Origin of the sequence: Bradyrhizobium sp. USDA 4532 (genome assembly GCF_024171315.1) — a bacterium.
In the GTDB taxonomy this organism is placed as follows: Bacteria; Pseudomonadota; Alphaproteobacteria; order Rhizobiales; family Xanthobacteraceae; genus Bradyrhizobium; species Bradyrhizobium australafricanum.
Map to the genome: position 1 here is coordinate 7687375 of NZ_JALJZN010000001.1, position 56795 is coordinate 7744169.

The following is a 56795-nucleotide window of genomic DNA, read 5'->3' on the forward strand; positions in this document are numbered from 1 at the left end:
GGGGCCGCTTGCGGGGCGCTGCATCCGGTCAGATTCGAAGGTCACGCCGAGCCGGCGCTCCAGGCGCCAGGCCACAATGCAGTGCCGCCGGATCGGTTCGCTCTCGATCTCGAGGTCGAACGCGAGCGGGATTGCGACGTCGCTTTCCACGGCGAGCCCCGCGCCGCCGGTCGAGAGGTTGAGCACAAGACATCCGACACTGCTGTTGCGGAAGAAGATCGTCCCGCGCTTCAGCAGGATCGTTCGTTGGCTGTCGGTCTTGTATCTTATCGTTGTGCTCACGGCAGTCTCCTACCCCCGATGTGATGCCCGTCGCGATCGGTCCCCTCAAGCGCGATGGTCGCGCTTTCGCTTCTTGTTCGAGCATGATCTCCGCGCAAACGCTTTGCGTTTGTCGCGAGGGAAAACCGCTTCGTACTCTTCCGGATCATGCTCTAGTTCACCAGCACGGCGCCATCGCAGCGGATGCCCAGCACCCAAACGTCGACCTGGCCGAGCCCGATGCCGAGCGTCGCGAGCAGCGACGCCAGCACCTGATCGACTGAACTCGTCACGCCGTTCAGGATGCTCATGACGAGCGCCCCCAATCCCGGGATCGGCAGCCCGAGCGGGCCGAGATTGATGGTCAGCGAGAGGTCGCCGAGCAGACTTCCTGTCAGCGATGAAAGGAAGTTGGTCGTCGTCACCGTCTTCTTGGTGCCCGACTGGATGTCGCTGTAGCTGAAATTGACATTGGTCGGCGTGGTGTTGCCCATGCCGGCATGGGCGAGGCCGGTGACGGTGGCGAGACCAAGGTTGACCAGTGTCGCCGGCGGCGGATTGGGCTTGGTCGTGAAGTTGGTCATGTCGGCGATCGTGACGTTGCCGATCCATGCATCCACGATCCCAGGCGTCACGCCGATCGTGACCTGCGAGGTGTTGATGTTGGGGTGGCCGCAGGACACCGCGTTGAGTGTCGCGGTACCCGAGGCGACCTCGACATAGACCGGGAGATTGATCGCAGACACGGTGCCGGAGCCGAGCACATTGATCGTCGCCAGGATCCTGGTCTGCGCGGTGTGGACGCTCACACCCTGGGTGCCGATCGCGATCCAGCTCGAGCCGACCGGTCGCTCGCCGATCGTTGCGATCACGGAGACGTTGGCGATGCCGGGCAGGCCGAGATTGATCGAGGTCGCGATCTGATGGTTGCCGTTGGCGATCTGGGCCACCGTGGAAATCAGGTCGAACACCGAAACGCTGGCGCCGACCTTGGGTTTCTGCCCCACCGTGAGATTGGCGAAGGGACCGAGGTCGACCAGCGTGCCCGGCGAAATCTTGGTGGTGGAGCCGGTGACGGCCTGGGAGATCGTCGACAGCGCTGTGGTCGCCGCGTTGGCGCCGTTGGTGATCTGCTGGGTGGTCAGCGCCGACGCGACGATGTCGCCGACCTTGATGTTGCTGCTCAGCAGGTCGCTATAGGTGACGCCGGTCAGGTTGACCCGGGTCGCCAGTGCCGACAGGAAGTCCAGGGCGTCGATCTTGGCGCTGATCAGCGCATTGTAGTCCATCACCGAGAGCGACAGCGTGGTGCCGAGCATCGAGCCGAGCAGCGCATTGAGCGCGCCGCCGTTGACCGAGAGCAGCCTCGACCCGATCGCGAACGAGGCCATTTCGGTCGATGTCGCGGTGGCGGTCGTCTTGATGGTGAAGCTGTTCGCGCCGGTGAGGTACCGCGCGAAGTAGAGCGGGGTCTGGGTGTTCAGCGTGACCCGCGCGGCGTTGGGAGTGCCGACCGCCGGGGTCACGAAACGGGCCTGCGGCGCGATGGCGCTGTTTGCGGTGTAGGTTCCTGTCTCGACCTTGACCAGCGCACTGGCCGGGTACTTGTTCTGCGTCACCGTCGCGGTGGCGGCGTTGACCGGATTGTTCAGGTTGGCGGCGGCGACGATCGCGGCGAGATCGGCGGTGCTCTGCGTCTTGCGCCGGTCGGCGAAGATCGTGCCGAGATCGATGGCGAGCCCGGCGCACCCGATCAGGAGCGTCATCAGGCCGGCGCTGATCATCGCGAAGTTTCCTCGTTCGTCGGCGCCGAAGCGCCGCATCAGCATGAGGACGCCTCTCATCCTAGAATCCCCCGTACTGAATCGCCGCGGAGCGGACGATGGTGCTCGCCGGGGCGGGGACGAAGGGCAGCTTGTAGATGAAGTTGCCGGCCGCGTTGTAGTTGACCGTCACGACGTAGACGTTGGCATTCGATGGAGACGGCGCGGCATTGACCGTGAGATTGCCGGGAACGAGCAATGGATAGGTCGACGCGTTGGCGGTGACATAGCTCGTCGCGAGGCTGTTGCGTTCGGTGTCGGTCATTCCCGCGATGGATGACCGCGCCGCTTCGGCGGCGAGTTGCTGAACGCCATGCACCATGGCGAGATACGAGCCGAAGACGATGATGCCGAAAATGAAGGCAAGAAACAGCGGCAGCATCAGCGCGAATTCGACGGCGGACGCACCGCTTCGGCAGCGAAAAAAACTGGTCATTGCAACACACCTCGAAACGCCAACGACGACGTCACGTTGCGAGGCTTTGATTAAGGAAAACTATGAAAACGCTTTCACGAATCAGCGGCCGCAATTCAGACTTATCGGGTCAGTGAAGCATTATGGGGCGATCAGAATATTTGATGCGATACCCGCAAAAACCCGGGGTGTGGTGCGGTTGAGGTGCTGCAGCGTGTGGAGATGTAGTTGTTGGATACCGTGATATGCGGAGCAATGCACGTAACAATACATATGACCTGCAATATCAGTGCCTTGGCGGGTAATTGTGGCTAAACGAAAGTGCAACCAAATGTTAGTATAGCCTGATGGCATACTGTGGAGATTGGAATTGCGTCCCGTGCTGAGACTGGAGGGCTCGCGATGCATAGACCGCGTCAGCATTTGAATATTCCTACTGAAATCGTTCGTACCGTCGTTGCGATCGCGGAGACAGGCAGCCTGTCGAAAGCCGGGGAGCGTCTCGGCCTCAGCCAGCCGGCGATCAGTTCGCAGGTCAAGCGCCTGCAAAGCCTGATTGGTGGCGCACTCTTCGTCAGAACCGCAAACGGCACCACGACCACCGAGCTCGGCAAGGTCGCCGTGCAGCAGGCGAGGCGCATCCTCGAAGCCAACGATCAACTGCTTCGGCTCGGCGGCAATCATGAAGGACCCCAGCCGTTGCGGCTGGGAATCAGCACGATGCTCGCGGAGGAATTCCTGAAGCTGCATCCCTCCGATGCACTCGCCGACGTTCTGCTGCACGCCGACATGTCACCGGCCGTCATCAGGGGGGTGATCGACGGCTACATCGACATCGCGTTCGTCTACAGCAACCCTTCGCAGGAGAACGAAGACGAGGTGACGATCGCCGCCGAAGCCGAGGAGCGGTCGGTGTGGGTGCGATCGCGCGATTTTGTGCTGCGGCCGGGCGCCCCGATCCCGATCCTGGCCTGGCCAGGTGACGACTGGATGATCCGGACGCTCACCAAGCACAACATCACGTACAAGATCGTGTTCAGGAGCCCGAACCACCAGCTGCGACTGGAAGCCGCCCGGGCCGGGTACGGCCTGACGGCGTGCCCCGAGCGGATGATCCCGTCCTCGCTGATCTCGGCGAAGGACTATTATCTTCCGGAGCTTCCGTTGCAGAAGCGCCTGCTGTGCGTTCGCCCTGGTCTCGAAGGCAGCCGCGCCACGGCGATGGTGCAGCGGTTGTCCAGCCTGTTCTTCAGCGGCGCGAAGCCGATGCGTCAGGTGAGCAACATGTAGCTGGTGCTGCCGCGGTCCGGCGGCACCGATCAATAGTGCGGTGGGCGTTCGTTGGCGGGGCCGGGCGCCTGGCGTTCGGCCTCCTGAAGCCGGTCGCGCAACTCGGCGATCTGGCGCGTCAGCGCGTCGATCTGCTTCCATTGTGCCGTGATGGTCTGGTTCAGCGTCTCGATGGCCTCGTCCTGATAGGTCAGGCGAACCTCCAGCGCATCGATCCGCTCGCTCAGCTTGGCCGTGTCATTCATGGACGGCAGCCTCGCAGGGGGTACTCTCGCGCTCCGCGTCGCTCGAACGCGCACCCGCACGCTCGCGCAGGCCGTGGCCGAGCGCGACACGCTCGTCGAACACAAAACAGTCGCCGCGCCAGCGGCTGTCCAGCTGCGGGGTTTCCTCGAGATATTTCAGAATGCCGCCCTTGAGGTGATAGACCTCGGCAAAACCTTGCGCGAGCAGATAGGCGCTGGCCTTCTCGCAGCGGATGCCGCCGGTGCAGAACATCGCAATCCTGCGGTGCTTGGCCGGATCGAGGTGCCGCGCCGCAAATTCCTTGAATTGTCCAAAGCTCGCGATCCTGGGATCCACCGCGCCTTCGAACGTGCCCATCGCGACCTCGAACGCGTTGCGGGTATCGAGCACCATGATGTCAGGCGCGGCGATCAGCTCGTTCCAGTCGGCGGCATCGACATAGGTGCCGACCTGCCGCGTCGGATCGACCGTGGTGTCGCCGAGCGTGACGATCTCCCTTTTCAGCCGCACCTTGAGCCGCTGGAATGGCATCTGCGCCGCTTCGGAGAACTTCAGCTCGAGATTGTCGAGGCGGCCGCCGAACAGTGCTCCGTGCCTGAGCTCCGCAACGAAGTCATCGATGGCTTGGCCGGTGCCGGCAATGGTGCCGTTGATGCCCTCATGGGCGAGCAGCACGCTGCCCTTGAGATCGAGCGCGGCGCAGAACGCGCGCAGCGGCTCGCGCAGCGCGCGGAAGTCCGGCAGCGCGGCGAACTGGTAGAAGGCGGCGACCTTGAAGGGCATCGCCGGGGTTTATCAGGCCGGCCAGGCCGGCGAAACCCGCAAAGCCATGCATTGTCGGGATAATTCCCCTGGCATGCCAGGCATTGCTCAGCCGGGGATGAGTGTGCCATGTACTTTGTACTCCCTTGGCATCATCCGCCGCAGCCGCATCAGACCATCACGATCAAGCGAGCACTCCGTTATGAGGAATTTCCATTTCGCCGGCCGTTCCACGGTCCACGCCCAGAACGCGATGGTGGCGACGTCGCATCCGGAAGCGGCGCTCGCGGCCATCGAGGTGATGCGCGAGGGCGGCACGGCCGCCGACGCGGCGGTTGCAGCCTGTGCGCTGCTCGGCGTCATCGAGCCGCAATCGACCGGCATCGGCGGCGACTGCTTCGCGCTGATCCAGCCGAGGGGGGAAGGCAAGATCACCGCCTATAACGGCAGCGGCCGGGCGCCGATGGCGGCGACCGCCGACTGGTATCTCGAGCGCAAGATCCATTCGGTGCCGCTGACCTCGGCACATGCGGTCAGCATTCCCGGCGCGGTCGATGCCTGGGACGTGATCCTGAAGGACCACGGCAAGTTCGGCTTCGACCGGCTGCTGCAGCCCGCGATCAAGGCCGCCGAAGAGGGCTACGTGGTCGCGCCGCGCATCGCCTTCGACTGGAAGAACGGCTTCGAGAAGCTGAAGAACGGCACCAACACCGAGCGCTATCTGTTGCCGCACGGCAGGCCCGCGGTTGCCGGCGACGTGATCCGCCAGCCCGAGCTCGGCAAGACGCTGCGCGCGATCGCGCAAAAGGGCCGCGACGCCTTCTATAGCGGCGAGATCGCCGCCGACATGGTCGACACGCTGCGCGGCATCGGCGGCCTGCACACGCTCGAGGACTTCGCCGCGCACTCGACCGAGGCGACCTCGCCGATCGGCACGATGTACAAGGGCTACGACGTCTGGCAGTGCCCGCCGAACGGCCCCGGCATCACCATGCTGGTCATGCTCAACATCCTGTCGCGCTTCGACCTGACCAAGTTCAAGCCGCTCAGCATCGAGCGCTTCCATCTCGAGGCCGAGGCGGCACGCATCGCCTACATGATGCGCGAGCAGCATATCGGCGATCCCCAGCACGTGCATGTCGACGTTGCCGGCATCCTCGCCAGGGAATTCGCCGAAGAGCACATCAAGAACATCCGGATGGACCGGCTGCTCGAACTGCCGAACGTCGCGCCGCCGATGAATCCGTCGACGGTCTACATCACGGTGGTCGACAAGGATCGCAACGTCTGCTCGTTCATCAATTCGATCGCGCATTCGTTCGGCTCGGCGATCGTCTCCAACAAGACCGGCGTCCTGCTGCAGAACCGCGCCGGCGGCTTCCGCATCCAGCCCGGACATCCGAATTGCATCGCACCGGGCAAGCGTCCGCTGCACACCATCATCCCGGCGCTGGTCACCAGGAACGGCCGTGCGCTGATGCCGTACGGCGTGATGGGCGGGCAGTACCAGCCGGTCGGCCAGACCCGTGTGCTGACCAACATGCTCGACTATGGCTGCGACATTCAGGAAGCCATCGATATGCCGCGCGGCCTGCACTACGAAGGGGTCTACCAGCTCGAGGACTCTGTGCCGGCGGAGATCGTCGAAGGCCTGAAGAAGATCGGTCACAAGACCACCAGCGTGGTCGCGCCGCTCGGCGGCGGGCAGGGCATCTGGATCGATTGGGACAAGGGGACGCTGACGGGCGGCTCCGACCCGCGCAAGGACGGCTGCGCGCTCGGCTACTGATTGTCGCGGGCGATCAGGGGCCGGTGCAAACAAGGTTGTTGTCGCGGGGGGTGCTAGTCCTGCCCGACGGAAGCCCGTCACCGGCATCACCTACTCGTATCTGGCGGCGCAACTGATCGGTGATCTCATCGCGAGCGCGTCGTCGCCATTGCTCGGCGATTTTGCGCTGGACCGCGACGCCGGCATGGCCGGTCACTGAAAAATGGCTAGGGATTCGACCCGCACTGGGCTAGAGACGGCCGTCCTTCACGAGAGGTGCAAGATGCGATCTTCCCGACGCACGATCATCAAGACTGCATTTGCCGGCCTTGCGGCGGCAGTCTCCACGTCCGTTGTCAGCGGGACGGCAACGGCCCAAACTGCAGGAAAGCCCATGACCACAGCTTCAGGCCTCCAGATCATCGACAGCAAGGTCGGCACCGGCGCCTCGCCGAAGACCGGCCAGACCTGCGTCATGCACTATACCGGCTGGCTCTACGAGAACGGCCAGAAGGGCAAGAAATTCGATTCCTCCGTCGATCGCAACGAGCCGTTCGAGTTTCCGATCGGCCAGGGTCACGTGATCAAGGGCTGGGACGAGGGCGTCGCCACCATGAAGGTCGGCGGCAAGCGCACCCTGATCATCCCGCCGAACCTCGGCTACGGCGCGCGCGGCGCCGGCGGCGTGATTCCACCAAACGCCACGCTGATGTTCGACGTCGAGCTGCTTGGCGTCAAATAAGCCGATGGGCGTCAAGTAACCGGCCCACAGCAACAGGGGCGCAGCGATGAAGATTTCGATCCTCGACGATTATTTCGACACGCTGCGCACCCTCGATTGCTACCGCAAGCTCGACGGGTATGACGTCAAGATCTGGAACGATCATGTCCAGGACGTCGATGCGCTCGCCGAACGGCTGCGCGATACCGAAGCGCTGGTCCTGATCCGCGAGCGAACCCAGATCCGCACGCCGCTGCTCGAACGTCTGCCGAAGCTGAAGCTGATCAGCCAGCGCAGCGTCTATCCGCATATCGACATCGACACCTGCACGCGGCTCGGCATCATCGTGTCGTCGAGCCAGCATGCCGATACGCCGTCCTACGCCACCGCCGAGTTCACCTGGGGCATGATCCTTGCGGCGATGCGCGCGATCCCGCAACAGATGGCGGCGCTCAAGGCCGGCAAGTGGCAGATCGGCGTTGGCCATACGCTGCGCGGCAAGACGCTCGGCATCTATGGCTATGGTCGCATCGGCGCCGTGGTCGCGGGCTATGGCAAGGCGTTCGGCATGAATGTGCTGGTCTGGGCGCGCGAGCCGGCGATGGCGAAGGCGCGTGCCGACGGCTATGAGACATCAGCCAGCAAGGCGGATTTCTTCGCCCGCTGCGACGTGCTGTCGCTGCATATGCGGCTGGTCGACGCGACGCGCGGCATCGTCAAGGCGGAAGACCTCGCGCGGATGAAGCAGACCGCGCTGATCGTCAACACCAGCCGCGCGCCGCTGATCGAGCCCGGCGCGCTGGTCAACGCGTTGCGTGCCGGCCGGCCAGGCATGGCCGCGATCGACGTCTACGAGAAGGAGCCGCTGCGCGACACGGCGGACCCGCTGCTCAACATGGACAATGTGGTCTGCACGCCGCATCTCGGCTACGTCTCGCGCGACGAGTACGAAATCCAGTTCACCGACATCTTCGACCAGATATTGGCCTACGCGGCCGGCACGCCGACCAATGTCGTGAACCCGGATGTTCTGGCACATCCGGATGTGCTGGCACATCCGCGCCCGCGCGGCTGAGCAGCGTCGTTCATGCTCGATCGGCCGGCTCGATGGGGCGGCCGTGTCATCTCTCGTTCAGCGAGGCCAGTGAGCCGCTGAGGTCACCCTGCCGACAATCCTCTTGATGCCGCCGAGTGCCTTCTGTCCCTTGCCCTTGGCTTCCAGGATCGCGCCTCGGCCCTGCATCGCCGGAGAGCCGGTGACCTTGCCAAGACGCCGCTTGAACCTGCCGATCGCCTCGTTGGCCGTGCCCTTGATCCTATCGGTCGCGCTACCCATGAAATTACTCCTTCGGAATACGCTGAGGTAACGCGCCGGAACATGGCGATGTTCCGATTCGGCGAGGTTCCGATTTTCCGCTCGCCTGCGCGGCTGCTTTTCGCTAGCGTTCCACGCACGAAATTAGGCCAACGAAAGCAAGAATGATGAGCGGTTCCCACGATCACACCCATTCCCACGACCATCACCATCACGACGAGCGCTGGAAGCACGACGGCGTCCGCGTGATTCCCGGCAACCAGCTCGATCCGAACGTGCCGTCGACCGCCGGCATGGACCGCAAGGCCGCGATCAATTTTGCCCGGGTCGGGGCGCAGAAATTGTGGGCAGGCACCGTCAGCATCAAGCCGGATGCCAAGACCGGCGCGCATCATCACGGCCATCTCGAAAGCATCATCTATGTCGTGAAGGGCAAGGCGCGGATGCGCTGGGGCGAGAAGCTGCAGTTCACCGCCGAGGCCGGCCCCGGCGATTTCATCTTCGTGCCGCCCTACGTGCCGCATCAGGAGATCAATGCCAGCCGCGACGAGGTGCTGGAATGCGTGCTGGTGCGCTCCGACGGCGAGGCGGTTGCGATCAACCTCGATATCGAGCCGATCGAGAAGCCGGAGACCGTGCTGTGGGTCGACCCGGTGCACCGCCATCCCGACGAGAAGAAATAGCGCGCGGCGCCGCTATGCTGTCATTCCGGGGCTCGCGAAGCGAGAACCCGGAATCTCGAGGTTCCGGGTTCGCGCTATGCGCGCCCCGGAACGACATCCCAGGAAGGGCTGAGATACCAGGGAGGCCAGCATGACGCTCGTGCGTTACGAGAGCGCCGACCACGTCGCGACCATCACGATGGACCGCGTCTCCTCGCACAACGCGCTCAACAACGCGCTGTGCGACGAGTTGCAGCAAGCCTGGCGGCGCTTTCGCGACAGCGATGACCGCGTCGCGGTGCTGGCTTCGGCCGAGGAGAAGTACTTCTGCGTCGGCGCCGACGTCCGGGATTTCCCCGCCAATATGTGGCAGGCGGTGCCCGGGCTCGGTGTCGAGCTCGACAAGCCGGTGATCGCGGCGACGTCGGGCTGGGTGGTGGGCGGCGGCTTCGTTCTGGTGCAGATGGCCGACATCTGCGTCGCCTCGGAGACGACGCGGTTCGTCTATCCGGAAGCCAAGATCGGCACCACCGGCGGCGGTGTCTCCTCGGTGCTGGCCCGCATGCCGCACAAGATCGCGATGGAGTTCCTGCTCGTCGGCGAGGAGCTGTCGGCCGAGCGGGCCTACCAGATCGGCTTCGTCAACCGCATCACGCCACCGGGGCAGCACCTTGCGGCGGCGCAGGAGCTGGCGGCCAAGATCGCGGGCAACGCGCCGCTGGTGGTGCAGGCGCTCAAGAAGCTCGCCCGTGACGCGATGCCGAAGGGGCCGCTGGAGACGGTCGCCGAGGTGCGCCGGCAACTCGACGCCATCAAGGACAGCGACGACCTCAAGGAAGGCGCCAGGGCGTTCAGCGAGAAGCGCAAGCCGAGATTTACGGGACGATGACCTTCTCCGTCATTGCGAGGAGCTCGCGACAAAATTGCAAGCAATTTTGCGCTGAAGCGACGAAGCAATCATCTGTCCCTGAGCGGAGATATGGATTGCTTCGCTGCGCTCGCAATGACGGGGCCTAACCCCTACGCAAACACCCGGTGATCGATCACACCGTTCGGCACCACATAGCCGTAACGCGTGTTCGACGGCTCTACGCCAGCCTTCTCATACTGCGCCTTCATCATCGCAAATCGATCGCCCTTGAGGTCGAGCATCGCGCGCTTCGGCTGGATGTTGTAGAGCCGGGCGTTGTTGTCGCCGAAGATCGCCGTCTTGACCGGCCCGTCGGCGGGGCCGAGCGGTGCATAGCCGAACTTCTTCTGCATCATCTCGGGGATCTCCAGCCGCCGCAGGCCCTCGATCTGCCATTGCGGCGCGCCGGTCCACAGCGCATCGGTACCCCAGCAGATGTGGTCGACGCCGAGCCCCTTGATCAAGGTACCCATCAGCGCGGCGCAGACATTGGGCTCGGCGACCAGCGTGGTCGCGAACAATTGTCCGACGTCGCCATAGACATTGTCGACGCCGTACTGCGCCGGGATGTCGGCGAGATCCGAGGTCCAGGCGACGCGGCCGGTGCGCTCGAACTCGGCGAGCGCGACCTTCGGATCGCCGCCGACATGGCGATAGGCCGAGTGGTAGATGATGAAGTTGAGCTGCGGCCAGTCCTTGGCGGCCTTTCCGACATCGGCAACGTCGGCGAAGCCGCGCAGATTCGGATACTGCTTCTCGATCCCGGGCGGAAACAGTCCCTTGTGGACGCAGACGTTCTTGATGCCCGCCTTCACCATCTTCTCATAACCCTTGTAGGCGACTTTCTCGTCGTCCAGCCGCCAGGGGTAGCGGCTGATCTCCTTGTGGGTGTTGTCGCCGATCGTGTAGCCCTTGCAGGATTCCGGCTTCAGCGCCAATGCGGCGTCGAGCTTGTCGAGCCAGCCGGGCTGCCCGGGCGTGAAGATGGCGTGGCAGAACACGCGCCGCGAGCCGGCCTCGTCGTTCATTTTCTTGCGCGCGTCGGCCATCTGCTCGTTGGTCAGGAACCAGTCCTGCTCGATATCCGACGGCGCCGAGGAGATCAGCGCGATCTTGGTGTCGGAATCGAGAAACATCTCCTTCTTGTAGTTGTTGAACTTGAGATCCTCGATGGTCTGCTCGTGATCGTTGAGCTCCTTGTTCCAGCCGGCCTTGCCGACCGCCTTGCGCATTTCCACAAAACCCATGATGCGGGTGTCGTCGCGCAGGAAATGCGTGTGCATGTCCATGATGAACTGGTCTTTCAGGGAGTTGGCGCGCTCCTGCGCCATTGCGGGTGTCGCGGCCTCCGCCGGCGTCACGGCGAACAGCTCCCCGTAGACCTGGTTCATCGCGACGAAGCAGGCGGCCATGCCGGCCGCGGTCTGGAAGAATCTGCGGCGGTCGAGGCCCTGCTTGCCGCCGAGATCGTCGGCCATCGCGAGCAGCCGCGCCTCGACCTCGCGCTGCCGTTCATTCTGCGGGTCGGGATAGAATTCGTCGCTGGAGACGATCTGGGTCGGGATCGGCGTCTGGTGCTGGCACAGTTCGGAGGGCATCAAGGCGGCAAGTTCATCGTCGGTGAGATTGCTGCTCATTCTTCGCTCCCACTTCTCGCCGGATTTTTCCGGTCGGATCGCCGCGGAGACTAGGACCAAGTCCGCCCGTCGTCCGCGCCGTTTGCCGGAAAACGCATTCACAAAATCGTGCATCGGATTGGCGGAGGCGAGATGCGCCCGTCGCGCAACCGGACATGCCCGCTGCTATGCTCGATCGCGCCGGATCGGACGAAGAAATCCGGAAGGGAGCGAACCATGATGTCATCTGACCATTCGCGGCGCAGCATGATCAAAGGCATCGGCATTGCAACGGCAGCCGGCGTGCTCGGCGCAGCGTCGGCACAGGCCGCGACCGCGGTTCCTGCCGAAGGAGAAATATGGAGCAACGAATACTGGGCTAAGAAGGGCGACATCCCCCTGTGGATGTTCCGCAAGCGGATCGGGGCGCCGAAGCCGGGCGAGCCGGCGCGGCCCGTGGTGTTCTTCGTCCACGGCTCGTCGGTGACATCGCGGGTGTTCGACCTCACGGTGCCGGGCAAGGGCGAGTATTCGCTGCTGAACACATTTGCCCGCTACGGCTTCGATTGCTGGACCATGGACCACGAGAACTACGGCAAGTCCGGCCGCACGTCGGGCAATGCGGATATTGCAAGCGGCGTCGAGGATCTGAAGGCCGCGGTCGAGGTGATCGCGCGCGAGACCGGGCAGGGGCGATATCACTTCGTCGGCGAATCCTCGGGCGCGCTGCGGGCCGGCGCATTCGCGATGGCCGCGCCCGAGCGCATCGACCGGCTGGTGTTCGCCGCCTTCACCTACAAGGGCGAGGGCTCGCCGACGCTGGCAAAGCGCGCCGAGCAACTCGCCTATTACCGCAGTCACAACATGCGCAAGCGCGACCGCGACATGATCCGCTCGATCGCGACCCGCGACAGGCCCGGCACGTCGGACCCCGCCGTGGTCGAGCTGCTGGCCGATGTCGAGATGCAGTTCGGCGACCAGATCCCGACCGGCACCTATCTCGACATGACCGCCAATTTGCCGGTGGTGCATCCGGAGAAGGTGCTGGCGCCGGTGCTGCTGGTCCGCGGCGAATATGACGGCATCGCCGCGGTTCCGGACCTCGAGGAGTTCTTCAACAAGCTGCCGAACGGCGATCGGCAGTTCATCATCCTGCCCGGCACCGCCCATTCGGTGGCGCTTGCCACCAATCGGGAGCTGTTCTGGCATGTGACGCGGGCATTCCTGACCATGCCGACACCGATTGTGACCTGACGTCACCCTGCGGCAGGACGCCGCAAGAAAAATCGGCGCGGTGATGTCGGGACGCGGCGAGGCGGTTCGTCCTCGGGGCACAACCCGCGAAAAGGAGCGCCTTTCATGGCCAAGCCGACAATGATCTTCGTCAACCTGCCGGTCAGCAATCTCGCCCACGCGACCGCCTTCTATGAGGCGATCGGCGCGACCAAGAACGCGCAATTTTCCGACCACACCGCCTCCTGCATGGTGATCTCAGACACGATTCACGTCATGCTGCTGACGCACGACAAGTTCCGCGAATTCACCCCGAAGAAAATTGCCGACACCAAAACCACGAGCGAAGTGCTGATCTGCCTGTCCGCCGACAGCCGCGACGCGGTCGACGGCTACGTCGCCAAGGCGAAGGGCGCGGGCGGCAGCGCCGATCCGTCGCCGCAGCAGGATTACGGCTTCATGTACGGCCGCAGCTTCGAAGATCCCGATGGTCACATCTGGGAAGTGATGTGGATGGACGTCGAGGCGGCGATGAAGGCGCAGTCCGCCGCGGCGACCGCCTGATCGCATCCCGTCATCACGAGGAGCTCAGCATGTCCAAGGTATCTCCCTGCCTGTGGTTCAACGGCGAGGCCGAGGAGGCCGCGAACTTCTACGTCTCGCTGCTGCCCGGTTCGCGGATCGAGACCGTCCAGAAGAATGTCATCGACAGCCCCGGCGGAAAGGCCGGCACGGTGCTGCTGGTCGAATTCACGCTCGCCGGTCAGCGCTTCATGGCGCTGAACGGCGGGATGAGGATGGAGCATACCCACGCGGTCTCGTTCGCGATCGACTGTGTCGACCAGGCCGAGGTCGATCGCCTGTGGGACGCGTTGCTCGCGGCCGGCGGCACCGCCGAGCAGTGTGGCTGGCTGCGCGATCGCTATGGCGTCGCATGGCAGATCGTGCCGGCGGCGGTCCGCCAATATCTCGGCGGGTCCGACGCCGGCGGCGCTGCGCGCGTGATGCAGGCCGTGCTCGGGATGATCAAGCTCGATATCGAAGGTCTGCGCCAGGCCTATGAGGGCGACGCGGCGGCGTAAGGCAGGGCTTCGCTGGCACCGCCCGGCTCGCCGCCTTCGCTAAAGCTTCGGCGAGCCAGGGATTCGTGGCCTCGTCGAAGCCTTGGCGTAGACGGGACCGGGCGATCCAGCATTCCAGAGATTTCGGTGCTCGGCCGACAGGCCGCGGCGTACTCGATGCCCGCATGAAGCGGGGCATGACAGTATGGGCATCGATGGTTCCGTCACATGACCGTGGCGACGGATCGCGGATGCAGCTGATATCGTATATTTGTCACAAGCTGTGTTCCCCTCGCACCATGCTTGCCCTTTGAACACCGTATCCAAATCTCCTTCTGTTCCGCGACGTCCCGCCGCGCGCACGGCGATCGTCGCAGCAATCGTCTTCATCGTCGCCCATGTCGTGCTGCTGCTCGGGATCACGGCGCCGGACAAGCTCTATTTCGACGAGGTGCATTACGTGCCGGCGGCGCGGCAGATGCTGCTGCCGGTGCGCGAGGGCCCGATCCTCAATCCGGTGCATCCGCCGCTTGCCAAGGAGATCATCGCCCTCTCGATCAAGGCATTCGGCGATGGGCCGCTGGGATGGCGCTATCCCGCGGCGCTGTTCGGTGCGCTGGCGCTGGTCGGCGTCTATCTCGGCGGGCTTGCGCTGTTCGCGTCGCAGCAACGCGCGATCGCTGCCGCGCTGCTCGCCTTCTTCAACCAGATGCTGTTCGTGCAGTCGCGGATCGCGATGCTGGATATTTTCGCGCTCGCTTTCGGCCTGTTCGCGATCGCGGCGTTCGTCCACGGCTTCAGGCAACAGCAGCCGCAATTCGCCCTTGCGCTGGCGGGGCTGTTCGCGGGGCTTGCCAGTGCCTGCAAATGGAGCGGGCTGTTCGTGCTCGCGACCTGCATCGCGATCGTCGCTGCGATCCGCTTGATGCAGGGGTGGCGCACGCGCTTTGCCGACGCCAATGCGGAGGATTGGTACCGGCCGGAGCTGTGGCCGGATTTTCGTGTTCCGCACTTCATGGTCTGCTTCGTGCTGATCCCGGCGGCCGTCTATCTCGCGACCTTCGTGCCGCTCTACGGCCTCTCGTTCACGGATATCATGGAGGCGCAGCGTCGCATCTTTGCCGACAACACCACGGCCGCCATCGCGGGCCACACCTATATGAGCTCATGGCCGTCCTGGCCGTTCCTGGTGCGCCCGGTCTGGTACCTGTTCGAGAAGGTCGACGATGACAGGTTCGCCGCGATCGTGCTCCTCGGCAACCCGTTGGTGCTGTGGCCGGCATTGATCGCGCTGATCATTGCGCTGCGCGACTGGATCGTCGGGCGCGGCCGTGATGCATTTCTCGTGCTGGCGTTCTACCTCGGCCCGTATCTCGCCTGGGCCCTGCTGCCGCGCACGCTCGGTTTCATCTATTACTATCTCCCCGCGGCGACCACCGCGAGTTTCGTGCTGGTCTACGCCTTGACGCGCAAGGGTGCGCCGCGCTGGCTGCTGTGGGCGTTCGTTGCGGTTGGATGCGCAGGGTTTGTTGCGATGCTGCCGGTCACGGCCGCTATCATCGAGACGTCGATGGCGACGTTCAACCGCCTGATGCTGTTTCAGGGCTGGATATGACGGTCTTTAAAGCAAAGTGATCCGCCTGCCGGGCATGGCAGGCGGATCGAGGCTGCGGGAGATTACTGCGAGGCGGTCTTGGTATCCATGTTGACGACCTGCACGCGGCGATTGGTCGGGTCCATCGGCGCGCTCGGGTCCTTCGGCCGGGTCTTTCCGTAGCCGACCGTCACGAGATCCGAGCCGTTCAGGCCGTAATGCTCGACCAGAAATTTCTTGATGGTGTCGGCGCGGCGCTCCGACAGGTCCTGGTTATAGGCCTCGCCGCCGATCGCGTCGGTGTGGCCGGCGACGACGAAGGTCGAGCCCTTCATACTGGCATCGGACAGTGCCTTGCCGAGCTCCTGCACCGCCTGGGTCGAGCCCTTGCTGATGTCGGCCGAGTTGTAGTCGAAGTGGATCTCCAGATCGATCTTCGGCTTGTTCGCCGCGATGTCGGCGATCTCCTGGCGTTCAACGCGCGACAACGAACGGGTCTGCCGGTTGCGGACGGTGTTGAGGAAGCTTGCCTCCTTGGCGGAAGCCGCGAGGTCGACCTGCGTGCCGGCGGAAAGGCCGCGGGTGGCCGACTTCGGCTTCAGCGCATTGAGAATCTGTGCGGCCGGAACGGCCTCGCTGCCGGCCAGTGCGACGCCCGCCGTCATCGACAGCGCGGCGCCGATCGTCAGAAAAGACAAGGAAAAAGAGCGGGTCATGGTTTTCGTCCTCAAATGTCGGGCTAGCCAATCCGGCTTGCTGTCGTTTTGATGCTGGGAGGATAGGACCGGTTCAAAGCTCGGAATGTGATCTGGGTCACGGTTGGGTGTGCCGCCCCGCTTGCGCCAGGCAGGCAGACGGGAAGCGAGGACATCATGGCCAACGTCAATCGTGTCCTCCGCTCGATCAATGACGAAGCTGCCTCGCGCTGCGTCGATATCTTCCTTCGCCCGGACGGCAGCATCGGCTTCGAGGAATATCGGCGGGACGTCGAAGATGGCCGTGGCTGGTTTCCGGTCGGCGGTCATTCGTCCCGCATCTTCCATGGAGAAAGCGCCGCGCTCGCGGCGGCGATCGGGGACGTTCCGTGGTTGCGGCGGGTCGTCGGATCGACGTAGCCGTTCCGAATGATGCGGAGCTGATTTCCGCCGCGCGGCTCTCCACAGCTGCGCGAATCTCACTACATTGCTGGGGCAATGTCCCGCGCCGCCGAACCCCTTTCGTTGAACAATGCTGCCGCCCGCCATATCTGGCTGCGCGCGCAGCGGCTCGATACCCAGGTGCCGTTCGGCGAAGGGGCATCAGCGGTGGCGGCCGCCGTCGATCATCTCGGCTATGTGCAGATCGACACCATCAACGTGATCGAGCGCTGCCATCACCACATCCTGTTCAGCCGCATTCCGGACTACCGCCGCGCCGACCTCAAGCAGGCGCAGAGCCGGGACAAGAGCGTGTTCGAGTACTGGACGCACGCGCTGTCCTACATTCCGTCCAAGGACATCGGCTTCTTCCTGCCGGCGATGAAGGCGCACAAGCGCGAGGGCCACAAATGGTTCTCGTCGGTGACCCCGGCGGATACGCGCAAGGTGCTGCGGCTGCTTCGTGCCGGTCCGCTGACGATCCGCGACATCGATGACGACGTGCTGACCGAGAAGGAGCATCTCTGGCAGAGCCGCAAGCCCTCCAAGCGCGCGCTGCAGCTCGCCTTCTACGGCGGCGTGGTCACGATCAGCGAGCGCGCCGGCATGCTGAAGACCTATGAGTTGATGACCCGGCACTTCGGCTGGGACAAGCCGCCGAAGCCGGCCCCGGCCTCGGCCCGGACGGCCTATCTGCTCGACCGCGCGCTGCGCTCACAGGGCATCGTCAGCCTGGATTCGATCTGCCATCTCGACGCGCCGAGCAAGAAGGCGGTGCGCAGCCTGATCGAGGCGAGGGTGCGCCGCAAGGAGCTGGTGCGGATCGCGCTCGATGGCGCCGGCAAGCAGGAGCATTGGGCGCGGCCCGAGGTGCTGGACGCGACCGGCGAGGGTGATCCCACCCTGGTCCACATCCTCTCGCCGTTCGATCCGCTGATCATCCAGCGCAAGCGCACCGAGCTGTTCTTCGGCTATGGCCACCGTTTCGAGGCCTATGTGCCGAAGGAGAAGCGCCTGTTCGGCTATTTCGCGCTGCCGGTGCTGGTCGGCGACGACATCGTCGCCGCCCTCGACCTCAAGACCGACCGGCAGAACAAGAAGCTCCTGATGCAGAAATGGAGCTGGGTCGGCAACGGCAAGAAGCAGGCGGCACGCAAGGAGCTGAAGCGGCGCATCGAGGAAGAGCTCGACCGCTTCGAGCGCTTCCAGCTGGCTGAATAGGGGTGGCTCCGTCATTGCGACCCGTTGGCTCGCAATGACGCCGTGCACAAAACGCACAGGTTTCCCGTTTGCGCTGTGAGCTATGAGTTTTTGCCATTGCTCAATGTGGGGCCAGCCAATAATCCTCACGGCAAGCAACACCCGGGGAAAGCTCATGAGCCAGACAGCTACTATCGCGCCCGATCGCGGCGCCCGCAGCGAGATCGAGACGTCGACGATCCGCGCGATCTCTTGGCGGCTGATCCCGTTCCTGATCCTGGCCTACTTCTTCTCCTATCTCGACCGCGTCAATCTCGGTTTTGCTGCGCTCACCATGAACAGCGAGTTGAAGTTCTCGCCGGTGGTGTTCTCGTTCGGCGCCGGCATCTTCTTCATCGGCTATTTCATCTTCGAGGTGCCGAGCAATCTGGCGCTGGAGCGGTTCGGCGCCAGCAAGTGGATCGCCCGCATCATGGTGAGCTGGGGCATCCTCTCGGCGTTGATGGCGGCGGTCTATGACGAGCACAGCTTCTATGCGCTGCGCTTCTTCCTCGGCGTCGCCGAGGCCGGCTTCTTCCCCGGCATCATCCTCTATCTGACCTACTGGTATCCGGCCGAGTATCGTGCGCGCTTCGTCGCCGCCTTCGCGCTCGCGGTGCCGATTTCGACCGTGATCGGCGCGCCGATCTCCGGCCTGTTGCTCGGCCTCGACGGCGTGATGGGCTTGAAGGGCTGGCAGTGGCTGTTCGTCATCGAGGGCATTCCCTCGGTGCTGCTCGGCATCGTCACTTGGTTCTATCTGACTGACCGGCCGGAGAAGGCCGAGTGGCTCTCGGCCGAGCAGAAGGCGTGGCTCAAGGCGAAGCTCGACGCCGAGGTCGCGGCCAAGCAGGCGGCGAAGCATTTCACCTTGGGCGAGGCGCTGTCCTCGCCCAAGGTGCTGGCGCTCAGCGCGATCTATTTCGGTTTCGTCGCCTCGCTCTACGGCATGCAGTTCTGGCTGCCGCAGATCGTCAAGGCGTTCGGTCTGACCAACGCGCAGACCGGCTTCGTCACCGCGATCCCGTACGCATTCGGCACCGTCGCGATGATCCTGTGGGCGCGCCGTTCCGATGCCACGCGCGAGCGCGTGTTCCATGTCGGCGCGCCGCTGCTGCTGACCGCGCTGGCGCTCGGCGTCTCCAGCTACATCACCGACCCGGTCATGACGATGGTGGTGCTGACGGTCGCCGCGATCGGCGTGTTCTGCACCTTCGCGGTGTTCTGGACGCTGCCGACCGCCTGGCTCTCCGGTACTGCCGCGGCCGGCGCGATCGCGCTGATCAACTCGATCGGCAACCTCGCCGGTTTCGGCGGGCCCTATCTGATCGGCTGGGTCAAGGAGGCTACCGGCAGCACGTCGACCGGCCTGCTGGTGCTGTCGCTGTTGCCGCTCGCCGCGGGCCTGCTGGTTTTCCTCGGCAGCCATGAGACCAAGACCGAGTTCGCCGGCGCGAAGTAGCTCGCCCTCAAATCACGTGTTCCCGTAGCCCGGATGGAGCGCAGCGCAATCCGGGGAGCCGCCACCGGTGATGTCCCGGATTTCGCTCCGCTTCATCCGGGGCTACGCATTTTCCGATCTCTGCACCCGCCAAATCCGACCCCGCTCACGAATTGGTTATCACTGACGAATATTGACATTTATCAGTGATAAATCGATACTCTTCATCAGTCGTCAGCCCGATGGAGATTTCAGATGTTCGTTCGTTCCGTTTTTTCGAGCTATTACAGGCTCTTGACGGGAGCATCATTGGCTTTTGCGGTGTTCGCGCTGACCGGCTGCAATGAAAAGGCGGCTGAAAACGCCGATCCGGGGCGCCCCGTTCTGGTGGCGACCGTCCATTATGAAGCTGAAACCCCTGAGCGCAGCTTTGTCGGCACCATCAAGCCCCGTATCGAAGCCGATATGGGCTTTCGGGTCGCCGGCAAGGTGGCCAAGCGGCTGGTCGAGGTCGGACAGACAGTCGACGTCGACCAGCCCTTGGCCACCCTCGACGAGGTCGACCTGAAGCTGCAGGCCGAGCAGGCCGAGGCCGAATTCCGCGCCGCCACCGGCGTGCTGGCGCAGGCCGCCGCCGCCGAGCAGCGCGCCAAGGATCTGAAGGCGAAGGGCTGGACCACCGACGCGGCACTCGATTCCGCCAAGGCCGCCGGCGACGAGGCCCGCGCGCGGCTGAACCGTGCCGAGCGCTCGGTCGAGCTGACCAGGAATTCCCTCTCTTATGCAACGCTGGTGGCCGACACCCGGGGTGTCGTCACAGCGACCATGATCGAGCCCGGCCAGGTGGTTGCCGCGGGCCAGGCTTCGATCCGTGTCGCCCGACTTGGCGAGAAGGAAGCTGTCGTCGCGATCCCCGAGACGCTTCTTGCTCGTGCCAGGTCGGGCGTAGCCACGGTGACGCTGTGGTCGGACGCCAAGAAGAGCTATGCCGCCAGGCTGCGCGAGGTCGCGCCGCAGGCCGATCCCGCCACCCGCACCTATCTCGCAAAATTCTCGCTGCCGGACGCGGACGAGGCGGTCTCGCTCGGCATGACCGCGACGCTGACGCTGGCCGACAAGGCGAGTGAGCGCGTCGCCAAGTTGCCGCTGTCGGCGCTGTACAGCCAGGGCGGCGATCCCTCGCTCTACATCGTCGACCACAAGGGCGACATCGCGCTGAAGCCGGTCAAGGTGAAGGCCTATGAGAGCAACAACGTCGTCATCTCCGGCGGCGTCGACGATGGCGCCAAGGTGGTCGCCCTCGGTGTGCAGAAACTCGATCCGAGCCAGAAGGTGCGGGTCGTGTCGTCGCTGTCGTTCTAACCCTCGCATAGCAGCGGAAACGGTTCTGGGACTGGTCTAGAACTTGGAGAGTTCGATGAAGCGCTTCAACCTTTCAGCCTGGGCGGTCAGCCATCCGACGCTGGTGCTGTTCCTGATGATCATCCTCGCCGCCGCCGGCTTCTTCTCCTACGAGAAGCTCGGCCGCGCCGAGGATCCGTTCTTCACCGTCAAGGTGGTGAACGTCTCGGTGATGTGGCCGGGCGCGACCTCGCAGGAAATGCAGATGCAGGTCGCCGATCCGATCGAGAAGAAACTGCAGGAGCTGCCGTTCTTCGACAAGGTGCAGACCTATTCCAAGCCGGGCTTCACGGCGATGCAGGTCTCCTTCAAGGATTCGACTTCGCCGAAGGACGTGCCCTATCTCTTTTATCTGTTGCGCAAGAAGCTGGTCGACGTGCAGGGCGAGCTGCCCTCCGGCATCCTCGGTCCCGTCGTCAACGACGAATTCTCCGACGTCGATTCGATCCTCTATATGATGACCGGCGACGGCGCCAATTATGCGCAGCTCAAGAAGGTCGCGGAGGGTTTTCGCCAGCGCCTGCTGAAGGTGCCGGGCGTCACCAAGATCGATCTCTACGGCACCCAGGACGAGCGTATTTTCGTCGAGTTCTCGCATGCCAAGCTGGCGACGCTCGGCATCACGCCGCAGGCGCTGTTCGACTCGCTCGCCAAGCAGAATAACGTCACCCCGGCCGGTACCGTCGAGAGCTCGTCGCAGCGCGTGCCGCTGCGCGTCACCGGCGCGCTTGACGGCGTCAAGGCGGTTGCCGAGACGCCGGTCGAGAGCAACGGCCGCGTGTTCCGCCTCGGCGATATCGCGACCGTCAGCCACGGCTATGTCGATCCGCCGAGCTTCAAGGTGCGTCAGGAAGGCAAGCCGGCGCTCGGTATCGGCGTCGTCACCGCCAAGGGCGCCAACATCCTCGAGCTCGGCAAGGAGGTCCAGAAGGCGACCGCCGAGTTCCTGAAGGCGGTGCCGCAGGGCGTCGATATCCAGCAGATCGCCGACCAGCCCAGGGTGGTCGAGCACGCCGTCGGCGAGTTCGTGCACTCCTTCGTCGAGGCGCTCGCGATCGTGCTGTTCGTCTCCTTTGTCGCGCTCGGCTGGCGCACCGGCATCGTAGTCGCGCTGTCGGTGCCGCTGGTGCTCGGCATCGTCTTCATCGTGATGAACGCAATGTCGCTCGACCTGCACCGCATCACGCTCGGCGCGCTGATCATTGCGCTCGGCCTTCTGGTCGACGACGCCATTATCGCGGTCGAGATGATGGTGGTGAAGATGGAGCAGGGCTGGGACCGCATGAAGGCGGCGTCCTTTGCCTGGGAATCCACCGCGTTTCCGATGCTCACGGGGACGCTGGTCACGGCCGCTGGCTTCCTCCCCATCGGCTTTGCCAATTCTGCGGTCGGCGAATATGCCGGCGGCATCTTCTGGATCGTGGCGATCTCGCTGGTCGCCTCCTGGTTCGTCGCGGTGATCTTCACGCCCTATATCGGCGTCAAGCTGTTGCCCAACATCAAGGTGCACCAGAACCACGATCCGCACGCGATCTACGAGACGCGGATGTATCGCGGCCTGCGCAGCGTCGTGCAGTGGTGCGTCGATCACCGCATCAAGGTGGTGGCGGCGACCGTCGGCGTGTTCGTTGCCTCCATCGTTGCGTTCGGCCACGTCCAGCAGCAGTTCTTCCCGCTGTCGGAGCGGCCCGAGCTGTTCCTGCAGCTGCGTCTGCCCGAGGGCACCGCCTTCAACGTCACCGAGAAGGCGGTGAAGCAGGCCGAAGGGCTGCTGAAGGGCGATGACGATATCCAGACCTACACCGCCTATGTCGGCCAGGGCTCGCCGCGCTTCTGGCTCGGCCTCAACCCGCAGCTGCCGAACGAGGCCTTTGCCGAGATCGTGATCCTCGCCAAGAACGTCGAGGCGCGCGAGCGCGTCAAGGCCAAGATCGAGCAGGCCGCCGCCGACGGCGCTTTGAACGAGGCACGGGTCCGGGTCGACCGCTTCAATTTCGGTCCGCCGGTCGGCTTCCCGGTCCAGTTCCGCGTGATCGGCCCCGATGCCAACAAGGTGCGCGACATCGCCTACCAGGTGCGCGACGTCATGCGCCAGAACAAGAACGTCAAGGACGTCCAGCTCGACTGGAACGAGCAGTCGCCCTACCTGAAGCTCGCCGTCGACCAGGATCGGGCGCGTGCGCTCGGCCTGACCCCGCAGGACGTCTCGCAGGCGCTGGCGATGCTGATCTCGGGCGCGCCGGTCACCACGATCCGCGACGGCATCGAGAAGGTCGGCGTGGTCGCCCGCGCGGTGCCGTCCGAGCGGCTCGATCTCGGCCGCGTCGGCGATCTCACCATCACCACGCGCAACGGCGTCGCCGTCCCGCTGCAGCAGATTGCCAAGATCGAATATGCGCATGAGGAGCCGATCCTGTGGCGGCGCAACCGCGACATGGCGATCACCGTGCGCTCCGACGTCGTCGACGGCGTGCAGGCGCCCGACGTCACCAACCAGATCTCGCCGAAGCTGAAGGACATCCAGGCCCATCTCGAGCCAGCCTACCGGATCGAGCCGGGCGGGGCGTTCGAGGAATCCGCCAAGGGCAATGCGTCGATCTTCATCCTCTTCCCCGTGATGGTGATGGTGATGCTGACGCTGCTGATGATCCAGCTGCAGAGCTTCTCGCGCCTGTTCCTGGTGTTCCTGACCGCGCCGCTCGGCATCGTCGGCGCCTCGCTGGGGCTCAACGTCGCCAACCAGCCGTTCGGCTTCGTGGCGCTGCTCGGCCTGATCGCGCTCGCCGGCATGATCATGCGCAACGCCGTGATCCTGGTCGACCAGATCGAGAGCGACGTGGCGTCTGGCCTGACCCGGCGCGAGGCGATCGTCGAAGCCACCGTCCGGCGCGCCCGGCCGGTGGTGCTGACGGCCCTGGCCGCCATCCTCGCCATGATCCCGCTGTCGCGCTCGGCGTTCTGGGGCCCGATGGCGATCACCATCATGGGCGGTTTGTTTGTTGCGACTTTCCTGACCTTGCTGTATCTGCCGGGCCTTTACGCCCTCTGGTTCCGCAAGACCCTCGAGGAGAGCGGCTCCGAGCAAACCGATACTGCGCCGCAGCATGCCGGCGATGCGCAACGCGCATTTCCACTTGCTGAGGCGGCCGAATAATTGAAGATTGAGCAGGCCAACATGACACTGATCTCGGAACATAGCGAAACCGACACCCGCGAGCGGATTCTCGTGGTGGCGGAGCGCTTGTTCCGGCAGATCGGGTATCAGAAGACGACGGTCGCCGACATCGCCAAAGAGCTGCGGATGAGCCCCGCCAACGTGTACCGCTTCTTCGATTCGAAGAAGTCGATCCACGAGGGCGTGGCCCGCGGCCTGATGGGCGAGGTCGAGATCGAGGCCCGGCGCATCGCGCGCTCGGAAGGGCCGGCGGCGCCACGCTTGCGCCAGATGATGACGACCATCAATCGCATGAACACCGAGCGCTATGTCGGCGATTCCAAGATGCACGAGATGGTCGAGATCGCGATGCAGGAGGACTGGGACGTCTGCGTCGCGCATATGGAGTGTATCGCCTCCATTATCGGCGAGGTGATCGCGCAAGGAGCCGCGTCGGGGGAGTTCGAGATCACGGACCTGCAGCTCGCCTCGCTCTGCGCCTGCACGGCGATGATGCGGTTCTTCCACCCACAGATGATCGCCCAATGTGCCACCAAGCCGGGCCCGACCATCGACCAGATGATCGATTTCGTGATCGCCGGCCTGTCGCCGCGCGGCCGCGCCAATTGAGCGCCAGCCCTTGAGCGCCAGCACTGACATTTTCGTCAGTTGACTTCCTTGTCATTCCGGGGCGATGCGTAAGCATCGAACCCCAATGCGCAATCGCGCATTGTGGAATCTCGAGATTCCGGGTCTGGTCCTTACGGACCATCCCGGAATGACGAGGACGCAATCGTGACCGCCAAAGACCTGCATTTCTACGAGCCGAAGAACGGCCACGGCCTGAAGCACGATCCGTTCAACGCCATCGTGGCGCCGCGGCCGATCGGCTGGATCTCCTCGCGCGACAAGGGCGGCAACGTCAACCTCGCGCCCTACAGCTTCTTCAACGCCTTTTGCTACGTGCCGCCGATCATCGGCTTCTCCTCCACCAACTGGAAGGATAGCGTCGCCAACATCCAGGACACCGGCGAGTTCGTCTGGAATCTGGCGACGATGGATCTCGCCAGACACATGAATGCGACGGCGGCGCATGTCGCGCGCGATGTCGACGAGTTCAGGCTCGCGGGCCTCACGCAGGTCGCCGGCAAGCTCGTCAACGTGCCGCGGGTCGCCGAAAGCCCGGTGTCGTTCGAATGCAAGGTCAGCCAGATCGTCCAGCTCCAGGGCGCCGACGGCAAGAAGGCCGAGGCCTGGCTGACGCTCGGCGAGGTGGTCGCCGTCCACATCGACAAGGCCTTCATCAAGGACGGCGTCTACCAGACCGGCCTCGCGCATCCGATCGTCCGCGCCGGCCGCCGCGGCGACTACTTCGAGATCAAGCCGGAAAACATGTTCGAGATGATCCGGCCGGATTGAGTGCTGCTCTATCCTCCCTCTCGCCGTTCTTCACGGGGTCGAGACGAGCGAAGCTCGCTCTTAGAGGGTAGGGTGAGGGGCTGCTTCCACCAGCTGTGATGGTCGTGAGACCTGTACCCCCTCACCCGAAATTCAAGCTGCGCTTGAATTTCGACCTCTCCCCGCAAGCGGGGCGAGGTAAGGGACGTTGCTCCGCTGCGGATTCGTGCGCTCCGCAACGACGGCCCGCACCACAACAATGTGAAATTTTCGCGCACGGGGATGAAAAACCGTCACTCGCAACCTCTCCGAGAGCAGTCTAACCTCCACTCGCCAGGCCGGATCAACGGCCGGCCAACAGAGTGGGAGGATGCGATGACACGCCACGAGCGGAGCGATCCGAACGAAGAACAACGCGATCCGAATGTTTCACGGCGCACGCTGGTTCAGGGACTGGCGGTTTCCGCCGCTGCCGTAGCCAGCATCGGCAGCGCGCTGGCCCAGAACGCGCCCGCGCCGGTCGGGCCGCCGACGACGATCACCAGCCCGCCGCGCGACTTCAGTCCGCGCGGTGCGCCGACCACCTATTTCTGGGACCCCGACATCATCGCGGTCGATCCGTCCTTCAACGACCTTGCCCAGCCCAACACCTCGATCAAGCGCCTCTATACCGGCCTGTTGTGGGCGGAAGGCCCGGCCTGGAGCTCGCAGGGCCGCTATCTGCTGTGGAGCGACATCCCGAACAACCGGCAGATGCGCTGGTCGGAAGATGACGGCCATGTCAGCGTCTTCCGCATGCCGTCGAACTACTCGAACGGCAATTCGTTCGACTTCCAGGGCCGCCAGCTGTCCTGCGAGCATCTCACCCGCCGCGTGACGCGCTACGAGAATGACGGCACCGCGACCGTGCTCGCCGACAACTATCAGGGCAAGCGGCTGAACTCGCCGAACGACGTCGTCGCGCATCCGGACGGCAGCTACTGGTTCACCGATCCGCCCTATGGCGGCCAGCTCTATGAGGGCGAGCCTGATGCCGCGGGCGGCCCGAGCAATCCGGCCGGCAAGCTCAATCCCCGGATCGGCCAGCCGGCGGGCTTCGTGCCGGCCAAGCGCGAGCTGCCGACCAATTGCTACCGCATCGACCCGTCCGGCCGCGTCGATCTCGTAGTGAGCGAGGACCAGGTGCCGGACCCGAACGGCCTCTGCTTCTCGCCGGACTACAAGAAGCTCTACGTGGTCTCGACCGGCAAGGGACCGGGCGATAGCGGACCCGGCGGCAAGGGTGACGTTTTCGTGTTCGATGTCGGCGCCGACAACAAGCTTTCCAACGGCAAGCGGTTCAGCGATTTCACGATCGACGGCGTGAAGTGCGGACCGGACGGTATCCGCTGCGACGTCAACGGCAATGTCTGGTGCTCGAGCAATGCCGGCCGCGCGGTCGGGTACAGCGGCGTGACGGTGTGGTCGCCGGAAGGCAAGCTGCTCGGCCGTATCCGGCTGCCCGAGGTCTGCGGCAACATCACCTTCGGTGGTCCCAAGCGCAACCGTCTGTTCATGGCCGCAAGCCAGTCGCTCTACGCGGTCTATACCGCAACCCAGGGAGCGGGGGCCGCCTAGCTCGTCTTGCATGGGGATGGCGTCTGCGCCATCCCCCGCTACCTGATTGTCGCACCTCAGCTTTCGGAACTGAACCCGCGGCGTGCCGTTAACAAAATGGCGCCTGGGCCGCGTCAATTTCGCTTTATCTGCGAAGCGAAGTGTTCACCGGTGAACGGCACTTTCCGATAAGATCACCCATCCGCGCCGCCGTTTCATGAGGGATCCGCCATGAGCTTCCGCCGCGACTATATGACAAAACCGATCTTCTCCTGGGCGCGTGGCGTGCTGCCGACGATGTCGGACACCGAGCGCGAGGCGCTGGAAGCCGGCGACGTCTGGTGGGACGCCGATCTATTCACCGGCAACCCCGACTGGTCGAAATTGCTGGCGTTCGCGCCGGCCAGATTGACCGAGGAAGAGCAAGCCTTCCTGCACGGTCCGGTCGACGAGCTCTGCAGGATGCTCGACGAGTGGAAGATCAACTGGGAATGGCGCGATCTGCCGCCCGAGGTCTGGGCTTTCATCAAGGCCAAAAAATTCTTCGGCATGATCATCCCGAAGGAATTCGGCGGCCTCGGCTTCTCGCCCTACGCGCATTCCGAGGTGGTGCGCAAGATCTCGTCGCGCTCGCTGACCGCGGCCGTCACCGTGATGGTGCCGAACTCGCTCGGGCCCGGAGAGCTCTTGATGCGCTTCGGCACCAAGGAGCAGCAGGACAAATGGCTGCCGCGCCTCGCCTCCGGACAGGACATTCCCTGCTTCGGCCTGACCAGCCCGGAGGCAGGCTCCGACGCCGCCTCGATGATCGACACCGGCATCATCTGCAAGGGCAATTTCGAAGGCCGTGAGGTGCTCGGCTTGAGGCTCAACTGGCACAAGCGCTACATCACGCTCGGCCCGGTCGCGACGCTGCTCGGCCTTGCCTTCAAGGCCTATGATCCCGATCACCTCGTCGGCAGCGAGGAAGAGCTCGGCATCACCGTCGCGCTGATCCCGACCCATCTGCCGGGCGTGTCGATCGGCCACCGCCATCTGCCGGCGATGCAGGTGTTCCAGAACGGCCCGAACTGGGGCAAGGACGTCTTCATCCCGCTCGACTACATCATCGGCGGCGAGGCACGGCTCGGTCAGGGCTGGAAGATGCTGATGACGGCGCTTGCCGCCGGCCGCGGCATCTCGCTGCCGTCGCTGTCGGCGGCCGGCGCTGCCTATGCCGCGCGGACCACCGGCGCCTATGCCCGCGTCCGCGAGCAGTTCGGCATCTCGATCTCGAAATTCGAAGGCATCGAGGAGCCGCTCGCGCGTATCGCCGGCACGGCCTATCTGCTCGACGCCGCACGGCGGCTGACCTGCGCCGCACTGAACGAGGGGCATCATCCCGCCGTCATCTCCGGGATCATGAAGTTGCACGCCACCGAGCGGATGCGGATCGCGATCGATGACGCCATGGACATCCATGGCGGCAAAGCCGTGATCGACGGGCCGCAGAATTATCTCGGCGGGCTCTACCGCTCGGTGCCGGTCGGCATCACGGTCGAGGGCGCCAACATCCTGACCCGCAATCTGATCGTGTTCGGGCAGGGCGCGATCCGCGCGCATCCCTATCTGTTGCTGGAGATGAACGCGCTCGGCGAGACCGACCGCGACAAGGGTCTGACCGCGTTCGACACCGCGTTCTGGAAGCATGTCGGCCACAGCTTTGCAACCATGTTCCGCGCCTGGGGCCGCAGCTGGAGTTTTGGGATGTTCGCACCGGCGCCGGATGCCGGCGATGCGACCGAGTTCTATCGCCAGCTGTCGCGCTATTCGTCGGCGTTCGCGCTGTGCGCCGACATGGCGCTGCTCACCCTCGGCGGCGCGCTGAAGCGCAAGGAGATGCTCTCGGCACGCTTCGGCGACATCCTGTCCGAGCTGTATTTGCTCTCCGCTGCTTTGAAACGCTGGCAGGACGAGGGCCGGCAGAAGGCGGATCTTCCCGCGCTCGAATGGTGCATGGCATCCGGCTTCAAGACCATCGAGAACCGCTTTGCGGAAATCTTCGCCAATCTGCCGAACCGCCCGATGGCTTGGCTGCTGAAATTCCTGATCCAGCCGTTCGGCGCCCGCGTCACGGGCCCGACGGACCGCGTCGTGCAGCAATGCGCGCAGCTCGTGCTGTCGCCGTCGGCGGCGCGCGACCGCCTGACGCCGGACCTCGCCTTTGTCGAGGATGACGGCGGCATCGCAAGGCTGGAGAAAGCCTTCCGCCTCGTCACCGAGGCCGAGGATGCCGCTAAGCAGCTGCGCGCGGCGCGTCTGCATGACTGGAAGGAGGCGGTCAAGAAGGGCGTTATCACCGAGGCCGACGGCGAGAAGCTTGCCGCCGCCCACGAGGCCGTCGCCAAAGTCATCGAGGTCGATGATTTTGCGCCGGAGGCGCTGTCCCCGATTTACAAGAAATCCGCCGACGTGCATCAGTTCTTCCAGGAGCTTGGTGAGCAGAGGGCGGCGAGCTGATGGCGCGACCAGTCTTTATCGTCGACGGCAGCCGGACGCCGTTCCTGAAGGCGCGCTCCGGTCCCGGCCCGTTCACCCCGGTCGATCTTGCCGTACAATGCGGCCGGCCGCTGCTGGCACGGCAGCCTTTCGCGCCCACCGCCTTCGACCAGGTCATCCTCGGCTGCGTCAACGTGATCGCCGACGAGATGAACCCGGCACGGGTTGCGGCGCTCAGGCTCGGCATGGGCGAACAGATGGTCGCCTTCACGGTGCAGATCAATTGCGGCTCCGGCATGCAGTCGATCGACACCGGCTATCGCTACATCCGCGAGGGCATCTCCGACCTGATCCTCGCCGGCGGTGCCGAAGCCTTGAGCCACGCGCCGCTGGTCTGGCCCAATTCCGGCGTGCGCTGGTTTGCCGGCTTCGCCGGCGCCAAGGGGCTCGGCGCCAAGATCGCCGCGGCGCTGAAGGTGAAGCCGAGCTACTTCAAGCCGATCATCGGCCTCGAGCGCGGGCTGACCGACCCGATCACCGAGCTCAACATGGGGCAGACCGCCGAGAAGGTCGGTCATCTCTTCGGCATCACCCGCGCCCAGTCCGATGCATATGCTGCCGAGAGCCATCAGCGGCTGGCCAACGCGCAGAAGCAGGGCTTTCTCAAGGGCGAGGTCGAGACCGCGTTCTCCGGCGACGGCAAGTTCTTCGACCATGACGACGGTGTCCGCCCGGACTCGACCCCCGAGACCCTGGCGAAGCTGAAGCCGGTGTTCGAGCGTCCGTGGGGCCAGGTCACCGCCGGCAATTCCTCGCAGATCACCGACGGCGCCTCCTGGGTGATCCTGGCGTCCGAGAAGGCGGTGGCCAAGCACGGGCTGACGCCGAAGGCCGTCATCCTCGACAGCCAATGGTCGGCGCTCGATCCCTCGATCATGGGCCTCGGCCCGGTGCTCTCGGCGAGCGCGCTGCTCAAGCGCAATAGCCTGACCTTGCAGGATGTCGAGACCTGGGAGCTGAACGAGGCCTTCGCCACCCAGGTGCTGGGCTGCCTCGCGGCATGGAACGACGAAAAATTCTGCCGCGAGATCCTTGGCCTCGATGGCGCGGCCGGCGAGATCGACCGCGCGAAGTTGAACGTCGACGGCGGCGCGATCAGCCTCGGCCATCCGGTCGGCACCAGCGGCAACCGCATCGTGCTGCATCTGGTCAATGCGATGAAGCGGCTCGGCGCCAGGCGCGGCGTCGCCACCGAATGCATCGGTGGCGGGCAGGGCGGCGCGATGTTGATAGAGACGGTGTGATCATGGATTCACGGATCATGGACGTTCTCGCCGATCGCGTGCTCGAACTCGGGCCGAAGCCTGCCGCCGACAGTCCCTACAAGAATTTCAAGCTGACGCGCGATGACGACGGTATCGCCTGGCTGCTGTTCGACCGCGCCGGCGCCAGCGCCAACACGCTGTCCGCCGATCTACTCGAGGAGCTCGATGCTATCGTCGCGGCGCTGGAGAACCAGCGGCCGACGGGTCTCGTGGTGCGCTCGGCCAAGCCAAGCGGCTTCATCGCCGGCGCTGACGTCAATGAGTTTTGCGGCGCCAGCGATTCCAGCGCGGTCGAGACCGCGATCGGCCGCGCCCATGCGGTGATCGACCGGCTCGAGGCGCTGCGCGTGCCCTCGGTCGCCGTCATCCACGGCTTCTGCCTCGGCGGCGGCCTCGAGGTCGCGCTGGCCTGCCAGATGCGGATCGCGATCGACGATGCCAGGTTCGGTTTCCCAGAGGTGATGCTCGGCCTGCATCCAGGTCTTGGCGGCACCGTGCGCTTCACCGAGCTGGTCAACCCGATGCAGGCGATGACCTTGATGCTGACCGGCAAGACCATCGACGCGCGCCGCGCCAAGGCGCTCGGCCTGGTCGACGCCGTCACCCAGGAGCGCCATGTCCGCAACGCGTCGAAGGATGCGGTGTTCGGCCGGCTGAAGCGCGCCAGGCCGGGCGCGCTCAACTCGATTCTCAATCTTGGTCCGGTCAGGGGCTTCCTCGCCTCGCGGATGCGCAGCGAGGCCGAGAAGGCCGCGCCGCGCAAGCATTACCCGGCGCCCTATGCGCTGATCGATCTGTGGGAGAAGCACGCCGGCAACCGCTCGGCGATGCTGAATGCGGAGAAGGCCTCGTTCGCCAATCTGATGGTGACGCCGACCGCGCAGAACCTGATCCGTGTGTTCTTCCTGCGAGAGCAGATGAAGAAGCTCGCCGGCAGCGGCAACAAGGTTGCGCACGTCCATGTCATCGGCGCCGGCGCGATGGGCGGCGATATCGCGACCTGGTGCGCCAACCAGGACATGCTCGTGACCTTGGCCGACATGAAGGCCGAGCCGATCGCGGGCGCCATGAAACGAGCGTCAGAGTTGTTCGGCAAGATCATGCGCAAGCGGATCGACCAGCGCGACGCGCTCGACCGGCTGATCCCCGACATGGACGGCGACGGCGTCCGCAATGCCGATCTGATCATCGAGGCGGTGCCGGAAAAGCTCGAGCTGAAGCAGAAGGTCTATGCCTCTCTCGAGCCGAAGATGAAGCCCGGCGCGATCCTCGCCACCAATACGTCGAGCATCCCGCTGCAGGATCTGCGCACCACGCTGGCACGGCCGGAGCGGCTGCTCGGCCTGCACTTCTTCAATCCGGTGTCGCGGCTGCAACTCGTCGAGGTCGTCAGCCATGACGGCACCGATGCGGCGATGCTCAAGGAGGCGCTCGCGTTCGTCGGCGCCATCGACCGCCTGCCGCTGCCGGTGAAGAGCTCGCCGGGCTTCCTCGTCAACCGCGCGCTGACGCCCTACATGCTGGAAGCGATGATGATGCTGGACGAGAAGACCGACCAGCGCCTGATCGACGCAGCCGCCGTCGAGTTCGGCATGCCGATGGGGCCGATCGAACTCGCCGACCAGGTCGGCCTCGATATCTGCCTCGATGTCGGCGACATGCTACGCTCGAAGTTCGGCGACACGCTGCCGCCGACGCCTGCATGGTTGCGTGAAAAAGTCGCCAAAGGCGAGCTCGGCCGCAAGACCGGCAAGGGCTTCTACACCTGGAAGGACGGCAAGGCGGAAAAGGCGCCGCTGCCGGAGACCGGTCCCCGGGTCACCGATGAGATGATCGACCGCCTGGTGCTGCCGATCTCGAATGTCTGCGTCGCCGCCTTGCGCGAAGGCATCGTCGACAATCCCGATATGGTCGACGGCGCGATGATCTTCGGCACCGGCTATGCCCCGTTCCGCGGCGGCCCGCTCAACTATGCGCGCAGCCGCGGCGTCGACAATGTGGTGTCGGCCATGCAGGCCTTGATGCGCAAGTTCGGCGGACGATTTGCGCCGGATCCCGGCTGGGAGGCATTCAAGTGAGCGATTCGCAAGTGACCGGCTCGCAAGTGACCGACGCCCACGCTCACGCGCCGCTGAGCAACGACGCCGAGCCGAAGGGCGATCTCTGCATCCGCACGCTGGCGATGCCGGCCGACACCAATGCCAATGGCGACATCTTCGGCGGCTGGCTGCTCAGCCAGATGGATCTCGGTGGCGGCGTGTTCGCCTCCAAGGTGGCGAAGTCGCGCACCGTGACGGTCGCGATCGACGCGATGAACTTCCGCAAGGCGGTCAATGTCGGCGATCTCGTCTCCGTCCACGCCAATCTGGTGCGCATCGGCCGCACCTCGATCACGGTGCATCTCGAGGCCTGGGTGCTGCGCCGCCGCGAGCAGCAGTCGATCCTCGTCACCGACGGCAATTTCACCTATGTCTCGATCGACGAGCAGGGCCATCCGCAACCGATTCAGCGCGACGGCGCGACGATCGAAACCTGACATCCTCCGCGCGCCAGTGCCGCTGATTCGGTGGGAAAGGAAACGCGTCGAAACTGAGTCCGGAGCGTGGTTTGATTGCAAAAACCCGGAGTTTTTGGCGCTTCGCCGCGCAAAATAATCGAGGAACAAACAGCCAGCGACTCCGTTGTCGGGCCGAAGTCAAACCGAGGCTGACAATGTCCGACAGTTACGTGATCGAAGTGAGTTCGCAGACGGCGGGTATCGTGGTGCGCGATACGCGTGGTTATCAGTTCTTTGCTGCATCGCACCTTTTTGACCGCCTTGAAGGCCAGATCTTCCGCAATGCGCGCGAGGCCGAGCGCGCGGCGCGCCGGCTGCTCGCCGGTCAATCCATGCAGATGGCATCGTAGAACGCCTTCGCGTCATTGCGCATGGCCCGGGCGAAGCGTCCACCTTCGCCCAGGCCTTCCCTGACCCGGCACTGCACGTTGACCTCCGTGCCGAACGGTCGCACCATGGGCGACTCGCCGTTTCAAGGGGGCCGCCGTGGCCGGACTCTCCCATCGCCAGACTGAAATCCTCAACATCGCGCGCGCGTTCGGCCGGGTCATGGTCGAAGACCTCGCCAAGCGGTTCGAGGTGTCGGCGCAGACCATCCGCAAGGACCTCAACGATCTCTGCGACCAGCGCTCGCTGACCCGCATCCATGGCGGCGCGATCATCGCCTCGGGCGTCGAGAACCTCGCTTACGAGGCGCGCCGCTTCGTCGCCGCCGAGGAAAAGAAGGCGATCGGCGCGGCCGCGGCGGCACGGATTCCGAACGGCTGCTCGCTGTTCATCAATATCGGCACCACCACGGAAGAGGTCGCGAGCGCGCTGACCTCGCATGAGGACCTGCTGGTCATCACCAACAACCTCAACGTCGCGATGCTGCTCTACCGCCATCCGCGCATCGAGGTGGTGGTGGCCGGCGGCACGGTGCGCCGCGCCGACGGCGCCGTGGTCGGCTCCACCGCGACCCAGCTGATCGGCCAGTTCAAGGTCGACTACGCCATCATCGGCGCATCCGCCATCGACGAGGAGGGCGCGCTGCTCGACTTCGACTATCGCGAGGTGCAGGTCGCGCAGGCGATCATCGCCAATGCGCGCAACGTGATGCTGGTCTCGGACTCGACCAAGCTGCGCCGCAGCGCGCCGGTGCGGATCGCCCATATGAGCCAGATCCAGACCTTCGTGACCGATTCACCGCTTCCTGCGGGCCTCGCCAATATCTGCCACAGCCGCGGTATCGAGGTGGTCGTCGCGATGGACAAGCCGCAAGTCGATCTCGACGACAACGCCGCCGACGCGGCACCCGCGGCGCTGCGCAGCGCGTAGTTTGCGATCTCGCTGCTGAGGCATCGTCCTCGCACAGCTTTTTCCCCGTCATCCTGAGGAGCGCGCTCTTGCGCGCGTCTCGAAGGGTGAACGGCCACATTTGGGCCGCGCACCCTTCGAGACTCGCCCAGCGGCGCAATTGCGCCGCAAGGCTCGCACCTCAGGGTGACGGTCTAGTACCGGATGCGTCGAACGTAACCTGCCCCCAGCCGCAATCACCCGCCCAAAGAATCCCCAGCCCGAGTTCCCCATTTTCACTTTGCTTTCGTTTTTGGTTGTGATTTACTCCAATACGAAAGTAAAACCGTCAAAGCGAAGGCGGTTGCCGGGGGAAGCGTTCTTTGGACCAGATTTACGACCTCGCCATCATTGGAGGCGGCGTTAATGGCTGCGGCATCGCACGCGATGCGGCGGGCCGGGGTAACTCTGTTTTCCTCTGTGAAATGAATGACTTGGCTAGCGGGACGTCGTCCTGGTCGACCAAGCTCGTGCATGGCGGTCTGCGCTATCTCGAATATTACGAGTTTCGTTTGGTGCGCGAGGCGCTGATCGAACGCGAAATCCTCTGGCAGATCGCGCCCCACATCATTCGGCCGCTACGTTTCGTTTTGCCGCACCACGCCGGCCTGCGTCCGGCCTGGCTGCTGCGGCTCGGCCTCTTCCTCTACGACCATATCGGCGGCCGGCATTTGCTGCCGGCGACGCGCTCGGTCGATCTGACGCGCGACGCGGTCGGCAAGCCGCTGATCCCGGGCCGCTACACCAAGGGCTTCGAATATTCCGACTGCTTCGTCGACGATGCCCGGCTGGTTGCGCTGACCGCGCGCGATGCCGCCGATCGCGGCGCCGAGATCCGCACCCGCACCCGCGCGGTCGAGATCAGGCAAGTCGACGGCGTCTGGCACGTCACGGTCGAGGACAGCGTCACGGGTGCCCGCGACACGATCCAGTCACGCGTGCTGGTCAATGCCGGCGGTCCCTGGGTCGAACAGGTCCTGGCCTCGGGCGCCGGCGTCAACGCGCGCGCCAAGGTGCGCCTGGTGCAGGGCTCGCACATCGTGGTGCCGAAGCTCTACGACCACGACCGCGCCTACATCTTCCAGAACGCCGACGGCCGCATCATCTTCGTCATTCCCTATCAGGGCGACTTCTCGCTGATCGGTACCACCGATCGCGACTATGACGGCGATCCGGCCAAGGTGAAGGCGACGCAGGAGGAGATCGAATATCTCTGCGCGTCCGCCAGCGCGTATCTCGCCAAGCCGGTGAAGCCCGAGGACGTGGTCTGGAATTACTCCGGCGTGCGTCCGCTCTATGACGACGGCGCCAGCGAAGCCAAGGCCGCGACTCGCGACTATGTGTTCGAGCTCGATACGCCCGGCGGTGCGCCGCTACTGTCGATCTATGGCGGCAAGATCACGACCTATCGCCGCCTCTCCGAAGAGGCGCTGGAGCGGCTGTCGCCTTATCTCCGCGGCACAAAGGCGCAGGAGGGCTGGACCGGCAAGGCGCCGCTGCCCGGCGGCGACATGGATGTATCCGCGGTCGCGGCGCTGAGCGCCGAATTGATCCGCACCTATCCGTTTCTCGCGCAATCGCACGCCAATCGTCTCGCGCATGCCTATGGCACGCGCGCCAGCAAAGTCTTGGGCAATGCAACATCGACGGCCGATCTCGGCCGCTCCTTCGGCGCCACCTTGACGGAAAGCGAAGTCAGGTACCTGATGGCGAACGAATGGGCTCGGACTGCGGACGATGTCGTCTGGCGACGATCCAAGCTGGGCTTGCGGATGACGGCGGGTGAAATCGCCGCGCTCGACGAGTGGATGCTCGCCAACCGCGTGTCCGGTGAACGTCCCCTCCGCGAAGCGGGAGGACGGGCATGAGCGTCACATTGCAGAATGTCACGCGAACCGTGGATGGCATTCCGACCATCCGCGACGTGTCGCTGACGCTGGAGCGTGGCACGCTCAGCGTGCTGCTCGGGCCGACGCTGTCGGGCAAGACCTCGATCATGCGGCTGCTCGCCGGCCTCGACAAGCCGACCACCGGCCGCGTGTTGGTCGACGGCAAGGATGTCACCGGCGCCGACGTGCGGCAGCGTTCGGTCGCGATGGTCTATCAGCAGTTCATCAACTATCCCTCGCTGACGGTCTACGAGAACATCGCCTCGCCGCTGCGCGTGCAGGGCAAGCCGCGCGCCGAGATCGAGCGGCGGGTGGCGGAAGCGGCCGGCCTGTTGCGGCTCGAGCCGTTCCTGAAGCGCACGCCGCTGCAACTCTCCGGCGGCCAGCAGCAGCGCACCGCGATCGCGCGGGCGCTGGTCAAGGGCGCCGACCTCGTGCTGCTCGACGAGCCGCTCGCCAATCTCGACTACAAGCTGCGCGAGGAGCTGCGCGCCGAGCTGCCGCGCATCTTCGAGGCCTCCGGCGCGATCTTCGTCTATGCCACCACCGAACCGTCGGAAGCGCTGCTGCTCGGCGGCGACACGGTGTGCATGTGGCAAGGCCAGGCGCTGCAAACCGGCGCGACGCCGAAGGTCTACCGCCATCCCGACACGCTGCGCGTTGCCCAGGTGTTTTCCGATCCGCCGCTCAACATCATCGGCATCGAGAAGAAGGGCGCGCAAGTGATCTATGCCGGCGGCGAGCAGGCGCCCGCGGCCGGCCTCTATGCCAATCTGTCCGATGGCCGCTACCGGACCGGCTTCCGCGCGCACCAGCTCGAGGTCGGGAACGTCGCGGCCGGCCGCCACAAATTTTCCGCCGCGGTGACGGTGACCGAAATCACCGGGTCGGAGAGCTTTGTGCACGTCCATGTCCACGGCTCGAACTGGGTCGCGGTTCTCCACGGCGTGCACGAATATGAACCCGGGCAGGTGCTCGATGCCGCGCTCGATCCCGACAACATCTTCGTGTTCGACGCCGCCGACCGCCTCGTTGCATCGCCCGCGACCTCGTTTTCGGGCAACGTGCATCGCAGTGCGCGCGCTGCAAACGCGTCAGCCGGCAACGGCAAGTGAGGGAGATGCTTCATGGCCCGCATTGACCTCGTCGATCTCGCGCACTCCTACGGCGGCAACGACGCGCCGCAGGAATCCTTTGCGCTGAAGCCGGTTACCATGACCTGGCGGCAGGGCGGCGCCTATGCGCTGCTCGGGCCGTCCGGCTGCGGCAAGACCACGCTGCTCAACCTGATCTCCGGCATCGTGACGCCGTCGCGCGGAAAGATCCTGTTCGACGGCCGTGACATCACGCCGCTGTCGACGCAGAAGCGCAACATCGCGCAGGTGTTCCAGTTCCCGGTGATCTACGACACCATGACGGTCGGCCAGAACCTGGCCTTCCCGCTGAAGAATCGCGGCGTCGCGAAGGCCGAGGTCGACGCGCGCGTCAGGCAGATCGCCGATCTGCTCGACCTCACGCCCTATCTCAAACGCAAGGCGACACGGCTCACCGCCGACGCCAAGCAGAAGATCTCGCTCGGCCGCGGTCTGGTGCGCTCCGACGTCGCGGCCGTCCTGTTCGACGAACCGCTAACGGTGATCGATCCCGAGCTGAAGTGGCAGCTGCGCTCCAAGCTGAAGGCGCTGCATCGCGAGCTCGACCTCACGATGATCTACGTCACCCACGACCAGACCGAGGCGCTGACCTTCGCCGACACCGTCGTCGTGATGCATGACGGCCGCGTGGTGCAGAGCGGCACGCCGGCCGAATTGTTCGACAAGCCGGCGCATACGTTCGTCGGCTACTTCATCGGCTCGCCCGGCATGAACATCGTGCCCGCCGAAGTCAGTGGTCACGAGGCGCGGGTCGACGGCCATGTCATCGGCCTGCATCGAAACTATGGTGTGCTACCTGCGGGCAAGAAGATCGAGATCGGCGTGCGGCCGGAATTCGTCGATGTCGCGGCGCCGGCGTCAGGGCTGCTGTCGGCCACCATCGAGCGGATCGACGATCTCGGCCGCATCCAGTTCGCCCGCGTGCGGGTCGGCGATACCAAATTCGCCGCGCGTGTGCCGCCGGGCTTCTCGGTCTCCGGCGACACCGCCGGGCTGATCTTCAATCCCGCGCACGTCCACGTCTATGCCGACAGCCATTTGGTGGAGGGGGTCGCCTGATGGACAAGACGATCAACCAAAAAGCCTGGTTCCTGGTGCTGCCGGTGTTCCTGGTGGTGGCGTTCTCGGCGGTGCTGCCGCTGATGACCGTCGTGAACTATTCGATGCAGGACACCTTCGGCAACAACCAGTTCTTCTGGAACGGGGTCGGCTGGTTCAAGGAGCTGCTCGATCCATCGACCGATCTCGGCGGGCGCTTCCTGGCCTCGCTCGGCCGCAACCTGTTCTTCTCTGCGGTGATCCTCGCGATCGAGGTGCCGCTCGGCATCATCGTCGCGCTGTCGATGCCGCGCGAAGGCTGGAGCGTCGCGGCCTGCCTCGTCATCCTCGCCTTGCCGCTGCTGATTCCGTGGAACGTGGTCGGCACCATCTGGCAGATCTTCGGCCGGCCCGATATCGGCCTGCTCGGCTATGTGCTGAACCACCTCGGCCTCAACTACAATTACGTGTCCAATGAGGTCGACGCCTGGGTCACGGTCATCGTGATGGACGTCTGGCACTGGACCAGCCTCGTCGCGCTGCTCTGCTACGCCGGGCTGAAGTCGATCCCCGACGCCTATTACCAGGCGGCGCAGATCGACGGCGCCTCGCGCTGGGCGGTGTTCAAGGCGATCCAGCTGCCGAAGATGAACCGCGTGCTGCTGATCGCGGTGCTGCTGCGCTTCATGGACAGTTTCATGATCTACACCGAGCCGTTCGTGGTCACCGGCGGCGGCCCCGGCAATTCGACGACCTTCGTCTCGATCGAGCTCGTCAAGATTGCGCTCGGCCAGTTCGACCTCGGCAAGGCCGCGGCGCTGTCGCTGGTCTACAATCTGATCATCCTGATCGTGTGCTGGGTATTCTACACCGTGATGGTCAATGCCGGCTCCGAGCGTCCGGCCAAGGAAGGAGCGGCGTGATGCATTCGATCCCCGGCCGCCGCCTGATCATGGCGCTGTTTTTGATCTTCCTGCTGTTGCCGATCTACTGGCTCGTCAACATGAGCTTCAAGACCAACGCCGAGATCGTCTCGACGATGACGCTGTGGCCGCACACGCCGACGCTGCAGCACTACAAGCGCATCTTCACCGACGAGAGCTGGTATTCGGGCTACATCAATTCGCTCGAATACGTGGTGCTCAACACAATCATCTCGATCGCGGTGGCGTTGCCGGCGGCCTATGCGTTCTCGCGCTACCGCTTCCTCGGCGACAAGCATCTGTTCTTCTGGCTGCTGTCAAACCGCATGGCGCCGGCGGCGGTCTACGCGCTGCCGTTCTTTAACCTGTATTCGGCGATCGGCCTGTTCGATACGCCGTGGGCGGTCGCGCTCGCGCACTGCATCTTCAACGTGCCGCTGGCGGTGTGGATCCTCGAAGGCTTCGTCTCCGGCGTGCCGCGCGAGATCGACGAGACCGCGTTCCTCGACGGCTATTCGTTCCCGCGCTTCTTCATCAAGATCCTGGTGCCGCTCATCGCAAGCGGCATCGGCGTCGCCGCCTTCTTCTGCTTCATGTTCTCCTGGGTCGAGCTGCTGCTCGCGCGGACGCTGACCTCGGTGCAGGCCAAGCCGATCGCGGCGATCATGACGCGCACGGTCTCGGCGGCCGGCATGGACTGGGGCCTGCTCGCCGCCGCCGGCGTGCTCACCATCATTCCGGGCGCGCTGGTGATCTGGTTCGTCCGCAACTACATCGCGCGCGGCTTCGCGCTCGGCCGGGTCTAGGAGGCGATCATGGAATCCATCGCATGGATGGCCTGGACGCTGCCGACCGCGATCTTCTTCGTGCTGCTGGCCTCGACGCTCGGCGTGATGACCTGGCTCGCGGCGGTTTATCCCGAGGCCGAGCGGGTCGGCGTGCTGCGCATCCCGACCACGCGCGGCGATCGTTTGTTCATTTCGCTGGTGCTGGCGGCGGTGATCCACCTGTTGTGGATCGGCCTCGTCGGCACCGATCCGATCCTCACCCTGCCGATCGGCGAGGGCGTGGAAATTTCGAGCCTGTGGCTCGCAACGCTGATTTCGCTTCTTTCAGCCGTGGCGATCTTTCGCACCGTCTGACGAAAGCGAAGAAGAGCAGATCCGGGGTCAACCCGGGCCTGGGGTTTTGTTTGTCGCTGCAACCGGAGGAATCATAATGCGACATTTGAGAACGACAAAGGATAGTCTTTTGACTATGACCAGCGCCGCCGCGCTGATCGCGGCTTCGCTCGCGGTCGCCACGCCGGCCCGCGCCGCCGACGATGCCGTGATCCAGAAGTGGATCGCGGAATTCCAGCCCTCGACGCTGTCGAAGGAAGACCAGAAGAAGGAGCTCGAGTGGTTCGCCAAGGCCGCCGAACCCTTCAAGGGCATGGAGATCAACGTCGTCTCGGAAACGATCACGACGCACGAATATGAATCGCAGACGCTGGCCAAGGCGTTCTCCGAACTGACCGGCATCAAGCTCAAGCACGACATCATCCAGGAAGGTGACGTCGTCGAGAAGCTGCAAACCCAGATGCAGTCGGGCAAGAACGTCTATGACGGCTGGATCAACGATTCCGACCTGATCGGCACCCACTTCCGCTACGGCCAGACCATCATCCTGTCGGACTACATGAAGGGTGAGGGCAAGGAGGTCACCGACCCGATGCTCGACGTCGACGACTTCATCGGCAAGTCGTTCACCACGGCGCCGGACGGCAAGCTGTATCAGCTGCCCGACCAGCAGTTCGCGAACCTCTACTGGTTCCGCTACGACTGGTTCACCAACCCCGAGTACAAGGCCAAGTTCAAGGCCAAGTATGGCTACGAGCTCGGCGTGCCCGTGAACTGGTCGGCCTATGAAGACATCGCCGAGTTCTTCACCAACGACATCAAGGAGATCAACGGCGTCAAGGTCTACGGCCATATGGACTATGGCAAGAAGGATCCCTCGCTCGGCTGGCGGTTCACCGACGCCTGGCTGTCGATGGCCGGCAACGGCGACAAGGGTATCCCGAACGGCCTGCCGGTCGACGAGTGGGGTATCCGCATGGAAGGCTGCCGTCCGGTCGGCTCCTCGGTCGAGCGTGGTGGCGACACCAACGGCCCGGCCGCGGTCTACTCGATCACCAAATATCTCGACTGGCTGAAGAAGTATGCCCCGCCGCAGGCCCAGGGCATGACCTTCTCGGAAGCAGGTCCGGTGCCGGCGCAGGGCAACATCGCCCAGCAGATGTTCTGGTACACCGCCTTCACCGCCGACATGGTGAAGCCGGGCATCGCCGTGATGAACGCGGACGGTACGCCGAAGTGGCGTATGGCTCCGTCGCCGCACGGCGCTTACTGGAAGGAAGGCATGAAGCTCGGCTATCAGGACGCCGGCTCCGTGACGCTTCTGAAGTCGACCCCGCCGGATCGCCGCAAGGCAGCCTGGCTCTATCTGCAGTTCATCATCTCCAAGTCGGTGTCGCTGAAGAAGAGCCATGTCGGTCTCACTTTCATCCGTGAGTCCGATATCTGGGACAAGTCGTTCACCGAGCGTGCGCCGAAGCTCGGCGGCCTGATCGAGTTCTACCGCTCGCCCGCGCGCGTGCAGTGGACCCCGACCGGCAACAACGTGCCCGATTATCCGAAGCTCGCGCAGCTGTGGTGGCAGAACATCGGCGATGCGTCGTCCGGTACCAAGACGCCGCAGCAGGCGATGGACGCGCTGGCCGCGGCCCAGGATTCGGTGATGGAGCGTCTTGAGAAGTCCGGTGTGCAGGGCGCCTGCGGACCGAAGCTGAACAAGAAGGAATCCGCCGAGTTCTGGTACAAGAAGGCCGAGAAGGACGGCACCATCGCTCCGCAGCGCAAGCTCGCGAACGAGAAGCCGAAGGGCGAGACGATCGACTACGACACGCTGATCAAGTCGTGGCCGGCCAACCCGCCGAAGCGCGCCGAAGCGAAGTAAGGCGCAAGCAAAGGCGTACCAGCCCACGCCATCCGAAGACGACGAAAGGCCGGGAGCGATCCCGGCCTTTTTGCTGATTGCCAGGTCATTCCGGGATGGTGCGCAAGCACCAGACCTCAGGTGCGCAACTGCGCACCGGGGAATCTCGAGAATCCGGGTTCGATGCGTCGCATCGCCCCGGAATGACGATGTGGAGAGAGGAGCGCTCCCTACTCCGCCGCCTCGGTCGCCTTCAGCGTCGGATAATCCGTGTAGCCCTTGGCGCCGCCGCCGTAGAAGGTCGCCTTGTCCCATTCGTTGAGCGGCGCGCCGGTCTTGAGCCGCTCCACCAGATCGGGGTTGGAGATGAACGGCTTGCCGAACGCGATCAGGTCAGCCGCGCCGGCTTCCAGCACCTTCTCCGCCAGCGCGAAGTCGTAACCGTTGTTGGCGACATAGGCCTGCTTGAAGCGCTTGCGCAGCGAGGCGTAGTCGAACGGCGCGATATCGCGCGGGCCGCCGGTTGCGCCCTCGACGACGTGGAGATAGGTCAGCTTCAGCGCACTGAGCTGGTCGACGATGTAGTCGAACAGCGCTTGCGGATTGGAGTCGGTGATGTCGTTGGCCGGCGTCACCGGCGAGATCCGGATGCCGGTGCGATCGGCGCCGGCCTCGGTGGCGACCGCCTTGGACACGTCCAGCATCAGCTGGGCGCGGTTCTCGATTCCGCCGCCATAAGCGTCGGTGCGCTTGTTGGTGCCGTCGCGGGCGAACTGGTCGAGCAGATAGCCGTTGGCGCCATGGATCTCGACGCCGTCGAAGCCGGCCGCCAGCGCATTCGCCGTGCCGCGCTTGAAGTCCTCGATGATCCCGGGAATTTCCGACAATTCGAGCGCGCGTGGCTCGGACACGTCGGCAAACGTGCCGTTCACGAAGGTCTTGGTCTTGGCCTTGATCGCGCTCGGCGCCACCGGTGCGCCGCCGTTCGGCTGCAGTGCGACATGCGAGATGCGGCCGACATGCCAGAGCTGGATGAAGATGCGGCCACCGCGCTCATGCACCCGATCGGTGACCCTGCGCCAGCCCTCGACCTGTTCCTTCGAATAGATGCCGGGCGTGTCCTGATAGCCCTGGCCCTGCTGCGAGACCTGGCTCGCCTCGGTGATCAGAAGGCCGGCGGAGGCGCGCTGGCCGTAATAGTCCACCGCGAGCGGGCTCGGCACCATGCCGGGCGGCACCGCGCGGTTGCGCGTCAGTGGCGCCATCACCAGGCGGTTCGGCAGCGTCAGCGCGCCGAGCTTGTAGGGCTCGAGAAGTTTGGTCGATTGGCTCATGTAAATGTTCCAGAGAATGACTGATGAAGGAGAATTGTGCATTGCCGCGACGAGCGCAATGCCCGAGGCATTCGCGCTCCGCAGGCTAGCTGCGCACAATTCCGCCCATGTGGCCGGCATCGAGGAACAGGGTGTGCGCGTTCACGTAGGAGGATTCATTCGAAATCAGGAACAGCGCAGTATAGGCGACCTCCCAGCCGGTGCCCTGGCGGCCGAAAGGCACTGTCACGGCGCGGTCCGATCGCCTGCGGCTGGCGTCGCGCCCCATCGGCGTGTCCATGAAGCCGGGCGCGATCACATTGCAGCGAATGCCCTTGTCCTCGCCGGCCCGCGCGATCGCCCGGCCAAGCGCGATCTGCGCCGCCTTGGAGGATTCATAGGCCGGGTTGCGGCCGCCGGCGCGCTGGCTCGCCATCGAGGAGATCAGGATGATCGCGCCGCCCGGCGCCATCACCTCCAGCGCCTTCTGCGCGAACAGCATGTGGCTGCGCACATTGACGGCGTAGTCGCGGTCCCAGGCTTCGGCCGTCATCTTGGGCAGCGACAGGCCGGAGGAGATGCCGACATTGAGCGCCAGCCCGTCGAGCCCGCCGAGCTGTTGCGCGCAGCGTTCGACCGCGGGCGCGATCGCCGCGACATCGGAGACATCGACCACATCGGTGAAGGCCTTGCCGCCTTCGCCTGTGATCTGCGCGACGGTGTCGTCGGCGGCGTCCTTGTTGACATCGAGGCAGGCGACCGACGCGCCCTCGCGCGCGAACAGCACGCTCATGGCGCGGCCGTTGCCGATCGGCGGGGCTTCATCCACGGTTGTGCGCTGTCCCGCGCCGACCACGATGACGCGCCGCCCGGCGAGGCGGCCGTGGTTCTTCGCCAGTCCGAGCGCTTCGGCATGCAGCGAAGCGGACGGATCGATGGCTTTCGGTGCGTGGGTTGTGGTCGACATGGCGTGCTCCCTGACGTCTTGTTGTTGTCAGGGAGCAGTAGCACGGGCGAGGGCGTGAAGCGAAAATCCCGTCGCGGGGAATATGGATCGCCGAAGCGCGTCAGCTGACGCCGAGGAAATCGCGCTTGCCGATCTCGACGCCGTTGTGGCGCAGGATGTCGTGCGCGGTCACGGCGTGGAAATAGAAGTTCGGGAACGAGAACGCGCTGAGGAATTGCTGACCCTTCAGGGTCATCGTGCGATCGGGGCCGATCGGGAAGGTGACGTCCCTGGCGTCGGCGCCGTCGAACTGCGCCGGCTTGAACGACTTCACATAGTCAATCGTCCTGGCGAGCCGCTGCTTCAGTTCACTGATGCTCTTCTCGGTATCTGGCGTCGACGGCACGTCGCTATGGGTCAGCCGCGCGCAGCCCCGTGCGGCGTGATCGCAGACAAGTTGCACCTGCTTGGTCAGCGGCAGCATGTCGGGATAGAGCCGCGATCCCAGCAGCACCTCGGGCGCGATCTTCTTCGCTTCGCAATGCGCCTCGGCCTTGGTCAGCTCGCCGGTGAGGCTGTTGAGGATCTGCAGGTAGGCGGGGACGACGGCGTCATGAAAGGACATGTGATGCTCCCTGTTCTGATGAAATCCGGATGTTACCGAACGGCGATGCTGCAAGTGGGGCGGCAAGGGGAAGAATACAACTGCGGGCGGCTGTAACACTTGGTCAAATATTTCGCGCGGGCGGCATTCTTGATCCCGTCATCCTGAGGAGCGCGAAGCGCGTCTTGAAGGATGCACGGCCCCAGTGTGGCCGATTCATCCTTCGAGGCTCGCTCCGCTCGCACCTCAGGATGACGGATCGCCAGAGTCTGCGTAGCCCGGATGGAGCGCAGCGCAATCCGGGGAGGCGCATCGGGGCTTGTCCCGGATTTCGCTGCGCTGCATCCGGGCTACGGAAAATGGGCGTTTGCTCTACCGCGTCCCCAGTGCCGCGGCATCGGCGGCCGGCTGGGTGCGGGGCCCGCCGCGCATCCGCGCCAGGAGCTCCGCGGTCGGCCAGGAATCCGCCGGCAGGCCGTATTTCATCTGCATCGCCTTCACCGCGCTGCGGCTTGCCTGTCCGAGCACGCCGTCGATCTTGCCGACGTCGTAGCCGGCGCGCGCGAGCAGTCCCTGCAGCTCCTTGATCTCATTGAACGGCAATTGCGCGACCGGACCGTGCGGCCGCTGCATCGGCGGTGCGCCCGCGATGCGGCCGGCGAGATAGCCGGCGGTGGTCGAATAGATCAGCGAGTTGTTCCACTCGGTGTAGGCGGCGAAGTTCGCATAGGCGAGGAACGCCGGACCCATCCGGCCCATCGGCAGCAGCAGCGAGGCCGGCATCTCGTCATTCGGCAATGCCTTGCCGTCGGTCAAGCTGACGCCAAGCGATACCCATTTCGATCGCGGCAGCTTGATGGTGAGGTCGGCCTGGTCCCACGGGAAATTTGCCGCCTGCGGCACGCGCACCTCCTGCAGCCACGGCTCGCCGCGCCGCCATTTCAATCCGGTGGCGATGTAGTTCGCGGTCGAGCCGATCACGTCGGGGCCGCTTTGCAGGAGATTGCGATGGCCGTCGCCGTCATAGTCGACCGCGTAGTTGAAATAATGCGTCGGCAAGAATTGCGTCTGACCGAGCTCGCCGGCCCATGAGCCGATCATCTCGTCGGGCGTCAGGTCGCCGCGCTCGATGATCTTCAGCGCGGCGATGGTCTCGCCCTGGAACATCTCGGAGCGGCGGCAATCATAGGCCAGCGACACCAGCGATTTCAGCGTCGGCAAATTGCCCATCTGGACGCCGAAATCGCTCTCCAGTCCCCAGAACGCGGCGATCACCGCCGGCGGCACGCCATACTCCTTCTCGGCGCGCGCGAACGCGGCGGCATAGGTCCGGAGGTATTGTTGGCCCTGCTGCATGCGATAGTTCGCGGCCATGCGGCCGGCGAACTGGGTGAAGATCTGCCCGAACACGCGCTGGCCGCGGTCGCGGTTGACGATACCCTGGTCGTAGATCAGGTAGGGCGCGGCCTCCGCGATCGTGCGCTGCGAGACGCCGGCGGCGACCGCCTTCTGCTTCAGCTCGGCGAGGAAGCGATCGAAGTTTTGCCCGTTGTGGCAGGACGCAGCCCGCGGCGAGGCGACGGCGGCCGGGCGCGGCCTGACCGGCGCGGGATTTAAGGGGCTGGGCAACGGCTGCTGCGCCGAGGCGAGGGTGGAGAGCGCCAGCGCCCCCGCGATCGCTGCGATCATGATCGGGGCGCGGAGGGGAGAGGCTGGCATCGATGTCACCGGCTGGAAAAAGGGGAATTGAAGCCCAATCTGCATACACCAGGGCGACACCGGGCAACAACGGGGGTAGCGCCGTTAGACCAATTGGGCTGAGGTAGGTTGAGCCGCCACCGCTATGATCGGCCGGTGATTCGCGGGCAGGGGTGTCGGCGGATCGATCACGCCGGGAGGGACCCATGTGGAGTTTTCTCGAGCGTCTTTTGGATTCGTCGACGTTTTCGCCGCGCGGCATCTGCCTGTTGTGGGAACCGGAGCTGATCTGGCTCCACGTGATTTCAGACGCGATCATTGCCGCTTCGTATCTCTCGATCCCGTTCGCGCTGGCGATCCTCGTCTCCAAGCGGCGCGATTTCCAGTTCGGCTGGATGGCCTGGCCGTTCGCCACGTTTATCCTCGCCTGCGGCCTCACCCATGTGTTCTCGATCTACACGCTGTGGGTGCCGATCTACGGTCTCGAGGGCCTGCTCAAGGCGCTAACCGCTGTCGCCTCGATCTTCACCGCAGTGCTGCTCTGGCCGCTGATCCCGCGGATCCTCGCGATCCCGACCGAAGAGCAGTTGCGCGAGGCCCATGTCGCGCTCGCCGAGGAGGGACGCCAGCGCCAGCGATCGGAATTCCTGCTCGAGCGCCTTCGCGAGGCCGAGGCCAATGAGAGCAAGATCCGCCAGGCGCAGAAGATGGAAGCGGTCGGCCAGCTCACCGGCGGCATTGCGCACGACTTCAACAACATCCTCACCGTCATCACCGGCACGATCGACATCCTGGCCGAGGCGGTCACTCACAACCGCCAGCTCACGGAGATCACCGCGCTGATCCGCGACGCCGCCGAGCGCGGCGCATCGCTGACGCGGCATCTGCTCGCCTTCGCGCGCAAGCAGCCGCTGCAGCCGACCACGCTGTCGGCCAATAATGGGAGCGAAGCCCTTGCCGTGCTCGACAGCGGCGCGCCGATCGATCTGTGTTCACCGACGTCATCATGCCGGGCGCGATGAACGGACGCGACCTCGCCACCGAGGCGCGGAAGCGCCGCCCGGGCCTGCGCGTCCTCTTCACTCGGGCTATACCGATGACGCCATCGATCAGGACGGCAAGCTCGAGCAGGGCATCCTGTTCCTGGCAAAACCCTACAGCCGCGCCGAGCTCGCCCGCATGTTGCGCGTCGCGCTGCGCGAGGAGGGGGCGGTGATTGCACAGGAGCCGGCGGCGTAGCGAGAGATCGTAGCCCGCATGAGCGAAGCGACATGCGGGACCGGTCTTACCCCGCATGTCGCTTCGCTCATGCGGGCTACGGACGGCGCCGCACATGACCAATCATTAACCCGCGCCGCGTCGCTGCGACGCACTGGTTCCCCTTGCGGCTTCTGCGGCAAAATCCCTACCTCAGCGGCGTCAGTTGTGGCAGCATTCCGCTCGCCGTGAGGGAACAACGATGAACTATTTCCGCACCGCGCTCCTGCTTGCCGGCCTCACCGCCCTGTTCATGGGGGTCGGCTATCTGATCGGCGGCGGCACCGGCGCCGTGATCGCGCTGATGGTCGCGGCTGCGACAAATCTGTTCACCTACTGGAATTCCGATCGCATGGTGCTGTCGATGTACGGCGCCCATCAGGTCGATGCGGGCTCGGCGCCCGAACTCTACAATCTCGTCGCCGAGCTCGCACAGCGCGCCGCTCTCCCGATGCCGCGCGTATTCCTGATGGACGAGGCGCAGCCCAATGCGTTCGCGACCGGCCGCAACCCGGAGAACGCGGCGGTCGCCGTCACCACGGGCCTGATGCAGCAACTCAGCCGCGAGGAGCTTGCCGGCGTGATCGCGCATGAGCTTGCGCATATCAAGCATCACGACACGCTCACCATGACGATCACGGCGACGATCGCCGGCGCGATCTCGATGCTGGCGCAGTTCGGTATGTTCTTCGGCGGCAACCGCAACAACAACGGCCCCGGCATTGTCGGCTCGATCGCGATGATGGTCCTGGCGCCGCTCGGCGCCATGCTGGTGCAGATGGCGATCAGCCGCACCCGCGAATACGCCGCCGATAATTATGGCGCGCGCATCGTCGGTCAGCCGATGTGGCTTGCCTCCGCGCTCGCGAAGATCGAGAACGCCGCGCATCAGGTGCCGAACATGGAGGCCGAGCGCAATCCGGCCACCGCGCACATGTTCATCATCAACCCGCTGTCGGGCCACGGCGTCGACAACCTGTTCGCGACCCACCCCTCGACCGCGAACCGCATCGCCGCGCTGCAGCAGCTCGCCGCCGAGCTCGGCACCCAGACCGCGCCGCGCCCGGCCGGTGGAAGCTATCCGCCGCGCAGCCCGTGGGGCGGATCCGGCCAGCGCGGCCCGTGGGGGTAGGGTGAGACCAAGCCGTAGCCGCGAAGGCGGTGTGCTCCCTCGCCCCGTTCTTAGGGGAGAGGGTTGGGGTGAGGGGCTGTCTCCGCAAATACGGCGATAGCTGCACTCGCGGAAGCTCCCCCTCACCCGGAACGCATCTAGCGATGCGTTCCGACCTCTCCCCGCACGCGGGGCGAGGTGAAGTGAAGGCAGCTGCTACGCGCTCGCGGCGTCCAGCCGTTCGACCTGATCCTTGCTCAGCTCAAGTTCGGTCGCCGCGACCAGCGTTGCGACCTGCTCGGGCCTGGTAGCGCTGGCAATCGGCGCGGTGACGGAGGGTTTTGCCATCAGCCAGGCGAGCGCGACCGCGGCCGGCTCGGCGCGGGTTTCCGCGGCGACCTCGTCAAGACCGGCCAGGATGCGCATGCCGCGCGGGTTCATGTATTTTGGGATGCTGCGTGCACCGCGGGGGCTCTTGGCGAAGTCGCTCTCCGAGCGATATTTGCCGGTCAAAAATCCTGCGGCGAGCGAGAAGAACGTGATCACGCCGACGTCGTTCGCCTCGCAGACGCGTTGCAGCGCGCCTTCGTAGCTCGAGCGCTCGGCGAGGCTGTATTCGGGCTGCATGCTCTCATAGCGCGGCAACCCGTTCGCCTTGGCAATGTCGAGCGCACTCTGGAGCCGCTCCGCCGAGAAGTTCGAGGCGCCGATGGCCCTGACCTTGCCGGCCTTGATCAGCTTGTTGTAGGCCGCGAGCGTCTCTTCCTGCGGTGTCGTCTCATCGTCCTTGTGGGACTGGTAGAGATCGATGAAATCGGTCTGTAGCCGCCGCAGCGAATCCTCGACGGCGCGCGCGATGTAGTCCGGCTTCAGCCCGACATTGCCGCCTCCCATGTCCATGCCGACCTTGGTGGCGAGGATGACGCGGTTGCGGTTGCCGCGCGCCTTCATCCATTTGCCGATGATGGTCTCGGATTCGCCGCCGCTGTGGCCCGGCACCCAGCGTGAATAGACATCCGCCGTATCCAGGAATGTCAGCCCCTGATCGAGCACGGTGTCGAGCAGGCGAAACGACGACGTCTCGTCCACGGTCCAGCCGAATACATTGCAGCCGAAGCACAGGGGAGGGACAGTGAGGCCGGAGCGGCCGAGCGCGCGATGCTTCATGAGTTTTCTTTCGCTTGTTCTTGATGGCGGGCGCCGGACACTGAGGCAGATCGCCCTTGTTTGCAAGGCGTTGTCCCGCCACCGCCTAGCGGGCGCCGACGCGTCACTCGGCGGGCTCGGATGGATCGCGTTCGTCGGTCGGGTCAGGCGCGCTGCCCTTCAGTGCCGCATCGACCAAGGAGAGATTTCGTCGCAGAGCAGAAACGCGATTTTATTTGCCGCGGGTCTGATGTAGATTGCGCGGCGAGCTGCCACCGGTTGCGCCGAAATCCGGAGAATGAGCGGCAGCGCGACTGGCCATCGGCAGGCCATTTCTTCTCGTTTTTCAGTACGAAATGCTCTGCCCGGGCCGCGCGCCTGGGTGAATGTTTTTTTCATTCCAACCAAACGGAGCGATTGCCATGCATTTCTGCTTCTCTGGTGAATACACCCCGCGTTCCCTGAACAACATCATGGAAAACCCGACGACGAATCGATACGAGGCCGCGAAGAAGTTGATTGAGGCCGCCGGCGGGAAACTGATTTCGATGTACAGCACGGCGACCGATGGCCCCGGCGTGATGGTGATCTTCGACGTGCCGGATCCGAGCTTCGCGCCTGCGGTCAGCGGCGTGGTGGTTGCGGCCGGCGCCATGCAGAACGTGCGGCTGGTCCGGCTCTTTACCCAGGACGAGATCAAGGTGGTGCGTCAGCACGCGACCAAGCTCAAGGCCGCCTACACGCCGCCCGGTGGCTAGCAGGCCGAGCGATCCAAAACGGCGCAGATTGATCTGATGGCCGGTGTCACTCTCGCGCGGCGGCGCTTGCTGGCGTCCCGCGCGGAGGCGAGGGCCGTTGCGCGCCGCTGATCCGGGGCGTCAACGGATGGGCACTAGCTCAGGCGGATGTCCTGGCTACGTGCATGCCGGCCACAGCCCCGGCCGGTTGTGCCGTCGCATGACGTCCGCCGCCTCGCTCGGCCTCCGCTTCAGCAAGACGAGCGCAGTACGCGCTAAGGCGCGATGAGATCAGGGCGTGTACTCATGAATTCTTCGCGTCCGCTTTGATCTCGGAAGCTGACGTTGAGGCCGACATCGCCGTATGTCGGCCTTGGGCCAATAAGCAACATCCAAAGAAGTTCAGTTGACTACGGGCGGGCCTCAAAGTTCATGTTGAACGGCGTCTCGGTCGCGCGACCGAACTACTTAGAGCCCGCCCCTATAACGCATGCTCGCATGTCCAGCTCTTCTTAGCGGACGACTAGCAAATGCGACAGGGGATGCGAAGTATCGCCTTGGCCGACCAGCGCCGCTTGGGGATGGAAAAATCACACCCCCCGCTTCTTCAGACCGAGCCCCTCGAACTGCGTCTTCTGCTCGTCACTCAGGTTCCAACGGAAATCGTCGACCGCGTCGTTCACGCTGATGATCGCCTCTCTCATCGCTTCCAACCGCGCCTTCGCGGCCTTAAGGCGGGCCGGCGGGGTGAGCGCGTCCTTTGGCGGGCATGGGTTTAAGGCTTCCATGGTGCCCATCGTGGTATCCTGCACCACTTCGAGCGCGGCGCGTTGCGTACCGTTCAGTTTCAGGCTGGCGACGATGTCGTCGAGGGGCCATTGCTGGGCGACGAGCTGGCGGTATTGCTTTTCGGCCTGTTGCTCGTCTTGCGGTTCACGGCTCGCCTGGCAGGCGGCGTCCTGCATCTCCTTCAGCTTCGCGGCCGCAGCGTTAGCGCGGCGGTCGCGTTCGGGCGTGTTGAGCTGGGCCTTCTGTTCATCGCTTAGGAGATCGTAGAATTTTTGAAATGGCGGCATAACGGTCGCAACTGCGCTCAGCATCGCGTTGACGCGGCTCTGCATGGCCGCGAATCGCTCCAGCGCGGTGGTTGCGGTCTGTGCTGTACAGGAAGCGCGGATGGTGTTGCCGGCGGAAATCCAGGCGCTCGCGAGCTCGTCGAAGGCTGCGCGCTGCGCCTCGTTCGCCGCGACCGCCAGGCCGATCCGCTCGAGGGGAAGGCCGGTCGTCTCGGCGGTGTCGCCGCTACAGAATTCCTGCACCGAGGGCGCTTTGCGATGCCGCCTCCCGGCGGGGCGCTCGGCCGCAAACGCTGAGAGATCGCTCGCAGCGTAAGGCGAGAAGATCGCGGCGTAGAGATCGCCGTAGCCATAGGCCCAGAAGCCGCTGCCATCATTGAGAAGCGCGTAGTCATAGAGATCGCTGTAGGCAAACGGCCAGAAGAGCGGACCGACCCAGCCGTATGAACCGTCGGAGTGCTGCCACCAGCCTTGCGCAGCTCGGCCGCCCTGCCAGCCGGCCAGCGCGGCGACGGCAGTGAGCTGCGCGCGCTCACTCGGGCCGATCGACTCGGCGGCGGGGCGAAGATCTTGCGGTCTTAGAGCAGCCATGCGGACGCGGCTGTGGCGCGCCGCCATGCGTGCGTGGCGGAGACCCGCGACCGACAGCACGCCGGCCATCGCGAAGCGCGCGACACTCACGGGGCCGCCAACGCGCAGGCGGAAACCCGCCTCGGCCGCGCTCGGCAGCGCTCCCAGAACGCCAATTGCAACGCCGGCCGCAGCCATTCCAAGGCGGGACTTTGACATGATCTCTCCCTCGGTCTCTCCGTTGGCGGTCCAGGCCACATCGCGTCACAAATATGACTCGCAGCGGAACCGAAAGTTCCTCCCGCCGTTTTCATTGGGTGAACCTGCGGTCAGGTCACGACGTCAACGGATTAGTCGCGTCGAGTACACGCGCTGGGTCGAATCGTCATCGCGCTTTAGTTTGGTGTGTGATTCGCGCAAACGCGTTGTCGCGAGGGAAAGCCGCTTCGCACTTTTCCGGATCATGCTTTAGCGCACGTCGTCCTCGGTCGAATCCTCCTCCGTTTTCGGCGGCCAGGCGCCGCGCCGGACCAGCGCCTCGTGCAGGAGATGTGCACGCCGTTCGTCGCACCCGATGGCTGCAAGGTGGTCGAAGGTGCGATCAGCAAGGACGGCTGGTGCAAGGCCTTTGCCGCGGTGGATAGATCGGTGGATTGATCCTTGGCTCACAACTCCCGCGCATTCGAGAACGCGAACGAGGACACGCGCCGCGTGGTCTCGTCCAGGATCAGGGTGCGTGTGATCGGCGGCTCGGCGCGCTGGCTGCAATTCTCGCGCTCGCAAAGCCGGCAGTTGACGCCGATCGGGGTACCCTCGACCTTTTCCAGATCCATGCCGGTGGCATAGACGAGCTTGGCCGCATGCCGGATCTCGCAGCCGAGCCCGATCGCAAAGCGCGGCTGCGGCTGCGGGTAGGGCGCCACCGGCCGGCGCACCATCTGCGCGATCGAGAAGTAGCGCGTGCCGTCCGGCAATTCGATCACCTGGCTGAGCAGGCGGTCCGGCATGTCGAAGGTCGAGTGCACGTTCCAGAGCGGGCAGGTGCCGCCGAACTTGGAGAACGGAAAGGTGCCCGAGGAGAACCGCTTCGACACGTTGCCGGCATTGTCGACGCGGAGCAGGAAGAACGGCACGCCGCGCGCGTTCGGCCGTTGCAGCGTGGTGAGGCGGTGGCAGACCTGCTCGAAGCCGGCGTTGAAGCGCTGCGCCAGCACATGGACGTCGTAGCTCAAGGCTTCGGCTGCGGAATGAAACGCCTGATAAGGCATCATCGCGGCGGCTGCGAAGTAATTGGCGAGCGTGATGCGGTAGAGCCGGCGCGCGGTGCCGTCGAGCGGGCCGGCGCGGTTGACGATGGTGTCGATCGCGGCGCCGCACTCGACAAAGCCGATCTGCAGTGCAAGCTGGAAGCTGCGGCCGGAGCTGTCGACGAGTTCGGAGATCAAGAGCTGCCGGCGGTGCCGATCGAAACGGCGCAGCGTCTCGCGCATCACGTCGACCGGCATCACGCGGGTCAGAATCGAATGTTTTTCGCGGAGGCGCGTGGTCAGCGCCGTGAACAGGCCTTCGGTCGGCACGTTGAGCTCGTCGCGCAAATTCTCCGCGGCGGTCTCGAGCTCCGGAAAATAGTTGCGGTTGGCCTCGATCAGGTCACGCACCCGCTCGATCGGATTGGCGTCGAATTGCGAGCCTTCGCGGTCGGCCATCTGCGCCGCCACCAGAGTCTCCCCGCGGCGCGCCTCGGTGTAGGCGGCGTAGAGCCGCTGCAGCGCGTGCGTCACGCCGGGGCAGAGCTCGGCGAGGTCGCGCAGCTCCTGCTTCGGCAGGTCGATCTGGCGGAACAGGGGATCGGAGAAGATCTCGTTGAGTTCCGCGAAGAAGCGGTCCTCGTCGGCGGTGGCGAGGTCGCGCAAGTCGAGGTCGTAGGTCTCGGCCAGCCGCAGCAGGATCTGCGCCGTCACCGGGCGCTGGTTGCGCTCGATCAGGTTGATGTAGGAGGGCGAGATGCCGAGCCCCTCGGCGATCTGGGTCTGCGACAGCCCCAATTGCTGGCGGATCCGCCGGAAGCGCGGACCGACGAACAGCTTCTTTCCGGATTCACCGGGCACGGGTTGGTCTCGCTTGCCGCAGCAAATTCTGACCGCCTCGCCCCGCGCGCGGGGAGAGGCCGGATCGCATCGCTAGATGCGATCCGGGTGAGGGGGACCCTCCGCGAGTCTCGCTGCGGAGACAGCCCCTCACCCCAATCCTCTCCCCGTAAGAACGGGGAGAGGGAGAAGAAAAACCGGCGGGCATGGCAGGCTTCCTGACCTATTTTGTGACAAAATTTACAAATCGACATTTATTACAAGTTCAGATGTTACATGACATCACCAATAAAAAACAAGGCATCTGTACGACCTTCGCGTTTTCGCGTTTATCTCCTGACACGCAATTCGCAATACTCTGTCAAGAATGTCGATATGAGCAGATTGCGGAGATCAAGGTGCAGGCGGCTGGGCAAAGGCAGCCCGATTTTTTGAAGGAGACTGACGATGAGCAAGGGCAGCAATTTCTGGGTGATCGGCGGAGAGTTCGGGTCGATGAACTTCCACAAGCTCGTCGAAGGCTCGGCCCAGGTCCGCGGTCCGTTCAAGACCCGCAAGGAAGCCGAAGAGTGCTGGAAGGAAGTCTCGGAAGAGAGTCGCCACAAGGCCGGCGTGCGCTTCTCCATCGTCGAGGAGCCGTCGCGGGTTTCGGCCTGAGCGCCAGAATTTCAGAGCTAAGAAAACGTCCAAGGACGGCGGCCCCATCCGGTTCATCCGGGTGGGGTCGACCGCTTTTGGGACAGCGTCAGGTCTTTGATCTGGGGATAAGTGGCGGCCTAAGTGCTTGGGAACCAACGCCCTTTGCGGACATCTTGGTTGCTGATAGGTTAATGCGCAGGAAACCCGTCACCGCGAGACCGCAAGGCATGTCCGATCCGCAGAACACCGGCAGCGAGGCGCGCGAGATGCGGCCGACGCTGCGAGAGGCGTTGCGACGGGCGCGGATCGAGGCGGCCGATCGCACCGGTGTCGTCGTCGAGTTGCGCGACGCCGAGGTGGCGCGGCTCGAGATCCTCAACGATGCGCTCGATCCGCTGTTCGCGCAGGTGCCGGACAAGGTCGATCTGTTCGACCGCGGCATCAGCCAGGGCGAGACGCCGCGGCTGTGGATCGACGTCGTCGCGCATGTGCTGATGGGGCGCGACAAGCGGATCTACCGCTTCGTGCAGGACACGAGGTTCGGCCGCATCGTGCTCGCCGAATCGCATGACGTGTCCGCGATCGTCGATGCCGTCACCGATTATGTCGCGCGCCGCCTGATCGAGCGCGAGCATGCGATGGTGGCAACGCCGCTTCCGGTTGCCGAGCCGCCGGCGCCGCCGCCCGTGCCGGTGACGCCGCCGAGGCGCCGCGGCGGGATCGGCATGTTCGTGTTCGGCTTCGTCATGGGCGCGCTCGCGCTGTTCGGTCTCGCGCTGTATGCGAGCTTGCAAAACTTCTAGCCGCTCAAGGGGCGGGGCATCGTGGTCATAACACCCGCCTCGGCATTTTTCGGCGTCCTGGCGGCGGCCGCGGTGGTCGGCAGCGCCG

Annotated in this window: 52 protein-coding genes and 1 pseudogene (2 of these 53 only partly in view); 37 read left to right on the forward strand and 16 right to left on the reverse strand. The window is 64.6% G+C overall.

The features are described 5' to 3' along the window. From J2R76_RS35455 to J2R76_RS35465, 3 genes are all read right to left on the reverse strand, one after another. On the reverse strand, nt 1-282 hold the 5' portion of the coding sequence (locus tag J2R76_RS35455) for a PilZ domain-containing protein (protein WP_229189556.1). Its footprint begins 6 nt before the window's first position; the window shows 282 of its 288 coding nt (coding positions 1-282); it begins with the start codon at nt 280-282; its stop codon lies off the left edge, out of view. 152 nt (nt 283-434) lie between these two features. Continuing rightward, nucleotides 435-2105, reverse strand: a complete 1671-nt coding sequence (locus J2R76_RS35460) for a pilus assembly protein TadG-related protein (protein ID WP_076826093.1) — start codon at nt 2103-2105, stop codon at nt 435-437. Nucleotide 2106: 1 nt separating this feature from the next. Continuing rightward, complete coding sequence (locus J2R76_RS35465; RefSeq protein ID WP_057016934.1) at nt 2107-2520, reverse strand: TadE/TadG family type IV pilus assembly protein; 414 nt, start codon at nt 2518-2520, stop codon at nt 2107-2109. Between the two features lie 381 nt (nt 2521-2901). Here J2R76_RS35465 and J2R76_RS35470 point away from each other — a divergent pair, with 381 nt between their 5' ends. Continuing rightward, the gene (locus J2R76_RS35470; protein WP_229189553.1) at nt 2902-3789 is read left to right on the forward strand and encodes a LysR family transcriptional regulator; all 888 of its coding nucleotides are present in this window, start codon (nt 2902-2904) and stop codon (nt 3787-3789) included. Nucleotides 3790-3818: 29 nt separating this feature from the next. Here the strand turns inward: J2R76_RS35470 and J2R76_RS35475 are convergent, their stop codons facing one another. Beyond that, nucleotides 3819-4034: a SlyX family protein gene (locus tag J2R76_RS35475; RefSeq protein WP_028333247.1), complete on the reverse strand. Its 216-nt coding sequence runs from the start codon at nt 4032-4034 to the stop codon at nt 3819-3821. After that, on the reverse strand, nt 4027-4818 hold the full coding sequence (locus J2R76_RS35480) for a rhodanese-related sulfurtransferase (RefSeq protein ID WP_253625553.1): 792 nt from the start codon (nt 4816-4818) through the stop codon (nt 4027-4029). The genes J2R76_RS35475 and J2R76_RS35480 overlap by 8 nt, the downstream gene beginning before the upstream one ends. A gap of 181 nt (nt 4819-4999) precedes the next feature. Here J2R76_RS35480 and ggt point away from each other — a divergent pair, with 181 nt between their 5' ends. From ggt to J2R76_RS35495, 3 genes are all read left to right on the forward strand, one after another. Beyond that, nucleotides 5000-6586 carry a gamma-glutamyltransferase gene (gene ggt / locus J2R76_RS35485; protein WP_076826098.1) on the forward strand — a complete coding sequence of 529 codons (1587 nt, stop codon included), beginning with the start codon at nt 5000-5002 and terminating at the stop codon, nt 6584-6586. Between the two features lie 262 nt (nt 6587-6848). Beyond that, on the forward strand, nt 6849-7307 hold the full coding sequence (locus J2R76_RS35490) for an FKBP-type peptidyl-prolyl cis-trans isomerase (protein ID WP_028333243.1): 459 nt from the start codon (nt 6849-6851) through the stop codon (nt 7305-7307). A 46-nt stretch (nt 7308-7353) separates the two neighbouring features. Then, nucleotides 7354-8361: a D-2-hydroxyacid dehydrogenase family protein gene (locus tag J2R76_RS35495; RefSeq protein ID WP_057016939.1), complete on the forward strand. Its 1008-nt coding sequence runs from the start codon at nt 7354-7356 to the stop codon at nt 8359-8361. 57 nt (nt 8362-8418) lie between these two features. On the opposite strand, the gene J2R76_RS35500 is transcribed toward J2R76_RS35495, so the two are convergent. After that, nucleotides 8419-8622 (reverse strand): CsbD family protein, encoded by a 204-nt coding sequence (locus J2R76_RS35500; protein WP_057016940.1) that lies wholly within the window; start codon nt 8620-8622, stop codon nt 8419-8421. 146 nt (nt 8623-8768) lie between these two features. Here J2R76_RS35500 and J2R76_RS35505 point away from each other — a divergent pair, with 146 nt between their 5' ends. Continuing rightward, nucleotides 8769-9284: a cupin domain-containing protein gene (locus J2R76_RS35505; RefSeq protein WP_057017016.1), complete on the forward strand. Its 516-nt coding sequence runs from the start codon at nt 8769-8771 to the stop codon at nt 9282-9284. A gap of 130 nt (nt 9285-9414) precedes the next feature. Then, on the forward strand, nt 9415-10152 hold the full coding sequence (locus J2R76_RS35510; protein ID WP_253589281.1) for an enoyl-CoA hydratase/isomerase family protein: 738 nt from the start codon (nt 9415-9417) through the stop codon (nt 10150-10152). Between the two features lie 131 nt (nt 10153-10283). Here the strand turns inward: J2R76_RS35510 and J2R76_RS35515 are convergent, their stop codons facing one another. Further along, entirely contained in the window at nt 10284-11810 is a 1527-nt protein-coding gene (locus tag J2R76_RS35515) for an amidohydrolase family protein (protein ID WP_253625554.1), read from the reverse strand. A 216-nt stretch (nt 11811-12026) separates the two neighbouring features. Here J2R76_RS35515 and J2R76_RS35520 point away from each other — a divergent pair, with 216 nt between their 5' ends. The 4 genes from J2R76_RS35520 to J2R76_RS35535 all read left to right on the forward strand — a co-directional run bounded on the left by J2R76_RS35520 (nt 12027) and on the right by J2R76_RS35535 (nt 15698). Beyond that, nucleotides 12027-13043, forward strand: coding sequence for an alpha/beta hydrolase (locus J2R76_RS35520; protein ID WP_253625555.1), 1017 nt, complete (start codon nt 12027-12029; stop codon nt 13041-13043). Between the two features lie 105 nt (nt 13044-13148). Beyond that, nucleotides 13149-13586, forward strand: coding sequence for a VOC family protein (locus J2R76_RS35525; RefSeq protein WP_225158606.1), 438 nt, complete (start codon nt 13149-13151; stop codon nt 13584-13586). A 29-nt stretch (nt 13587-13615) separates the two neighbouring features. Continuing rightward, nucleotides 13616-14104 carry a VOC family protein gene (locus J2R76_RS35530; RefSeq protein WP_141340500.1) on the forward strand — a complete coding sequence of 163 codons (489 nt, stop codon included), beginning with the start codon at nt 13616-13618 and terminating at the stop codon, nt 14102-14104. Between the two features lie 289 nt (nt 14105-14393). Continuing rightward, nucleotides 14394-15698 carry a phospholipid carrier-dependent glycosyltransferase gene (locus J2R76_RS35535; RefSeq protein WP_253625556.1) on the forward strand — a complete coding sequence of 435 codons (1305 nt, stop codon included), beginning with the start codon at nt 14394-14396 and terminating at the stop codon, nt 15696-15698. Between the two features lie 62 nt (nt 15699-15760). Here J2R76_RS35535 and J2R76_RS35540 read toward each other — a convergent pair whose 3' ends face one another. Further along, entirely contained in the window at nt 15761-16393 is a 633-nt protein-coding gene (locus J2R76_RS35540) for an OmpA family protein (protein ID WP_057016944.1), read from the reverse strand. A 156-nt stretch (nt 16394-16549) separates the two neighbouring features. Between J2R76_RS35540 and J2R76_RS35545 the strand changes: the two genes are divergently transcribed. From J2R76_RS35545 to J2R76_RS35605, 13 genes are all read left to right on the forward strand, one after another. After that, nucleotides 16550-16792 carry a hypothetical protein gene (locus tag J2R76_RS35545; RefSeq protein ID WP_057017018.1) on the forward strand — a complete coding sequence of 81 codons (243 nt, stop codon included), beginning with the start codon at nt 16550-16552 and terminating at the stop codon, nt 16790-16792. A 78-nt stretch (nt 16793-16870) separates the two neighbouring features. Next, nucleotides 16871-18034, forward strand: coding sequence for a winged helix-turn-helix domain-containing protein (locus tag J2R76_RS35550; protein WP_057016945.1), 1164 nt, complete (start codon nt 16871-16873; stop codon nt 18032-18034). Between the two features lie 154 nt (nt 18035-18188). Next, nucleotides 18189-19514 carry an MFS transporter gene (locus tag J2R76_RS35555; RefSeq protein ID WP_253625557.1) on the forward strand — a complete coding sequence of 442 codons (1326 nt, stop codon included), beginning with the start codon at nt 18189-18191 and terminating at the stop codon, nt 19512-19514. Between the two features lie 234 nt (nt 19515-19748). Beyond that, complete coding sequence (locus tag J2R76_RS35560; protein WP_253625558.1) at nt 19749-20855, forward strand: efflux RND transporter periplasmic adaptor subunit; 1107 nt, start codon at nt 19749-19751, stop codon at nt 20853-20855. A 55-nt stretch (nt 20856-20910) separates the two neighbouring features. Next, nucleotides 20911-24048 (forward strand): efflux RND transporter permease subunit, encoded by a 3138-nt coding sequence (locus J2R76_RS35565; RefSeq protein ID WP_057016948.1) that lies wholly within the window; start codon nt 20911-20913, stop codon nt 24046-24048. A gap of 21 nt (nt 24049-24069) precedes the next feature. Beyond that, nucleotides 24070-24678, forward strand: coding sequence for a TetR/AcrR family transcriptional regulator (locus J2R76_RS35570; protein ID WP_253625559.1), 609 nt, complete (start codon nt 24070-24072; stop codon nt 24676-24678). A 165-nt stretch (nt 24679-24843) separates the two neighbouring features. Further along, nucleotides 24844-25467 carry a flavin reductase family protein gene (locus J2R76_RS35575; protein ID WP_057016949.1) on the forward strand — a complete coding sequence of 208 codons (624 nt, stop codon included), beginning with the start codon at nt 24844-24846 and terminating at the stop codon, nt 25465-25467. 354 nt (nt 25468-25821) lie between these two features. Further along, nucleotides 25822-27063 (forward strand): SMP-30/gluconolactonase/LRE family protein, encoded by a 1242-nt coding sequence (locus tag J2R76_RS35580; protein ID WP_168857240.1) that lies wholly within the window; start codon nt 25822-25824, stop codon nt 27061-27063. Between the two features lie 210 nt (nt 27064-27273). Beyond that, complete coding sequence (locus tag J2R76_RS35585) at nt 27274-29541, forward strand: acyl-CoA dehydrogenase (RefSeq protein WP_253625560.1); 2268 nt, start codon at nt 27274-27276, stop codon at nt 29539-29541. After that, nucleotides 29541-30824: an acetyl-CoA C-acetyltransferase gene (locus J2R76_RS35590; protein ID WP_253625561.1), complete on the forward strand. Its 1284-nt coding sequence runs from the start codon at nt 29541-29543 to the stop codon at nt 30822-30824. Before J2R76_RS35585 ends, J2R76_RS35590 begins: the two co-directional genes overlap by 1 nt. Nucleotides 30825-30826: 2 nt before the next feature. After that, nucleotides 30827-32923 (forward strand): 3-hydroxyacyl-CoA dehydrogenase NAD-binding domain-containing protein, encoded by a 2097-nt coding sequence (locus tag J2R76_RS35595; RefSeq protein ID WP_253625562.1) that lies wholly within the window; start codon nt 30827-30829, stop codon nt 32921-32923. Next, complete coding sequence (locus J2R76_RS35600) at nt 32920-33381, forward strand: acyl-CoA thioesterase (protein WP_057016954.1); 462 nt, start codon at nt 32920-32922, stop codon at nt 33379-33381. The genes J2R76_RS35595 and J2R76_RS35600 overlap by 4 nt, the downstream gene beginning before the upstream one ends. 176 nt (nt 33382-33557) lie before the next feature. Beyond that, the gene (locus J2R76_RS35605; RefSeq protein ID WP_057016955.1) at nt 33558-33752 is read left to right on the forward strand and encodes a hypothetical protein; all 195 of its coding nucleotides are present in this window, start codon (nt 33558-33560) and stop codon (nt 33750-33752) included. Here the strand turns inward: J2R76_RS35605 and J2R76_RS40735 are convergent. Further along, nucleotides 33728-33859 (reverse strand): hypothetical protein, encoded by a 132-nt coding sequence (locus tag J2R76_RS40735; protein WP_256521284.1) that lies wholly within the window; start codon nt 33857-33859, stop codon nt 33728-33730. The genes J2R76_RS35605 and J2R76_RS40735 overlap by 25 nt on opposite strands. 29 nt (nt 33860-33888) lie before the next feature. Here J2R76_RS40735 and J2R76_RS35610 point away from each other — a divergent pair, with 29 nt between their 5' ends. The 8 genes from J2R76_RS35610 (at nt 33889) to J2R76_RS35645 (ending at nt 42741) form a co-directional block, all read left to right on the forward strand. Continuing rightward, nucleotides 33889-34719 (forward strand): DeoR/GlpR family DNA-binding transcription regulator, encoded by an 831-nt coding sequence (locus J2R76_RS35610; RefSeq protein WP_168857237.1) that lies wholly within the window; start codon nt 33889-33891, stop codon nt 34717-34719. A gap of 341 nt (nt 34720-35060) precedes the next feature. Beyond that, the gene (glpD, locus tag J2R76_RS35615; protein ID WP_057016958.1) at nt 35061-36605 is read left to right on the forward strand and encodes a glycerol-3-phosphate dehydrogenase; all 1545 of its coding nucleotides are present in this window, start codon (nt 35061-35063) and stop codon (nt 36603-36605) included. Beyond that, on the forward strand, nt 36602-37741 hold the full coding sequence (locus J2R76_RS35620) for an ABC transporter ATP-binding protein (protein ID WP_253625563.1): 1140 nt from the start codon (nt 36602-36604) through the stop codon (nt 37739-37741). The genes glpD and J2R76_RS35620 overlap by 4 nt, the downstream gene beginning before the upstream one ends. 12 nt (nt 37742-37753) lie before the next feature. Further along, nucleotides 37754-38839 carry an ABC transporter ATP-binding protein gene (locus tag J2R76_RS35625; protein ID WP_057016959.1) on the forward strand — a complete coding sequence of 362 codons (1086 nt, stop codon included), beginning with the start codon at nt 37754-37756 and terminating at the stop codon, nt 38837-38839. Further along, a complete protein-coding gene (locus J2R76_RS35630; RefSeq protein WP_028338609.1) occupies nt 38839-39741 on the forward strand; it encodes a carbohydrate ABC transporter permease in 903 nt (300 codons plus the stop codon). Before J2R76_RS35625 ends, J2R76_RS35630 begins: the two co-directional genes overlap by 1 nt. After that, entirely contained in the window at nt 39741-40547 is an 807-nt protein-coding gene (locus J2R76_RS35635) for a carbohydrate ABC transporter permease (protein ID WP_028333212.1), read from the forward strand. The genes J2R76_RS35630 and J2R76_RS35635 overlap by 1 nt, the downstream gene beginning before the upstream one ends. Before the next feature lie 9 nt (nt 40548-40556). Beyond that, nucleotides 40557-40883, forward strand: coding sequence for a DUF2160 domain-containing protein (locus tag J2R76_RS35640; protein ID WP_057016960.1), 327 nt, complete (start codon nt 40557-40559; stop codon nt 40881-40883). 115 nt (nt 40884-40998) lie between these two features. Next, nucleotides 40999-42741 (forward strand): ABC transporter substrate-binding protein, encoded by a 1743-nt coding sequence (locus J2R76_RS35645; RefSeq protein ID WP_038382516.1) that lies wholly within the window; start codon nt 40999-41001, stop codon nt 42739-42741. Between the two features lie 209 nt (nt 42742-42950). On the opposite strand, the gene J2R76_RS35650 is transcribed toward J2R76_RS35645, so the two are convergent. The 4 genes from J2R76_RS35650 to J2R76_RS35665 all read right to left on the reverse strand — a co-directional run bounded on the left by J2R76_RS35650 (nt 42951) and on the right by J2R76_RS35665 (nt 47302). Beyond that, complete coding sequence (locus J2R76_RS35650; protein WP_057016961.1) at nt 42951-44054, reverse strand: alkene reductase; 1104 nt, start codon at nt 44052-44054, stop codon at nt 42951-42953. An 85-nt stretch (nt 44055-44139) separates the two neighbouring features. Next, on the reverse strand, nt 44140-45000 hold the full coding sequence (locus J2R76_RS35655; RefSeq protein WP_253625564.1) for an SDR family NAD(P)-dependent oxidoreductase: 861 nt from the start codon (nt 44998-45000) through the stop codon (nt 44140-44142). A 100-nt stretch (nt 45001-45100) separates the two neighbouring features. Next, the gene (locus J2R76_RS35660) at nt 45101-45604 is read right to left on the reverse strand and encodes a DUF1993 family protein (RefSeq protein ID WP_253625565.1); all 504 of its coding nucleotides are present in this window, start codon (nt 45602-45604) and stop codon (nt 45101-45103) included. 351 nt (nt 45605-45955) lie between these two features. Next, on the reverse strand, nt 45956-47302 hold the full coding sequence (locus J2R76_RS35665) for a lytic murein transglycosylase (protein WP_253625566.1): 1347 nt from the start codon (nt 47300-47302) through the stop codon (nt 45956-45958). A 611-nt stretch (nt 47303-47913) separates the two neighbouring features. Between J2R76_RS35665 and J2R76_RS35670 the strand changes: the two are divergent. Both J2R76_RS35670 and htpX read left to right on the forward strand, forming a co-directional pair. After that, nucleotides 47914-48520 (forward strand): annotated as a pseudogene (locus tag J2R76_RS35670) (response regulator); the annotation flags it as partial. 220 nt (nt 48521-48740) lie between these two features. Beyond that, complete coding sequence (gene htpX, locus J2R76_RS35675) at nt 48741-49670, forward strand: zinc metalloprotease HtpX (RefSeq protein WP_028333206.1); 930 nt, start codon at nt 48741-48743, stop codon at nt 49668-49670. A 195-nt stretch (nt 49671-49865) separates the two neighbouring features. On the opposite strand, the gene J2R76_RS35680 is transcribed toward htpX, so the two are convergent. Beyond that, nucleotides 49866-50816: an aldo/keto reductase gene (locus J2R76_RS35680; protein WP_057016967.1), complete on the reverse strand. Its 951-nt coding sequence runs from the start codon at nt 50814-50816 to the stop codon at nt 49866-49868. Nucleotides 50817-51217: 401 nt separating this feature from the next. On the opposite strand from J2R76_RS35680, the gene J2R76_RS35685 reads away from it, so the two are divergent. Then, nucleotides 51218-51553, forward strand: a complete 336-nt coding sequence (locus J2R76_RS35685; protein ID WP_057016969.1) for a GYD domain-containing protein — start codon at nt 51218-51220, stop codon at nt 51551-51553. A 569-nt stretch (nt 51554-52122) separates the two neighbouring features. On the opposite strand, the gene J2R76_RS35690 is transcribed toward J2R76_RS35685, so the two are convergent. Beyond that, nucleotides 52123-53376 carry a Spy/CpxP family protein refolding chaperone gene (locus tag J2R76_RS35690; RefSeq protein WP_253626117.1) on the reverse strand — a complete coding sequence of 418 codons (1254 nt, stop codon included), beginning with the start codon at nt 53374-53376 and terminating at the stop codon, nt 52123-52125. Nucleotides 53377-53843: 467 nt separating this feature from the next. Further along, nucleotides 53844-55286, reverse strand: coding sequence for a short-chain fatty acyl-CoA regulator family protein (locus J2R76_RS35695; protein WP_253625567.1), 1443 nt, complete (start codon nt 55284-55286; stop codon nt 53844-53846). Between the two features lie 426 nt (nt 55287-55712). Between J2R76_RS35695 and J2R76_RS35700 the strand changes: the two genes are divergently transcribed. The 3 genes from J2R76_RS35700 to J2R76_RS35710 all read left to right on the forward strand — a co-directional run. Continuing rightward, nucleotides 55713-55922 (forward strand): hypothetical protein, encoded by a 210-nt coding sequence (locus tag J2R76_RS35700; protein WP_016839740.1) that lies wholly within the window; start codon nt 55713-55715, stop codon nt 55920-55922. Nucleotides 55923-56131: 209 nt separating this feature from the next. Beyond that, nucleotides 56132-56707 carry a hypothetical protein gene (locus J2R76_RS35705; RefSeq protein WP_253626118.1) on the forward strand — a complete coding sequence of 192 codons (576 nt, stop codon included), beginning with the start codon at nt 56132-56134 and terminating at the stop codon, nt 56705-56707. A gap of 21 nt (nt 56708-56728) precedes the next feature. Continuing rightward, nucleotides 56729-56795: the beginning of a hypothetical protein gene (locus J2R76_RS35710; protein ID WP_141340522.1), read on the forward strand. It continues 680 nt past the right edge of the window; only the first 67 of its 747 coding nucleotides appear in the window; it begins with the start codon at nt 56729-56731; the stop codon falls past the right edge of the window.

Coding starts and splice junctions, on each gene's coding strand:
- J2R76_RS35460 (WP_076826093.1), bottom strand. CDS start 2,105: ATGAGAGGCGTCCTCATGCTGATGCGGCGCTTCGGCGCCGACGAACGA.
- J2R76_RS35465 (WP_057016934.1), bottom strand. CDS start 2,520: ATGACCAGTTTTTTTCGCTGCCGAAGCGGTGCGTCCGCCGTCGAATTC.
- J2R76_RS35470 (WP_229189553.1), top strand. CDS start 2,902: ATGCATAGACCGCGTCAGCATTTGAATATTCCTACTGAAATCGTTCGT.
- J2R76_RS35475 (WP_028333247.1), bottom strand. CDS start 4,034: ATGAATGACACGGCCAAGCTGAGCGAGCGGATCGATGCGCTGGAGGTT.
- J2R76_RS35480 (WP_253625553.1), bottom strand. CDS start 4,818: ATGCCCTTCAAGGTCGCCGCCTTCTACCAGTTCGCCGCGCTGCCGGAC.
- ggt (WP_076826098.1), top strand. CDS start 5,000: ATGAGGAATTTCCATTTCGCCGGCCGTTCCACGGTCCACGCCCAGAAC.
- J2R76_RS35490 (WP_028333243.1), top strand. CDS start 6,849: ATGCGATCTTCCCGACGCACGATCATCAAGACTGCATTTGCCGGCCTT.
- J2R76_RS35495 (WP_057016939.1), top strand. CDS start 7,354: ATGAAGATTTCGATCCTCGACGATTATTTCGACACGCTGCGCACCCTC.
- J2R76_RS35500 (WP_057016940.1), bottom strand. CDS start 8,622: ATGGGTAGCGCGACCGATAGGATCAAGGGCACGGCCAACGAGGCGATC.
- J2R76_RS35505 (WP_057017016.1), top strand. CDS start 8,769: ATGAGCGGTTCCCACGATCACACCCATTCCCACGACCATCACCATCAC.
- J2R76_RS35510 (WP_253589281.1), top strand. CDS start 9,415: ATGACGCTCGTGCGTTACGAGAGCGCCGACCACGTCGCGACCATCACG.
- J2R76_RS35515 (WP_253625554.1), bottom strand. CDS start 11,810: ATGAGCAGCAATCTCACCGACGATGAACTTGCCGCCTTGATGCCCTCC.
- J2R76_RS35520 (WP_253625555.1), top strand. CDS start 12,027: ATGATGTCATCTGACCATTCGCGGCGCAGCATGATCAAAGGCATCGGC.
- J2R76_RS35525 (WP_225158606.1), top strand. CDS start 13,149: ATGGCCAAGCCGACAATGATCTTCGTCAACCTGCCGGTCAGCAATCTC.
- J2R76_RS35530 (WP_141340500.1), top strand. CDS start 13,616: ATGTCCAAGGTATCTCCCTGCCTGTGGTTCAACGGCGAGGCCGAGGAG.
- J2R76_RS35540 (WP_057016944.1), bottom strand. CDS start 16,393: ATGACCCGCTCTTTTTCCTTGTCTTTTCTGACGATCGGCGCCGCGCTG.
- J2R76_RS35545 (WP_057017018.1), top strand. CDS start 16,550: ATGGCCAACGTCAATCGTGTCCTCCGCTCGATCAATGACGAAGCTGCC.
- J2R76_RS35550 (WP_057016945.1), top strand. CDS start 16,871: ATGTCCCGCGCCGCCGAACCCCTTTCGTTGAACAATGCTGCCGCCCGC.
- J2R76_RS35555 (WP_253625557.1), top strand. CDS start 18,189: ATGAGCCAGACAGCTACTATCGCGCCCGATCGCGGCGCCCGCAGCGAG.
- J2R76_RS35560 (WP_253625558.1), top strand. CDS start 19,749: ATGTTCGTTCGTTCCGTTTTTTCGAGCTATTACAGGCTCTTGACGGGA.
- J2R76_RS35565 (WP_057016948.1), top strand. CDS start 20,911: ATGAAGCGCTTCAACCTTTCAGCCTGGGCGGTCAGCCATCCGACGCTG.
- J2R76_RS35570 (WP_253625559.1), top strand. CDS start 24,070: ATGACACTGATCTCGGAACATAGCGAAACCGACACCCGCGAGCGGATT.
- J2R76_RS35580 (WP_168857240.1), top strand. CDS start 25,822: ATGACACGCCACGAGCGGAGCGATCCGAACGAAGAACAACGCGATCCG.
- J2R76_RS35585 (WP_253625560.1), top strand. CDS start 27,274: ATGAGCTTCCGCCGCGACTATATGACAAAACCGATCTTCTCCTGGGCG.
- J2R76_RS35590 (WP_253625561.1), top strand. CDS start 29,541: ATGGCGCGACCAGTCTTTATCGTCGACGGCAGCCGGACGCCGTTCCTG.
- J2R76_RS35595 (WP_253625562.1), top strand. CDS start 30,827: ATGGATTCACGGATCATGGACGTTCTCGCCGATCGCGTGCTCGAACTC.
- J2R76_RS35605 (WP_057016955.1), top strand. CDS start 33,558: ATGTCCGACAGTTACGTGATCGAAGTGAGTTCGCAGACGGCGGGTATC.
- J2R76_RS40735 (WP_256521284.1), bottom strand. CDS start 33,859: ATGGTGCGACCGTTCGGCACGGAGGTCAACGTGCAGTGCCGGGTCAGG.
- J2R76_RS35620 (WP_253625563.1), top strand. CDS start 36,602: ATGAGCGTCACATTGCAGAATGTCACGCGAACCGTGGATGGCATTCCG.
- J2R76_RS35625 (WP_057016959.1), top strand. CDS start 37,754: ATGGCCCGCATTGACCTCGTCGATCTCGCGCACTCCTACGGCGGCAAC.
- J2R76_RS35630 (WP_028338609.1), top strand. CDS start 38,839: ATGGACAAGACGATCAACCAAAAAGCCTGGTTCCTGGTGCTGCCGGTG.
- J2R76_RS35635 (WP_028333212.1), top strand. CDS start 39,741: ATGCATTCGATCCCCGGCCGCCGCCTGATCATGGCGCTGTTTTTGATC.
- J2R76_RS35640 (WP_057016960.1), top strand. CDS start 40,557: ATGGAATCCATCGCATGGATGGCCTGGACGCTGCCGACCGCGATCTTC.
- J2R76_RS35645 (WP_038382516.1), top strand. CDS start 40,999: ATGACCAGCGCCGCCGCGCTGATCGCGGCTTCGCTCGCGGTCGCCACG.
- J2R76_RS35650 (WP_057016961.1), bottom strand. CDS start 44,054: ATGAGCCAATCGACCAAACTTCTCGAGCCCTACAAGCTCGGCGCGCTG.
- J2R76_RS35655 (WP_253625564.1), bottom strand. CDS start 45,000: ATGTCGACCACAACCCACGCACCGAAAGCCATCGATCCGTCCGCTTCG.
- J2R76_RS35660 (WP_253625565.1), bottom strand. CDS start 45,604: ATGTCCTTTCATGACGCCGTCGTCCCCGCCTACCTGCAGATCCTCAAC.
- J2R76_RS35665 (WP_253625566.1), bottom strand. CDS start 47,302: ATGCCAGCCTCTCCCCTCCGCGCCCCGATCATGATCGCAGCGATCGCG.
- htpX (WP_028333206.1), top strand. CDS start 48,741: ATGAACTATTTCCGCACCGCGCTCCTGCTTGCCGGCCTCACCGCCCTG.
- J2R76_RS35680 (WP_057016967.1), bottom strand. CDS start 50,816: ATGAAGCATCGCGCGCTCGGCCGCTCCGGCCTCACTGTCCCTCCCCTG.
- J2R76_RS35685 (WP_057016969.1), top strand. CDS start 51,218: ATGCATTTCTGCTTCTCTGGTGAATACACCCCGCGTTCCCTGAACAAC.
- J2R76_RS35690 (WP_253626117.1), bottom strand. CDS start 53,376: ATGGCTGCGGCCGGCGTTGCAATTGGCGTTCTGGGAGCGCTGCCGAGC.
- J2R76_RS35700 (WP_016839740.1), top strand. CDS start 55,713: ATGAGCAAGGGCAGCAATTTCTGGGTGATCGGCGGAGAGTTCGGGTCG.
- J2R76_RS35705 (WP_253626118.1), top strand. CDS start 56,132: ATGTCCGATCCGCAGAACACCGGCAGCGAGGCGCGCGAGATGCGGCCG.